Raw genomic sequence first — 55,960 nt, forward strand, 5'->3', positions numbered from 1 at the left:
CTCTACTCTACACCCTGACCCACAGCGAAGATCCCAACCCGCCTGAAGTGTTTTCCTCTTTTTCCTCCCCACCACTCCAGCATGGGAACAACCTAACGATAGGAGTTGTGAATATTTTCCTGTCGGGTTGGTGAGAATAAAACCATGAATGGAGGGAAGAGACTGTTATGAAACGGAAAGGGTATCTCGCTCTATGCATCATGATGTTGATCACTATCTTTTCTCCTCGGGCTTTTGCAGCCAGTGAGAAGCCTGTACCCATGAATTTTGCGCCGAGTGCACGTTCTGCTGTTTTGATTGAAGCCGATACAGGGACCATTCTGTTTGAAAAGAATGCGCACGAGAAGCTGCCGCCTGCCAGTATCACCAAGGTGATGACCTTATTGCTCATCATGGAGGCGATCGAGCGCGGAGAGCTGAAGATGACCGACAAGGTACGGACAAGCGAACGGGCAGCTTCTATGGGAGGATCTCAAATCTTCTTGCAGCCTGGCGAGGAAATGACCGTCGAAGATATGGTCAAAGGAATTGCCATTGCATCCGGCAACGATGCTTCTGTCGCGATGGCGGAGCATCTCGAGGGTACGGAGGAAGCCTTCGTCAAACGCATGAACGAACGGGCCAAGGAATTGGGGATGAAAAACACTCATTTTGTCAATTCCAATGGTCTTCCTGCAGAGAATCATTACGCCTCTGCCTACGATATTGCCATTATGTCCAAAGAGTTGTTAAAGCATGAAGAGATTACCAAATTTACAGGAACGTATCAGGACTATTTACGAAAAGACTCTGAAAATCCGTTCTGGCTGGTCAATACCAATCGTCTCGTCCGCTTTTACCAAGGGGTGGACGGCTTGAAAACAGGCTATACCGGAGAAGCCAAATACTGCTTAACGGCGACAGCCAAGCGAAATAATATGCGCGTCATCTCCGTAGTCATGGGAGAGCCGGACGTAAAGACAAGAAATAACGATGTAACGACCATGTTCAATTACGCGTTTACGCATTACAAAGTCATGCCGATGTACAAAAAAGGAGAGACAGTCGATCAAATTACGGTGGACAAAGGACAACAACCCCAGTTGAACATCGTAACACCGCATGCCGTCAGCGTGTTGATGAAAAAAGGGGAGGCAGCGGAAGACTACCAAAAGGAAGTGGTCGTGAACAAAACGGTGAATGCGCCTGTTCAAAAGAATCAGGTGGTAGGCCACATATTTATTCGTTCCAAGGATGGCAATGAAGTAAGCCGCATCGACCTGTATCCGGAGCATGCAGTAAATGAGGCAGGCATGTGGGAGATTCTCAAGCGGACAACGAAGAAGGTGTTGCTTCGTTATTAAGCGGACGACATGACGACAGAAGCGCGAAAAGAATCGAGTTGCCTCGAAAGAAGGTCTGTGGCTGCTCGATTTTTTTGTTCTTTTGTCGCCTGGCAGGAATTGGTTAAAGACGAGAAGAATGAGAGAAAGACTACGGGATGAAGGAGAGTGTCAGCTATGAGTTTGCGGATCGCGATGGAGACCCGACAAGATGTTTTGGTCGTCCGTTTGCAAGGAGAATTGGACCATCATACTGCGGAAGAATTGCGCAGCAAGATGGATGAAGCCCTACGTACCTCTTCCATTCGCCATATCGTGCTCAGCCTTGCCGATTTGGCGTTTATGGACAGTTCAGGAATTGGCGTGATCCTCGGCAGATACAAGCAGATTTCAGCCCGATCGGGTGAAATGTACGTCTGCCGAGTCAATCCCACGATCTATCGGATTTTTGAGATGTCGGGATTGTTCAAGGTGATCAAGTTTCGTGAAAACGAGGCAGAAGCACTGCTGATCCTGGGGGTGGCGTAATGAAGGCACAACGCAATTTTATGACGGTTTCGTTTGCTGCGGTAAGCCAAAATGAGGCTTTTGCCCGCGTAGCAGTAGCTTCATTCATTTCACAATTGGATATCACGATGGATGAACTGGAAGAAATCAAAACAGTCGTTTCCGAAGCAGTAACAAACGCAATCATCCACGGATATGACGAAAATCCAGAGGGTGTGGTACATATTTCCGTGCAGATCAACGATGGAGTTGTCGACGTCGTCGTAGAAGACCAAGGCAAAGGAATTGAGGATGTAGAGCAGGCGATGCAGCCGCTGTACACGACGAAGCCGGAGCTGGAACGTTCCGGGATGGGCTTTACCATTATGGAGAATTTCATGGACTCTTTGGAAGTGGCGACTGCTGTCGGCAAAGGAACGACCGTGCGCCTGACCAAACGCCTGTCGTTTGCCAAAGCCTTGCAAAATTAGGGGTAGTGCCAATGGGTGCCGATATAAAAAATGCGAGTCAACCATTTCTGACCAATGACCAAGTGAAAGACTTGATCGCCAAAAGCCAGGAGGGAGACAGCGACGCCCGCGAGCTTTTGGTGAACAGCAATATCAGGCTGGTCTGGTCTGTCGTCCAGCGTTTTATCAACCGTGGGTACGAAGCCGATGATTTGTTTCAGATAGGCTGCATCGGCCTGCTGAAAGCCGTCGACAAATTCGATCTTTCCTACGATGTGCGTTTCTCTACGTATGCTGTGCCGATGATCATCGGGGAAATCCAGCGCTTCCTGCGGGATGACGGCACCGTCAAGGTCAGCCGCTCGCTCAAGGAGACCGCTAACAAGGTTCGCCGCGCCAAGGATGAGTTGTACAAGCAATTCGGACGTGCTCCGACGATTTCAGAGGTAGCCGAAGCGGTAGGAATTACACCTGAGGACGTCGTTTTTGCCCAAGAAGCGAGCCGGACACCTTCCTCCATCCACGAAACCGTATTCGAAAATGACGGAGATCCGATCACGCTCATCGATCAAATCGCAGATGAGGGCGTCAACAAATGGTTTGAGAAGATCGCATTGAAGGATGCGATCAGCAGACTGAGCGAACGGGAGCAGTTAATCGTCTACTTGCGGTATTACAAGGATCAGACCCAGTCAGAGGTCGCCGAGCGCCTGGGCATTTCCCAAGTGCAGGTCTCGAGGCTGGAGAAGCGCATCCTGCAAACGATCAAAGACCAAATTGAACACTGATAAACAGGTAGAGACACCGACAGCGATCATGCTGGTCTGGTGTCTTTTCTTGTATTTCATACCTAGAGAAACCCACAAAGATAGCAGCAGGAAGAGCAGTTAGAGCTGGTTGAGGAAAATGGAGAAAAAGCGAAGGCGTTTTGGGATCTTCACCAAGCCGGAACGGAAAAGGCGGAACACGCACTCAGGGCCAACCTTGAATGACCTCTTCGAAGTCGGCTGCTTTTGGCCGCGGTTCCGCCTCTGGAGTGGGAGGCGGCCAGGAATGACCCCCAGCAAAGATCCCAACCCGCCTGGAGCGTTTCCCCGTTTTCCTCCCCACCACTAAAGCTCATCGACCACCTTACTTGGTATTGGTTTTCACACCTCGCACATACTACAAAAGATGCCAGAGATGTTTGTACAGGAGGGGATCAGATGCATGACCCGTTATTTTTGCGCTTGCGCAAACGGTTGGCAGTGAAGCCGCAGTCTGTCATTACCTTGGGAGATATCTGCCAGCTATTCTGGGACGGCAAACGGGAGGAAGCAATTTCGCGAATTCCGATCTACAGGGTAAAGCCAGAGGACGGAAATCTGATGATTATCGACATCATGCAGGTGATTGAACGGCTTCGTTCTGCGTACCCCGAGGTAGAACTGGAAGTACAGGGGGCTTCACAGATCATCGTAGAGGTTTTAAACCCGCGCAAAAAAGCCAATCCCGTTTTGGTCATTCTGGTTTGGGTGCTTCTTTTTATCGGGGCAGGTTTGGCGATCATGAACTTCCATACGGATGTCAGCATGCCGGAAGTGCACCGGCGCATTTTCTATTTGATTACCGGAGAGAAAAACGACCATCCGCTCTGGCTGCAGATTCCCTATTCGATCGGGATCGGCTTGGGGATGATTTTGTTTTTCAATCATATCTTTCAGAAAAAAATCAACGAGGAACCCAGCCCGTTGGAAGTAGAGCTGTTCATGTACCAACAAAACCTCGATCAGTATTACATCGAGCATGAAAACAAGGAAAACCAGCGGACGAAAACATGACGATCCTTGAGATGTTGTTCGTGGTTATCGTTGGATTGGGCTGGGGAATCGCTGTAGGCAGCGGTTTTGTCGCTTTTATTACCGTTCTGGACATCATTCCGAGGCTGACGCAACTGACCAATGCCCATCAGCATATTCGCAAGCTGGAGTGGGCATTGGTGAGTGGTGCCCTTTTTTTCACCCTGATCGACTTTTTTCCCATCCAAGCTGCTCTTCCGGTGTACTTTACCTCGCTGTACGGCTTGTTTGCCGGTATTTTCGTAGGCACCTTGGCTGCCGGGCTCACCGAAGCCTTGAATGTTTTCCCGATCATCGCCAAACGCCTGCACATGGATTCAAGCCTGCTCTATTTGCTGATGGCAATGGTTTTGGGCAAAATCACTGGCTCTCTCTTGCAATGGGCGCTTCATCTCTGATCTGGTAAATACCGCTATTCATAGGATGAGGGTTAACAGGAAGAATATAGATATGGTTTGTTTGAACCAAGGCAGGAATGGAAAGGAGTGAACTGGCATGGCGACCAAAACAAAAGCAAAACCAATCGGCTCTATGCAGATGACCAAACAGATGTACCAGCAGCAGGCGTCCAAGTACCAGCCGAAACGAAATGTAATGTTGAATTGCTTCCGCGCGTTCTGGGTCGGCGGTACAATCTGTCTTTTGGGGCAAGCCCTGCAAAACATGTACATTCACTTTTTTGGCTTTACAGAGAAAACGGCAAGCAACCCCACGGTGGCAACGCTGATCTTCATTTCTGTATTGCTGACTGGCCTGGGAATATACGACAACATCGGTCAGTACGCAGGAGCGGGTTCGGCAGTCCCGGTAACCGGCTTTGCCAATTCCATCGCTTCCGCTGCCATCGAGCATCGCAGTGAAGGATTTGTGCTTGGGGTGGGCGGCAATATGTTTAAACTGGCAGGCTCGGTTATTGTCTTCGGTGTCGTTGCCGCCTTTCTTGCAGGCATTATCAAGAGCGTGCTGAAGATGATTTTCTGAGGAGGGCTTTCGATGGATAGCAAGAAGCAAACAGCGCGGATCAGCCGTCAAACCTGGCACTTTGCAGAAGATGTTCGCGTGCAGGCTTCTGCTGTGTCAGTTGGGCCCAAAGAAGGGGAGGGACCATTGGCCTCCTACTTCGACCAGATCCATGATGATGTGTATGTCGGCCAGCAAACCTGGGAGGATGCCGAGCGAAAGCTGATGGAAAATGCAGTCACCATTTTGTTGCAAAAGGCATCCATAGCGGAAAAGGATGTGGATGTCATTTTGGCCGGGGATCTGCTGAATCAAAACATCACGACCAACTTTACTGCGGAGAAGCTGGCGATACCCTTGATGGGGATGTACGGAGCGTGTTCCACCTCTATGCTTACGTTGGCTACAGCAGCAGCACTTGTCAACGCAGGCTATGCGCAAAAAGCAATTGCGGCGTGCAGCAGCCACAATGCCACAGCGGAGAGACAATACCGCTATCCGACAGAGTATGGAGGCCAGAAGCCGCCAAGTGCTCAATGGACGGTGACGGGAGCGGGTGCAGGGTTGGTCGGAATAGGTGGAGAAGGACCGCGCATCACTTACGCTACGATGGGCAAAGTGACGGATATGGGCATCAAAGACCCATTTGACATGGGCTCGGCGATGGCCCCGGCAGCCGTCTCGACGATCCATTCCCATTTTCAGGATACAGGACGTACTCCAGAAGATTACGATTTGATTGTGACAGGGGATCTGGCAGCAGTGGGCTATCCCATTGTGAAAGAGTTGATGCGGGCTCAGGGATATGCGATGGAAGATATGTACAATGACTGCGGCCTGATGATTTATTATCCCGAGCAAGAGGTGTTCGCAGGGGGAAGCGGCTGTGCCAGCAGTGCAGTCGTAACCTACAGCTACATCATGGATCAATTAAATCGGGGACTGTTGAAACGCGTCTTGGTCTGTGCGACAGGAGCGTTGCTCAGCCCGATCAGTTACCAGCAAGGAAATTCCATACCCTGCATCGCGCATGCGGTTGCATTCGAAGGAGGAATCTGATGGAATACGTAATTGCCTTTGCCGTCGGCGGGCTGATTTGTGTTATTGGACAATTGTTGCTGGATGTTGGCAAGCTGACACCCGCCCACGTGATGAGTACCCTGGTTGTATCAGGGGTTGTCCTCGACTTTTTCGGTATCTATGACAAGCTGATCGATTTTGCGGGGGCAGGCGCTACCGTGCCGATTACCAGCTTTGGGCATTCCCTCTATCACGGTGCGATCAGCGAGGCGCAGACACATGGCCTGATCGGGGTCGTTACCGGGATTTTTGAAGTGACGAGCGCTGGGATCTCGGCAGCGATCGCGTTTGGCTTTCTTGCCTCGCTCGTGTTCAAGCCGAAGGGATAAACGCGACCTTGCGAGGACGGTGATCCAGCATATGACAGAACCACGAAGAAGAGTTATCCTTGTCACGGACGGCGACCATATTGCCCAGAAAGTAATCGAAGCTGTCGCGAAAGACATGGGCGGACGGTGCATTTCGCTGTCTGCAGGCAATCCGACACCGCTGGATGGCAGCCAGATGGTCGAGCTGATTAAAATGACGCCTCATGATCCCGTCCTGGTGATGTTCGACGACAACGGGGATTTCGGCAGGGGCAAGGGTGAGCAAGCGATTGAGTATCTGCTCAAGCATCCGGACATCGAGGTGATTGGCGCGATCGCGGTTGCTTCCAATACCCGATGGGTCAGGGGAGCAACCGTCAAATACTCGATCGACAACCACGGGAGATTGGTGGAAGAGGCAGTAGACAAGGAAGGGTATGCGGATGTCGATTTGGAGAATCGAATCTATGGCGACACCGTCGATGTTTTGAATTCCTTTCACATCCCCAATCTGATCGGGATTGGAGATATTGGCAAAATGGAAGGCCGCGACAGTCTGCGCAAAGGCAGTCCTATTACCAAGAAAGCGGTGCAATGGATACTGGAAAGGAGCAAAGCAAATGACAGAGATCACGGAGAAGCGGCGTCCCATCTCGGAGAATCTGGAGGAAAACAAGGCCTATCTCAATGACAAGCTTGGGGTCGGCAGCAGCTTCGACGTCGGGGTTCACGATTTTTACGTCGGTGGAACACGCATCTTGATTTATTACATAAATGGCTTTGCTGACAGCCAGAACATAACGCAAATTATGCGTGACCTGAATGATTTGCGCGATCGCAAAATGAGGGATGAAATATTCGATTATCTCTACTATAAGTACATTCCCTTTTTTCAACTTGCCAAAGTCACAACGACCAATGAGTTTTTGGATAAACTGTTGGTTGGTCAGGTAGGGTTAATCATTGACAATTCTTCTGAAGCGATCCTGATGGATGCCAAGGTACTCCCAACTCGGAATCCCGAGGAACCGGACACGGAGCGGATCGTGCGGGGAGCGCATGATGGGTTTACCGAAACGCTGGTGACCAACGCCGTGCTGACCAGAAGACGAATTCGGGATGAGCGGCTCCGCTTTGAGATTATGCAAATCGGGGAACGGAGCAAGACGGATGTTTGCATCTGTTATATCAAGGACATAGCCAACCAGGACTTGGTAGAGACATTGAGGAATCGTCTGCAAAATATCCAAATTGACGGGATTCCGATGGCGGAAAAAACGGTAGAGGAATTTATCATCGGCAAGACGTTGAACCCGTTTCCGATGGTGAGGTATACAGAACGACCCGATGTGGCAGCGGTTCATCTCCTCGAGGGCCACGTACTGATTTATGTAGACACATCACCAAGCGTGATGATTACCCCTGCCACGTATTTCCACCATGTCCAGCACGCCGAGGAGTACCGCCAGACTCCAGTCGTTGGCGCCTATCTGCGATGGGTACGTTTCTTGGGCATTTTTGCCTCTCTTATCCTCTTGCCGATCTGGTTGCTTTTGGTGATGCATCCAGCCATGATTCCAGAGCAATTGCATTTTCTCGGGATAAAAGACAAGGGGAGCATTCCGTTGTTAGCCCAATTTCTGCTTGCAGAGCTCGGCCTGGATCTGATGAGAATGGCAGCGATTCACACTCCATCCCCGCTGTCCGTCGCGATGGGCTTGCTAGCCGCTATTCTGGTTGGGGACGTTGCGATCAAGGTAGGACTTTTTACTCCTGAAGTGATCCTTTACTTGGCTGTAGCTGCTGTCGGGATGTTCGCGACGCCAAGCTATGAGCTAAGCTTGGCGAATCGACTCGTACGAATTTTCCTCATCCTGATGGTCGGCTTCTTCTCCACGACGGGATTGGTGCTTGGGGTATTGCTGGTATTGATCGGGTTGGCAGTGACGCGTTCGCTCGACACGCCCTATCTGTGGCCTCTGATCCCCTTTGATTACAAAGCGTTCAAGGATGTTGCCTTACGCATGGCTGTTCCCATGAAAAAGAAGCGCCCGAGTATCGTTCGCTCCCAAAACTCCTCCCGTCAATAATATTCTGACAACAAGCTCCAGCCACCCATTGTCAAATGCACAGCCATGTAGTACATTTTATGATAAGCCTGAAGGCATGGTACGGACATAAGCCGATGATAAAATCGGTTTTTCAAACGAAATCGCTACGAAATAGGTGCAATTCAAGTTTTCTGGCGGTTGGCCGTTTACAATAGAAAAAGGCATGCGTGTGGCAATCTGGAATGGGTCCGGGTGACCAAGTTGGACTGGGGGAAACGGGTAAATGTACTTACATGGGACAAGTAGAGTGAACGAGAAAGGCAATTTGGAGATTGGGGGATGTGATGTCACCCAATTGGCAGCTACCTACGGCACGCCGCTGTATGTCTATGATGAAGCGCTGATTCGCAGCAAGTGCAGAGCGTATATTGATGCATTTCGCCAATCGGGATTCGCCTTTCAGGTAGCTTATGCGAGCAAGGCGTTTTGTACGATGGCTATGTGCAAGCTGGTGGAAGAAGAAGGCATGTCGTTGGACGTGGTCTCGGGCGGAGAACTGTATACAGCCTTGCAAGCAGGCTTTCCGGCAGAACGAATCCATTTTCATGGGAACAACAAATCCATTGAAGAAATCCATATGGCGCTGGACGCCAAAATTGGCTGCTTCGTAGTAGACAATTTTTATGAATTGGTTACGCTGGATGAGATTGCACAGGAGCGGGAAGAAAAAGTGGCAGTCTTGCTGCGCGTGACTCCAGGGGTAGAAGCGCACACGCATGAATACATTTCTACCGGACAAGTTGATTCCAAATTCGGTTTCGATGTACAGAACGGCCAGGCGTTGGAAGCGATCAAATACGCGCATGAGAGCAAGCAGCTCCACCTGCTCGGCGTCCACAGCCATATCGGATCGCAGATCTTTGAAGCAGAGGGCTTTATTGTTGCTATCAAGCGGTTGATCGAACTGTTGGAAGAGGCGAGAGACCAGCATGGATTTATATCCGAGGTCCTCAATGTCGGCGGGGGCTTCGGCATCCGCTATGTGGAGAGCGATACGCCTCTTTCAGCAGAAACTTATATCAAGGCGATTACGGATACGGTCCGCGAAGAGATGGCCCAACGCCAGCTTCCATTGCCAGAGCTGTGGATCGAGCCCGGACGCAGTATCGTCGGAGATGCGGGAACGACCTTATATCGCATCGGCTCCCACAAGCATATTCCGAATGTGCGCAAATACGTTGCGGTTGATGGAGGGATGACAGACAATCTGCGTCCTGCCCTCTACCAGGCAGTATATGAAGCGGCGATTGCCAACAAAATGAACGCTCCTGCCACTGAGCAGGTGTCCATCGCAGGCAAATGCTGCGAATCCGGTGACATGCTGATCTGGGACGTGATGCTTCCGGAAGCCGACGCAGGCGACATTCTGGCTGTTACCAGTACAGGTGCGTACGGTTATTCCATGTCCAATAACTACAATCGCATTGCCCGTCCTGCTGTCGTGTTTGTAAAGGAAGGGGAGGCGGAACTGGTCGTCAAGCGGGAAACATATCAAGACGTCGTCAGCCACGACCTTTTGCCCAAGCGCGCGCAGCTGCAACGTTAAGAACGACATACGATGACATTGGATGCCTCTGGAGTCTGAAAAGACGAATGAGGCATTTTCAAATTCCCGACAATTGGACGAATGCGTCACTTGCATGATAGAATAGAATGGTTAACTTTATCAGGTCTGGAGGCTTACATATGAAAAAAGCGCTTATCACCATGGAGAATGGCAATCAAATCGAGCTGGAGCTGTTTGATCAGGAAGCTCCTGGCACCGTTGGCAACTTTGAAAAACTGGCGAATGAGGGTTTCTACAACGGATTGTCCTTTCACCGTGTGATCCCTGGCTTCGTAGCGCAAGGCGGTTGCCCGCATGGTACCGGAACTGGCGGCCCTGGCTACACCATCAAATGCGAGACAAAAGGCAACCCGCACAAGCATCTCCGTGGCGCGCTTTCGATGGCGCACGCTGGAAAAGACACAGGCGGCAGCCAATTCTTTATCTGCTATGATTCCTTCCCGCATCTCGACGGAGTACATACAGTGTTTGGCCGCGTGACCTCCGGCATGGAGCATGTGGATGCAATCAAACAAGGCGACAAAATGAGCACAGTAGTCGTATCGTAATTGTGACTTGTCAAAGACACTGGTGACACCGCGTCGCCAGTGTCTTTTTAAGGCTTGTAAGCCTATCTCCATGCTGTTATCTTAAAAGGTAGACGATTTTCGAGGAGGAGCCAATGGATCTTTTTCACTTTGAGTGGGAGACAGTGCCGTTTCGCTTGATCGCGTTCGTAATTGCCTTCTCCCTTCATGAATACGCCCATGCTTTTGTCGCATGGAAGCTTGGTGACAACACAGCCAAGGATGAAGGGAGGCTTACTGTCAATCCGATCCCCCATATTGATCCGTTTGGGTTGATATTGATATTGTTCGGTCCGTTTGGCTGGGCCAAGCCTGTGCCAGTCAATCCGTTGAATTTCCGCGGCAACAAGCGCCTTGGGATGGTCTATGTTTCCGTTGCGGGGCCGTTGGTCAACCTGGTGCTGGGCATTTTGTTTGCTGTCATTTACCTCTATGTCCTCCAAGCGGGGATGCTCGCGGATACAAGTGACAAGTGGAATAACGCGATCAAATTGACATTGGAATACAGTGTCATTATCAACGCCGCGCTGTTTGTCTTTAACCTGCTGCCTGTCCCTCCGCTCGATGGCTACAAAATCTTGCGCTTCCTTTCCCCCAGAGGGTGGGATCGGTTCTATTACAGCTACGAAATCTACGGACCCTGGATCTTGCTTTTGCTGATCTTTATTCCAGGTGTACGCTCGATCATATTTGGCATCCCGATGGCCTATGTCATCAATGGGGTGCAGGAGATTGCGTTCTCGATTTTACGTCCTTTCCTTTAACAGAAACGAGGGGTTATCTTGGCATACAGCATCAAACTGGACTCCTTCGAGGGGCCGCTCGACCTGTTGCTTCATCTGATCGACAAGGCGGAAGTGGACATCTATGACATCCCTGTCGCGGAAATCACCGAGCAGTATCTGGCGACGATCGATACCATGCACCAGATGCAGCTGGACGTGGCGAGTGAGTTTGTCGTCATGGCTGCGACGCTTCTATCTATCAAAAGCAGAATGCTTCTCCCGAAAAAAGAAGAGCAGGTCTTTCAGCCGTATCTGGATATGGATGTGGAAGAGGTGGACCCGAGAGAGGAACTGGTGCAGCGGCTTCTGGAGTACAAGCGCTACAAGCTCCTTGCCGAACAGCTTCGGGAGATGGAGAGCGGCCGCAGTCAGGTCTTTACCCGCCCAGCAGAGAATCTGACCCCGTATATTCGAGAAGAAGAGAATACCGTGAAGGATGTTACGCTGTACGATCTCATTAGTGCGTTGGAGAAGATGGTAAAAAAAGCTAAAGATAAAGAGCAGCCACTCACAAAAGTATCTCGGGACGAGGTTTCGATCAAGGACCGGATGCAGGAGATCCGTCAGTTTGTCCGGGTCGGCGGCGGAATGGTGCGCTTTTCACAGCTTTTCTCCAAAGAAGTGACGCGCTCGCAGATTGTTACGACCTTCCTCGCTCTCCTGGAACTGATGAAAGCCAAGGAGATTCAGTGCATTCAGAATCAGCTTTTTACAGATATCATGATATGCGAGAACAATACGAAAGGGGTCCCCACCGATGGACTATGACAAGCTGAAGGGTGTTATTGAGGGCTTGTTGTTCATCTCGGGCGATGAAGGCATCGCTGCCAAGGAGATTAGTGAAATCACCCAAGTGCCGGAAGATGAAATCATCGACCTGATTGAGGACATGAAAGCAGATTTTCGCCGTGCAGGCAGAGGCATCCAAATCGTTGAGGTGGCAAAAGCGTATCAATTGACTACTTTGCCGGAGCATGCCGAATACTTTGAACGGCTCGCCAGTTCTCCCAGCCAATCCACGTTGTCGCAAGCGGCGCTGGAGACATTGGCCATCATCGCCTACAAACAGCCGCTCACTCGTACGGAAATCGAGGAAATTCGCGGCGTGAAATGCGAGAAGGCCCTGAATACGCTCATCTCGAAGCAACTGATCCGTGAAGCAGGGAGGGCGGAAGGAATCGGCCGACCGATCCTGTATGCGACGACAAAAGATTTTCTGGAGCATTTTGGATTGCGTGAGCTGTCTGATTTGCCTCCGCCACCGGTCAATCTGGACATTGAAGAGGCCCGAATGGAGGCTTCCGCTTTGTTCGGAAAAGCAGATGAAACGAGAAACGACTAGATGCTGTTGACTTTTTCGTACTAACCCCTGACTCGTCCCCATATACATGGTACAAACCTGTGCGATCTGTACTTTGTTGGAATGGGGAGGATGTGGATGAGGGTGCGGAAACGTGTATGCGGCGTACTCGTCGTTTTTCTTTTTATACAGCTCCTTTTGCTGCCTGTTGCGGAAGTCAAGGCAAATGCCGGACCTCCTAACATATCCGCCGAGAGCGCTGCTTTGATCGACGTGGCAAGCGGACGCATGCTCTATTCCAAAAATGGCGACAAGAAAATGCGGATTGCCAGTCTGACCAAAACCATGACGGCCATTGTGGCGATTGAAACGGGGCAGCTAAAGGAAGAGGTCACGGTTCCACCGGAGGCGGTAGGAGTGGAGGGCTCCTCGATCTATCTGAAAAAGAACGAGAAGCTGACGCTGGAGGAGCTGCTTTACGGCCTGATGCTGCGCTCGGGGAATGACGCTGCTGTGGCCGTTGCGACACATGTCGGGGGATCGGTTCCGGGGTTTGTCTACCTGATGAATGAAAAGGCTGCTCTGATCGGGATGACGCATACCAATTTTACGAATCCACACGGTCTGGATGACAGCAACATGCATTACTCCACTGCCGAGGATATGGCCTTGCTGTCGGCATACGCTCTGCGAAATCCTACATTTCGGCAGATCGTCTCCACTAAGGTAAAGGACATCTCCTGGGAAGGGGAGGAGTACGACAGACGTCTTCTCAACAAGAACAAGCTGCTTCATTTGTACAACGGAGCGGATGGCGTAAAGACGGGATATACCAAACTCGCGAAGCGTTGTCTGGCTTCATCGGCGACCAGAGACGGCAGACAGCTGGCGGCGATTACATTGAACGCGCCTGATGACTGGAATGATTCTGCCCAGTTGCTGGATTGGGGCTTCCGTCATTTCGCCATGAAGGAATTCGTCCAGTACGGGGAAACCATTCAGCCAGAGCCTGCGATTACTGTGAAAGAAGGGGTCCAGCTCGTTGCCACGAATGCATTCCGCTACCCCCTCAAGCCTGAGGAAGTAGCAGATGTGAAAAAACGGATGGTAATGAGCGAATCGGTCGTGACCGAAAGAATGAACGGGCAGATAATCGGGTTCCTGCAATTTCATTTCCAGGATCAGATGATCGGGCAGGTTCCATTGAAGGTGCAGGTCGACACTCCGACATGGGCAAATACCAACCCGGTCACAAAAGCTGATTTTTGGCAGCAGTTCTGGAATCTGATGGCGGGAGGGTTGTTCCGTGCTTAATCTCATCTGGCTCGCGCTGATCGTGAGCAGCATTATCGTTGCGGCGGTCACTGGACGCATGGAGGCGATGAATCAGGCTGCATTCGCCGGTGCGAAGGCAGGGGTCACGGTTTGTTTCGGACTTCTCAGCGTATTGGCATTCTGGATGGGCATCATGCGGATCGCGGAAAAAGCGGGCTTAATGGAGCTTGTCGCCCGTGCGTTGTCTCCGGTCATCTCGCTGCTCTTTCCTGACATCCCGAAAGGACATCCGGCAATGGGCTATATCATGTCCAATATGAGCGCGAATCTGCTCGGGCTGGGGAATGCAGCTACACCGATGGGCCTGAAAGCGATGGAGGAACTGCAAAAATTAAATCCTGACAAGCAGCAGGCATCACCGGCGATGTGCACACTGCTGGCGATCAACACGGCGAGCATCACGCTCATCCCTACGACGATGATTGCGATTCGGATGCAATACGGATCGGTCAATCCAGTGGAAATTGTCGGGACCACGCTGCTGTCCTCGTTTGCTGCGACGTTTGTCGCCATTGTGATTGACCGTTGGTACCGTTATCGCACGAACAGACGCTACAGGTAAGGGGGGAGCCGCATGTACCAATGGGTGTCCCTGATCTCGCTCTGGGCGATTCCCGTCATGATCGCGTTTGTCCTTTTGTACGGTTGGAAAAAGCGGGTTCCGGTCTACGAGACGTTTGTCGAGGGGGCGAAAGGCGGTTTTGGCACGACGATCCGGATATTGCCCCATCTGATCGCGATGATGGTAGCGGTGACGATGTTCCGTGAATCAGGGGCTTTGGGCTTGCTGCTCGGTTTGATCAAGCCAGTGCTCGACTTCCTCCATTTTCCTGAAGAGCTCCTGCCGCTCGCTCTCCTGCGCCCCTTGACGGGAACTGGCTCGCTCGCCATCGCGACCGATTTGATCGCGCAGTATGGTCCGGACTCTTTTTTGGGGCGTTTGGCTGCCACCATGCAAGGAAGCACGGATACGACACTGTATGTCCTGACGGTATACTTCGGAGCGGTAGGGATACGAAATTCCTCGTATGCGCTGAAGGTGGGCCTGTGGTCCGATTTGGCGGGTGTCATCTTTTCGCTTCTCGTGGTTTACCTTGTATTTGGTTGAAAGAAAACGTTGTGGGAAAAACTTCCGAAGACAGGGGAAGTTTTTCCCTTTTTGTTGTCCACACTGGTAAGAATGGGTATGATGTTGGAGAGGTGATCCAAGAATGGAACGTTTGCAAAAAGTATTGGCACATGCCGGAATCGCCTCTCGTCGCCATTGTGAAGAAATGATCATGCAAGGCAAAGTGCAGGTGAACGGCCAAGTCGTTCGTGAACTGGGGACAAAAGTGGATCCAGCTAAGGACAAAATTCTCGTGGAAGGGCGTCCGATTCGTACGGAGCAGCATGTCTATCTGATGCTGAACAAGCCCACCGGGGTCATTACGAGCGTCTCCGATCCCCGCGGCAGACGGGTTGTGACTGATTTGCTCAAGGGCCTGAAGGAACGGGTATACCCGGTAGGCAGACTGGATTACAATACCTCCGGACTTTTGCTTTTGACCAATGATGGGGAGTTGGCGAACAAGCTCGCTCATCCCAGCTATGAGATCGACAAGGTGTACCGCGCATGGGTAAAGGGTGTACCTACAGCGGACAAGCTGGAAAAGCTCGCACGTGGAATCATGCTGGAGGACGGGATGACTTCTCCGGGCGAAGCGAGACTTCTGAAGCGCGATCAAGGAAGGGCCTGGTTGGAGATTACCATTCACGAAGGGCGCAACAGGCAGGTGAGACGGATGTGCGAGGCGATTGGCCATCCGGTCCTTGAGCTGGAGCGCGTGCGGCTTGGATTTTTGACGCTGGAGGGACTTGCCACGGGTCAGTATCGTCCTTTGACAAGCGAGGAGGTTTCGAGACTGAAGCAGGGGCTGGTGCAAAACCGCAAGCGAAGGGCGCGGTAAAGGCATTCGTTCAAAATCTGTTCATAAGTTATGCGCTGAATAAAATGAAGCAACGCTATAATAGAGAGGTAGTAAGCGGTTTCGATATGAAAAGTAGTAGATGGGAGATCGGGCAATGAACAAAAAGAATCGCATTTATGTACGCGTTGCCATTTTGGGACTGCTGCTGGTAGCGCTTGTTTTTGCTCTTTATTCCAGCTTCGTCAAGGACCCGAATGCTGTAAAGGTAGGGAGTACCGCTCCCAATTTTAGCTTGGAGCAATTGAATGGCCCGGATATGTCACTCAGTGATTTGAAGGGAAAAGGCGTCGTATTGAACTTTTGGGGCACCTGGTGTGAACCGTGCAAAGCGGAAATGCCGGCCTTGCAGCAGAAGTACGAGGCTCTCAAGGACAAGGGATTGGTTGTCGTAGGCGTAAATATTGGCGAGGCACCCGTTACGGTTGAACCGTTTATCAAGCAATTGGGAGTCGATTTCCCGATTCTGCTGGATCGCAATTCGCAAATTACCAAGCTCTACCGGATCGGACCAATTCCGACTACCTTTTTCGTTTCACCTGACGGAAAGGTGGAAGAAATTTTTATAGGTCAAATGAATGAAGCCATGATTGAGTCCAAAGTGGCGAAAATTTTGCCGTAAGAGAGGATCGATATGGATCAGCGAAAATGTGAATGTGGACATACGAACCCGGTCGGGACGCTGCTCTGCGAATCTTGCGGTAAGCCGTTGGAAGTGGATTTGACAGACAAAGCCGCGTTTCCTGACATGCGCTATGAAGGAATGGCACGCCGCTCCCAAACCTATACCACAACGATAGTGGATCGGATTTGGAATACCTTTTCTTCCGTAAAAGTCGCCATCTGGATCATCGTTGTCATACTGGTTGCGTCAGGAGTGGGGACGATTTTTCCCCAGCAGCAATACATACCGGTGCCCGTGCCGACAGAATTGGATGTAGAGCGGTTCTACACCGATACCTACGGAGTGTTGGGGACCATATTCTATCAGCTAGGCTTTCATAATATGTATTCCTCCTGGTGGTTCGTCCTGCTGCTCGTGCTGCTCGGCGCATCGCTGATCATCTGCAGCCTGGACCGCGTTATCCCATTGTACAAAGCTTTGAGCAAGCCGCGGCTCAATCAGCACAAGTCCTTTTTAAAAGGACAAAAGCTGTACGCGGAGGCCAAACAGCCGGAAGATCGCAGTGCTGAAGAGATTCTGGCCCAATCGGCAGAAGCTTTGAAGAAAAAGGGCTATTACCTGTTTCAGACAGATCGCGCCTTGCTGGCAGAAAAGGGGCGCTTCAGCCGTTGGGGCCCCTATGTCAACCACATCGGGCTGATTCTCTTCCTGATTGGCGTGTTGATGCGCAGTCTGCCCGGCTTTCATTTGGACGAGTACGTATGGGTCAGGGAAGGGGAAACGGTTCCAATCCCGGAGACCCCTTACTATGTGAAAAATCTGAGCTTCAAGGTCGAGTATTACTCTGAGGATGAAATGGTGGAGAAGCTGGATCTCAAAGGCGGTGCCATTGCGAAGAACTACCAGACAGATGCGATCTTGTATCTGAACCGAAACGCAGATACGCCAGGAGCCAAACCGGATTTGGTGGAAGTGCAGAGTGGTCCGATCATCGTGAACCATCCGATGAAGCATGAAGACATCTACCTCTATCAATCCGGCTATCAGGAGATGAAGCTGGGGGCACTCAATTTCACTCTGATTGATCTGAAAAACGGTGATAAAGAAGTAGGCGCGATCAAACTGGATCTCTACAACCCTTCGGAAGAGATGCAGGTTGCAGAAGGCATGAAGGTTCGCATCCTCGACTACTTCCCTGATTTTGCGATGGGGAAAGACGGAAAGCCAATCACCCAAACCAATTTGCCCAAAAACCCGATGTTCGCATTGGAAATAATCGATGAGAGAGACGCGATCAACGAGAAACTGGTCTACTTGCAAGGGTCGATTCTGACACAGAAGGACAACCCCAGATACGGGTTGAAGATCGAGATGCCGGATCTGGTGGACATTTCCGGTTTGAACGTTCGCACGGATAAAGCTTTGCCGCTGATTTTCTTTGGATCGTTTGTCTTCATGGTCGGAGTCTCAATGGGCTTTTTCTGGCAGCACCGCCGAATCTGGGTGCAGTTGCAGGAAGGAAATGTGCTGATTGCCGGACATACCAACAAAAACTGGTTTGGTCTGCGCAAGGAAGTACAGGGAATGGTGGAACAGACGAACCTCTCGGTGACTCTGGAGGATAAAACGAAGGCATAAGCTTCAAGGAGGGCGAACATACGTGCAGCTTTACCAGATCAGTGATTTGTTATTGGATATCGCGTTTTTCCTGTACGTGCTCTCGTCCGTAGTATTTATCGTCGCCATGACGGGAAAGAACTGGGCGGGGCGCGACCCCAAGCAACACGAGATGCGCTTTGGCCGAATCGCGTACTGGATGGCGGTCGTTGGCTTTGTCGCACAGACGGGCTATGTGATCACCCGCTGGGTTGCTGGCGGGCATAGTCCGACCAGCAACATGTTTGAGTTCATGGCATTCTTTGATTACTGCATCATTCTTGCCTACTTGATTATTTATCGCATCTACAAAATGACCGTGATCGGGGCCTTTGTGCTTCCGCTCGGCGTCATCATGCTGGCGTACTCTTATGTGTTTCCGAAAGAAATTACGCCATTGATCCCATCCTTGCAAAGCTATTGGCTGCATATTCACGTAACAACGGCTGCCTTGGGAGAAGGGATTTTGGCAGTCGGCTTTGCTGCCGGACTGATGTACCTGATCCTGACCATTCCGCAAAAGGTAGCGACCAAAAGCACGAGATGGCTGGAGGTCGTTCTGGCAGTGGTCTTGATGCTCGTCGGTTTCATCCTTATGGAGTCCACGTTTGCCAGAATGGATCAGAGAACCGTTTTTGAATTGACAGAACAGGTGACAACACCGACCGGGCAGGTAGCTCCTGCCAAAGTAGAGTACACGATGCCGGCGATTGTCGCTCCGGCGAATGCCAAGCTGATTCAGGAAGGGCCGATGTCGCCATGGTTTACCGCTCCTGAGTGGATGGAAGGAAAAGACGCCGCCCGCAAGCTGAATACGATGATCTGGTCTGTCTTGTCAGGGCTTGTGCTTTACGGGGTTCTGCGCTTGATCTTTCGCAAAAGACTGGCTGCAGCCATTCAGCCTTCCCTGGAAGGGATTGATCCTGAACTTGTCGACGAGATCAGCTATCGGGCGATCAGTATCGGCTACCCTGTCTTTACGCTGGGAGCATTGATCTTCGCCATGATCTGGGCTCATGAAGCATGGGGCCGCTTCTGGGGCTGGGACCCGAAAGAAGTATGGGCATTGATTGTATGGCTGTTCTACAGCGCCTATCTCCACCTGCGTTTGTCGCGCGGCTGGATCGGTGCAAAATCAGCCTGGATGTCTGTCATCGGATTTGTTATCATTTTAATCACATTAGTCGTTGTGAATCTGGTGATTGCTGGCCTGCACTCGTACGCAGGCGTGTAACATATCAAAAAAGCTGGTTTTACCGCCAGCTTTTTTGGACTATCTCCCGCCTTTCCTAGGAATTGAAGATGAAAGACAAGAGGTGTTGGCAATGGAAAAGAAGGCACGTATTCTTGTAGTGGATGATGAGGAACGGATTCGCAGACTGTTAAAAATGTATCTGGAACGTGAAAATTTTGTGATTGAAGAAGCTGACAACGGCGAGCAGGCCGTCGAAATGGCGATCGGTGATGATTTTGACATCATTTTGCTGGACCTGATGCTGCCAGGAATGGACGGAATTGAGGTATGCCAGCGAATTCGCGAATTCAAGGCTACGCCGATCATCATGTTGACAGCCAAGGGCGAAGAAACCAACCGTGTTCACGGCTTTGAAGCCGGGGTGGATGATTACGTGGTCAAGCCATTTAGTCCGCGTGAGGTCATTTACCGGGTCAAGGCGATCCTGCGTCGCTCGTCTGCGACTGCTTATCTGAAGACGGAGACAATCAACAGCCATTCGATCCTCGTGTTTCCTGAACTGACGATTGACCATGATGCGCATAAAGTGATTGCGAGCGGCCAGGAGGTAAGCCTGACGCCCAAGGAGTACGAGCTCCTTCATTATCTGGCGCAATCTCCGGACAAGGTATTCACGCGTGAGGAATTGTTGAAGGATGTATGGCACTACGAGTTTTTCGGGGATCTGCGCACCGTGGATACGCACATCAAGCGGTTGCGTGAAAAATTAAATCGCGTGTCTCCACAAGCAGCAGCCATGATTGCTACGGTATGGGGAGTCGGATACAAATTAGAGGTGCCAAAATAAGGTGGACGTTATTTTCCGCAGTGTAGTTGGCAAACTATGGATGACCATCATCGCCCTGTTTGCCTTGGTCTTGACTGTATTTAGTCTCTTGCTGGTGCAATCCTTTGATAACTTTTATCACAATCGCCAGACATCGAATCTGCAGGATTTGGCCATCGGGCTGAGGGATGGACTTGCCCAAAGCGAGGACAAGCAGAGCGCCTTGGAGCTGGCGTCGCGCTTTGGCTTGGTGCATCACACCGGGTTGGTCGTTGTAGATGAGCAGAAAAACATCATTGGCAAAAGCGAAGGCAAACCTCTGCCGCGGATTCCAGTCGATCAATTATTGGCAGAAAAAGGATTGAAGCTGACCGAGGCTATCGAGGGCAAGCATCCGCTGCCGGAACGATTTTCCCTAAGTCTGAGCGAGCCGGATCGCAACAATCCTGCTGCCCGCAATGGCACTTTGCCGATTCTGGCTGTTGCTGTGCCGTTGGAGATTTCCTCCGGGCATAAAGGAGCTGTCGTGCTCTATCAGACGATCGAAGATTTTGACGATACGCTCACAGAGGTACGACTATTAATCTTTGTCGTCGGCGTCATTGCTTTTACAGCTACGACTTTCTTCGCCTTTTTCCTGTCTTCGCGGATTACCTCGCCGCTGCGGCAAATGAAAGAGACGGCGCATCGCATCGCGGAAGGAGACTTTCATGCCGAGATCCCGATCCGCACGACGGACGAAATCGGGGAATTAGCCGCCTCCTTGAATACGATGGCGACGAGATTGAATCAACTGGTCGATGCCTTGTCCAAGGAGAAGGAGCAGTTGGCCAGCGTCTTGCGCAGCATGGTGGACGGGGTGGTTATGATTGACGGGGAAGGAAATGTCGTGGTAGCCAACCCGCCTGCGGAGCATTTCCTGCGCGACTGGAGGTATGAGCATCCGGACGAGCCGTTCCCGCTGTATGGGTATTACCAGCAAGTGGTGCGCGGCGGCTACGAGGTGGCGGAGGATATCCCGGTGCAAGGGCGCATCTGGTCGCTGGTCATGGTCCCGTTAATGGATAAGGAACAAATTCGCGGTGCGGTTGCCGTGATACGCGATATGACCCGTGAACGCAAATTGGACAAGATGCGAAATGATTTCGTAGCCAATGTCTCTCACGAACTGCGCACGCCTTTGTCGATGCTGCAAGGATACAGTGAGGCGATCGTCGATGACATGGTGGCGACCCCCGAAGAGCATAAGGAACTGGCGCAGATCATCTACGACGAATCGGTTCGCATGACCAAACTCGTCAATGAGCTGCTCAGCCTGGCGCGCATGGAAGCAGGACATGTGGAACTGTTCAAGGAAAAGGTAGAGCTTCGTCCTTATCTGGAACGAATTCATCGCAAATTCAGCAACCTGGCTCGCGAACAGGACATCTCCCTTTCGCTGGAGGTCACGACGCCGCATCAGCATGCCGACTTCGATCCGGATCGTATGGAACAAGTCCTGACCAACCTGATCGACAATGCGCTGCGTCATACACCAAGTCAAGGAAGCGTCATGATTCGTGCGCGAGGAGAAAAGGTCTTGTGGCTGGAGATCAGCGACACGGGCAGCGGGATTCCTCAGGAAGATCTGCCGTTTGTGTTTGAGCGTTTCTACAAGGCCGACAAGGCCCGCACACGCGGCCGTGCAGGCGGAACCGGACTGGGACTTGCGATTGCCAAGAACATCATCGATGCGCATGGCGGTACGATCAGCGTGCAAAGCAAGCTGGGAGAAGGAACGACATTTACGATTTCGATCTTGGTAGATACAAAAACCAACTAGGAGTGTAGAGAGAAATGATAAAAACGATCTTGTTCGACGTAGACGGGGTTATGTTGAGTGAAGAGCGGTACTTCGATGCTTCCGCACTGACTGTCTGGGAAATGCTGTACAGCCCGCAATATCTGGGGTTAAAAGGTGATGCTTTTACACCATCGCCCGTGGAATCGCAAATCCGTACCGTACGTGAACAGGTATTTGCAAAAGATGAAGTGTTGAACTTTATCAAGTCCCGCGGAATCAATTCCAACTGGGACATGGTTTTCCTCACTTTTTCCTATCAATTGATCCATCTGGTGGAAGCATTGAAGCCCAAGCTTGGCTCGGATGCGGTCAACCTGCTTGTCAATCAGATCGGTCGAGAGCAAGTCGACCAGCTCAGAGAATGGGCGGCGGAGCATGCTGCTGATTTCCGGGTCGATTACGCCGCGTTTACGGCCGATTTTGCCAAGGGTTCCGCACAAAAAGCGGAAATGCTCGTCTATCTCAATCAGATCGCAAAGGAGCGCTGCGGTGTAGAGACGCAGATGTTCTCGCGAAGCAGTGAGCTGTGGCAGCTTTGCCAGGAGACCTTCCAAGAGTGGTACCTTGGGGATGACCGCGTAGCAGATTCGATTGGCCGCGCAACCATGCAGCCTGGCAAAACAGGCTTTCTCACGGATGAAATCCCGATTGTCCCGCCTGCAGAGATGATCGAGTTGTTCAAAACCCTGAAGGAAAAAGGGTATACACTGGGAATTGGAACGGGCCGCCCGACCATTGAGACGCATGTGCCGTTGCGTGAAATGGGCATTCTGGAGTGGTTTGACCCGAATCGCGTCGTAACAGCTTCTCATGTACTGGAAGTAGAAGGGGAATTCCCTGCGCTCGCGCCGATGTCCAAGCCCCATCCCATTTCGTATGTAAAAGGAATGCTTGGTCTCGACACCCCGAACAGCGAAGCCGTCAATTTCTCGCTCCCGATCTCCAATGGAGAAGAAGTGCTGATCGTAGGGGACTCCCTGGCTGACTTCCTGGCAGCTCGTTCGATCGGATGCAAATTCGCGGCTACGTTAACGGGCTTGTCCGGCCAGGAGGCGCGTGCGAAATTTGAAGAAGTGAAAGCAGATTATATTCTGGATGATGTCCGCGGCATCTTATCCATCCTGTAAACAGGAAAACTCCGTCGTCTGTGCGCAGCGACGGAGTTTTTTATTATGAGGATACAGTTATTGAAAAAGATCGGCAGGCACCTCGGCGGGTACCTTGTACAGGACAAAATCACTAGACCACATCTGAGCGGTGATAACAATCCTTTGCTGCTCCTTTTCAAAAAAATATCCGGCGCCTTCTTGCTCTGCGAACGTCCAGCCCCTCGTCTGCAGCAAGCTTTTCAACGATTTGGCTTCGCCGCTTTGGGCGGATTTGGCTCCTAGCCAATAATAGCGCGTATCCGAGTCAGCGGTTGTGAGCGGGATCAGCATTTCGTCATCCGCTTGCTTCAACTTCGCTACCACGGAAGATTTATCAGGATGCGAAAAGGGGAGAGCCGGATATAAAAAGGAAGGCCTATTGAAATAACTCCATACTCCGATGATCAGAATGAAACAAAAGCAGCCTAAAATTCCGAACAAAATCTTCCGCATGAATGGATTCTCCTCGCCAAGTGATTTTGCGAAAGCGAAGACAGGATCAGTAGGGGAGGATATGCTCAACTTTGCCCTGCGTCCCGGGATGACGGGGAGACGGAATCGTCCGAGGGATTTGACTCCAACAAAGCAAGATACACGTCCGGTGCAATTTCGAGCAATCCGATCTGCTGAAATCCAAATCGCTTGTACAAATTCAGGGCAGGCTCGTTTGTTGCACCGGTACTGACAGCCACCTTCAGCGATTTGCCCACTTCGCACATAAAATGGTGCAGCAATGCTTTCCCGATCCCCTTGCGGAAGTGATCGGGATGGACAACAAGCCGACAGATGGTGTAGCCAGCCTGTTCTTCCTCAAAGGAGAGAAACCCAGCCAACTCTTCATCAGCATCAAAATAGCCGAGGAAGGTCTCATCAGAAGCTTGAATGCTCTCCAGCGTATCCTGCAATGGCGGAATACCGTCGAAATTCATCAAGCGGGCTTCTACCCGGTAAGCAGGGATTTGTACCCGCAGTATATGAGCGGCCATAACCGGGTTCGTGTTGTCGATCAATCGAATCATACGTTCACAACCTTCTTCCATTGTACTCCGTCTACGATGGCTTGGAGATAGCGTTGCGCACCAAATCATCTCTATTTTAATACGAGCTACAAACCATTTCGTTGCATGGATTGGGAAAAAATACAACAGAAAGACCCGGCAAAAATGCCGGGTCAAGACTATGCCGCTATTACAATTCGATTTGCGTTACGCTTTTCACTTCAGGCAGGTCGCCCATGGTATCAAGCAGCTCTGCTGTGAGCGGCTTATCGACGGAAAGCATCATAATCGCGTCGCCGCCGATATCGCGACGGCCTACCTGCATGGTCGCGATGTTGACGCCGTTTGTGCCCAAGATGGAGCCTACGCGGCCGATCACGCCTGGGCGGTCGTTGTGGTGAATGTAGAGCAGATAGCCTTCTGGGGCCACATCGATCGCGTAGTCGTCGATTTTGACGATGCGGGCGCCGTATCCGTTCAGACGAGTTCCAGCGACCGTACGCGTCTCCTGGGAGGTCTTCAGCGAGACGGTCAGGAGATTGGTGAATCCGCGGTTTTGCGCAGCTTTACGCTCGGTCACAGTGATGTCTCTCACTTTCGCGAGAAGCGGTGCGTTCACGTAATTGACTCCTTCACCGAGGCGGAAGGAGAGGACTCCCTTCAGCACTGTGCGAGTAAGTGGCGCTGTATCCACATCGGTCAGTTCGCCGCTGTATTTGATTTCGATTTCGGAGACAGAACCCACTGTCACTTGAGCCAGGAAATGACCCAATTTTTCACCAAGCGTGAAGTACGGCTGTACTTTTTCCATGACATCCGCAGGGATGGAAGGCAGGTTGACGGCATTTTTAAATGGCTGCCCACGCAGGACCTTCAGGATTTCTTCGGAAACGTCTACAGCTACGTTTTCCTGAGCTTCTACCGTCGACGCTCCGAGATGAGGCGTATGCACGACTTGCGGCAGGCCGATCAGCGGGTTGTCCACTGGCGGCTCCTCTTCGTATACGTCGAGGGCCACACCTGCTACTTTGCCTGTTGTAATGGCTTCGTACAAAGCTTTTTCATCGATAATTCCGCCGCGAGCGCAGTTGATCAGGCGAACCCCGTCTTTCATTTTGGCGAATTCACGGGAGCTGATGATGTGACGCGTTTCTTTTGTCAGCGGAGTGTGAACGGTGATGAAATCAGCTTGACGGCAAATCTCGTCAACACTTGCATTGGTTACTCCCATTTTTTGTGCGCGTTCTTCCGTCATGAAAGGATCATAGCCCATGACTGTCATCCCGAAGGCTTTCGCCCGTTTGGCAACTTCCGATCCGATGCGTCCCATCCCGATGATGCCGAGGACTTTCTTGTTTAACTCGACCCCTTGGAAGCTTTTGCGGTCCCAAGTGCCGTCAGCCAGCTTTTTGTGAGCTTGCGGAATATTGCGGGCTACAGCCATCAGCATGGCGAAGGAGTGTTCAGCCGTCGAGATCGTATTTCCGTCAGGAGCGTTGATGACAGGCACCCCAGCTTGCGTCGCAGCATTGATGTCGATATTGTCTACACCGACACCGGCGCGTCCGACTGCTTTCAGTTTCTTGCCGGCCGCGAATACATCAGCGGTTACCTGTGTTTGGCTGCGCACCAGCAGGGCGTCATAATCCCCGATGATATCCAACAGGTCGGAAGGGGAGAGGTTGGTTTTGCGAACGACTTCTACATCGGTCGCATCGAGCAATTGCTGAATACCAAATTCGCTTAGTGGATCTGTAATAAGTACTTTATACATGTGCGTTGAGCACCTCCTGGTAATAGTAGCATGAGACAATCTTGGACGTTGCGACCCTTGCTTCCTTTTCGATTAGGGAAGGAGACAGCAAAGCGCAGTCTGCTTGTACAAAAAATGATGCGGCTGGTGGCAGTGATTGATCGATGATTAGGCTGTCTCTCCTTTCCGGTCGAATAGAAGTAGGCTATGAATACAAAAAAACCTCCCGTTCTCACACTGCTCCTAGACAGAACAGTGAGGGACGAGAGGCTTGCTTCGCGGTGCCACCCTCATTCGCTCCTCTTTTCTCAAAGAAGAGCCTTACCAGGTACATGACCTGTAGAGATAACGGATCAACCGATCACGCATACTTCATCAGAGCAGATGGTTCAGCGCAACAACTCGAAAGTGCTTATCTGTGTGTGGAATCACCGATTCGCAGCAACCATCGGCTCTCTGAGGATTTCCGGGACACAGCCTATCTTCGTCATCGTCGTTTCTTATTTGGTGTTTCGAATGATGTGCTCTTACGATACCACGCCCGTTGGGAGCACGTCAAGGGGGAAAAAGAGAAAAAATGAACATTATCAAAAAAACTTAATCTATCGTTCGTGAATAATAGCAGTTTAATATAGAAGAAACATGAAAAAAGGAGTAAAAACCGAACGTTAGAGAATTTGCCGCCTAAAATCCGGAAAAAAACAAGAAGAATGTTCGGCTTTTCGCCATTATACTCCGATTCAATGCTTCGTTCAATGGAAAAGAAAAACCTCCCACGCATGGCAGCAATGGGAGGCTTGGTTGTACTACTCAACTTTAATAGAATCTGTTGGGCATCCTTCAGCGGCATCACGTACGTCGTCTTGAAGAATGTCCGGGATTTCAACGGAGTTAGCATTGTCATCCAGTTTATTGTATGCCAGGCCCTCGTCGTCGTAATCGAACACGTCAGGAGCTGTTGCGCCACAAGCGCCGCATGCAATACAAGTATCTTTATCAACCCATGTTGTCATCGTGGTTTCACCTCCCATACCAGTGGTACGTCCACTTCATTCACATTGTATGCTCTTGTTGGAAAGATTTCAAGATTGAATCATTCTAAAAATGTACTCTACTTGAAAAGAGGTACCTCTGGAGTCTGCAAGTCGGAATATATCCGGGAATGCAACTGTTTAAAATCCCCTGGATGGATCGCGTCCGTCGCAAAAAGCAAACGCACCGCAGCCTGCAAATCGTGAATGCCCAATGCTTGGGCATCGCTTGAGCTGAACAGGCTGTCCAATCGCGCCGTCAGATCTTCAGGATTGAAAGCGCGCCATTGGTGGTCTTGGGCAAGCGTCGCAGCCGTCACATAAGTTCTGTAATGGAACGGGAACGTCTTCCACTGTTCGATGCTGATATTCTGCGGCAACGCTTGCGGCAGAGGTTTTTTGACGACGTACGCGGATTCCCACGTAGCAAATGATTGGTATACAAGCTCCTGAGCTTTCAGCCAGCTCTCCTGGAAAGGAGTCATTCGAGCACTGATGTCGCCAGGAGTTAGGGCATTACTATTCTGATCGGTTCGTACTTGGTCCATACTATCCAAATAAGCCCGTACACTGTTTTTAAATTGAACCTGAGCCTGAAGCAGCAGGGGAGCAGTTGGCAGCGAAACGGTTTTTTCCACGGACTTGAGTGTTGCATCCGCTGTTTGGCTCAATTGCTTCAAAGCTTGCTCCTGGGCTTTCTTATCCATCTTGGCCCATTGGTCCATAACGTCAAAATGAGCTTTTTTCAAGTCGAGAATAGGAGAATACACAGCGTAATAAAAACGGATGAAGTCCTGTTCACTATAGAGCTTTTGTTCCTGGAGAAGGCGCTCTTTCTCAGCTTCCTGCTTTTGTGCCTCCAGAGCTTGTGCTTGTGCCGTTTCGATCTTGTTCTTCATATAATGTGCCCCGAAAAAAAATCCACCGATCGTACAAGCAAGTGTTATGATGATCATATAAGCCATCATAAATTCTGATTTTTTTAATCGTTTTGTCATAAAAATCCCCCAGCAATTTTGCAGCGCATGATTGTCGAACCCTGTCTTACCGTGCTGCAGCGAGTACAGCCAAGCAGACAGAGAACGCATAGAGAAAAGTAAAGGAGTACGCAATGATTAGTCGGAGTGTGGAGGCGCGGGAACAAGAGGTGCTTTCCGCTGTTGCCCTGAACGCCATGATTCCTCTCGCCAACGAACGGACCCTGCAAGCAGTCTACTACATATTGCGCGGACGCAAGGCAAATCAGACCCTGCAGGATGTTCATTTGTACAGCCTTTATCCGTATTATCGGATGTTTCCCCATTTTTCAAAAGAGAAATGGGATAAAATTGTTTCAAATTTGGTTCAACGTGGCTGCATTCAAGTCCGTACAGTTTCCGGAATGAATGGGAAATCGACGTTTGTTGTTACGCCAGAGGGTTTGCGGTACGCGTCGGAACAGTCCAATCACTATCAGTTGCCGCGTTGGCTGTCGCCCTTTTCGGCTTGGCTTTTGACCTTCAACCTGGAAATCTTCTGGAAGAGGATTCATTTATTGGTGCAGACAGTTTCGCAGCTGGCTGCAGCTCGCATGGACTTTATTCCTGTCGTGACAGATCGGCGGATTCAATCCTGGGTAAAGTTACAGCTGCGAAATGGGGAAGTACGGGAGAGGTGGCAGGCACATCTGGGGGACGAGCTGTACAAGCTGTGGTCGCCTCTTCCCGCACAAGTGCAGCAGATCCTGGCAGGTCAATTGACGGGTGCCGAGCATACTGGAAGGACCTCTGGGCAGCTTGCGGCTGAGATGGACCTATCGCCATCGCAGTTTCAGCTTTTGTTTCGATATGGTCTCGCCTCGTCCGTCGAGCGCTTGCAACAGGAAAAAGAGGCATTTTCCCTGTTGAGGATCCTACTGGATGCCGATCACCAGGAGCGGGGGGATGTGCGGTTGAGTGAGAGTGCAGCCAAAACCTACGCTCTGGTACAGCGTGGCATTTCCAAAGCGGATATCGCCCGGATAAGGCGGATCAAGGAAAGCACGGTTGAGGACCACCTAGTCGAGATGGCCCTGCGCTGCCCTGAGTGGGACGCTTCCGAATACCTTTCTTCCGAACTGGCTGCAGCAATCGTACACACCAGTGAGAAGCTTGGGACTGGCCGTCTTCGTCTGATAAAAGACCATCTGGGGACAGAGGTCTCCTATTTGCATATTCGCTTGGCTTTAGCACGCAACAGAGGGGAGGCAACGTCGTGAGCACAAGCTTGCAGGCCCACCTGCAGAGACATTTTGGCTACGAGACATTTCGTGCCGGGCAGGAAGACATCATTCGCGGCGTCCTGGCAGGGGCGAACGTTTTGGGGGTGCTGGCTACTGGCGGGGGCAAATCCGTCACCTATCAGCTACCTGCCTTGATGCTGCCTGGCATAACGGTCGTAGTTTCCCCTTTGATCTCTTTGATGATGGATCAGGTCCAACAGATGCGGGCGCAAAGAAGGATCGCCGCCACGTACCTGAACAGCCTCCTGGACCCGGCTGATATGCGCGAAGTGATGCGTGAAATCGAGAGGGGAATGTACAAACTGGTCTACATATCGCCCGAAAAATTGCAGCAATCCTACGTTCAGGCTCTGCTCAAAAAAGTTGGTGTATCGCTAATCGCCATCGACGAAGCCCATTGCATATCCCAATGGGGCCATGATTTTCGCACCGACTATCTGCGCTTGCCTGAAGTTGTCCGTGCCTTGGGCAATCCGCCTGTGCTGGCCGTGACGGCAACCGCCACAACGGCTGTGCGGGAGGAGATTTGCAGCCTGCTGAAGATCAAGCCTGAACACGTCGTGCTACAATCGCTCAATCGGAAAAATATCGCGATTGACATCATTCCGGCAGCGGACGAATCAGAACGGCGCTCACAGGTCTTGCGTCAAATGGATGAATGGAAGGGCCAAGGCATTGTTTACTGCAGTACCCGGCAAGCGGTGGAGGTTTTGGCGACCTCCTACCAGTTGGAGGGAAAACGCAGGGTACACGCCTACCATGGCGGGATGAACAGCATGGAACGCATGCTGATCCAACAACAATTCCTGTCAGGCGATCTGGACATGATCGTCGCCACCAATGCCTTTGGCATGGGGATCGACAAGCCGGATATACGCTTCGTCATCCATTATCAGCTTCCGGCAAACATGGAGGCATATGTCCAGGAAATTGGCCGGGTAGGACGGGACGGGGAAGCCGGATATGCAGCTTTGTATTACACCCGGGAAGATGTGCAAATCCATCAGTATATGATTGAGCGTGAATATCCGACCCGCAGGCAGATTGACCTGCTTGCAGAGCTGTTGCGGCAACAACAGCCCCTGACTCCAGAGGTTCTCGCTTCGATTGAGCTGACACAGGAGATGGCGGATTTGTTGCTGTTTTATGCTCAGCGAGTGAGCACAGCATCCAGGGAAGAAGTGGCAGCTTCCTTGGAGCCCGGAATGGAACTCCGTGATCACGCCGACCAGGTTTACGGAGAGCTGGAAAGAAGAAAGCTTCTGAAACAGCGAAAGCTCGCGGAGATGATTCGCTTCGCAGAGGAGCGGGAAAACTGCTTGCGTAAAAGGATTAATGGCTATTTTGGCGAGATGGGACATGAATATACGCTGCAATGCTGTTCCGTATGCGGGCTTGAGCGCAGTTTGTACAAGGAGAGCAGGCAGACCGAGAATGTAGGAAGAATAGAAACGAGTTGGGATTTGCGGCAGGCGTTGTCTGTTCTTTTGCCGAAATGAGTGAGGAGGATCAACAGTGAAAGACCATGGGCAAGGGATGGATCCAGCCATGTTGCAGCTCAATCTCTGGCTGACGCAAGGAGTGGTTTTGGTCTTGGCGGCCGGAGGGAGTTTGTGGATGCATGGCTGGGAGTCCACGCTTGCGTTATTTTCCCGTCCCAGCTTCGCTGGCATCGGGTGGGCAGTGCTTGTTGCGATTCTCGTGGTGGGAATGAGCATAGGCATGGAGCGCTTTTTACCGCAGCGTTGGCAGGACGATGGCAGTATCAATGAACAGTTGTTTGGGCAGATGTCTCCTCTGATGACTGTTCTGGTATGTGCAGTGGTTGGTGTTACGGAAGAATGGCTGTTTCGCGGCGTCATTCAATCCTTTGCAGGAAATCTCTGGACGAGTGTCATATTTACATTGGTACATACCCGGTATTTAAGAAAGCCGCTATTGGTCGCCAGTCTGTTTTTGACAAGCTGGCTTTTGGGAGAACTGTATTCTTATGAGGGCAACTTATGGCTTCCCATAATCGCTCATATACTGGTGGATCTGACACTTGCCTTCTACTTACAATCCATTTTAAAACGCAGAAAGGGGGAGGGAGAGTGAGCGAAATACAGCGTGGATTGCCGCCGCGCAGCTCTCGTGGCACCCAAAGAAAACCAGGCAGGGTGTCCTTGAAACGAGTGATACAGGGCGGCTTGATTTTTTTTGGAGCTCTTTTCTTTGGATTGATTGGGTTGGAGCTTTATCATGCCCAGGGAGGAGCCCAGTCAGCCGTCCCGAATCAACTGGTAGATTCAACGGCAACACCTGCCGAGGATCCAGCCGCAAAGGAAGAACAACAGCCGCCCGTGCAGACTGCCGAGGAGGTTCCCCAAACTCCGGTGACTGACTCCGAACAGGGGCAGTCCTCTACGACACCTGCAATGGTCACGCCAGCAACCAGCATGGAGACGGAGCCAGCGGTACAAGCCCCGTCGGCTGAACAAGCTTCTGCTCCCCAAGATCAAGCTCGCGTTCCCGAGCCAGCTGCGGTGCAGCCCAAAACGGTCAAGCATGTTGTGGTAAAAGGTGATACATTGTTCAAGCTATCACGCCAATACTACGGGAATAATTCAGGCGTTTCCCGGATCGCCAGCTACAATGGCTTGTCTGCCGATGCACAGCTGCGCATTGGCACGGTCGTCACCATTCCTCTGTCCAGATAATCATCGGGAAAAGAACAGGGATGGGAAATGAAAGTTTCCTGGGAAAGCGCAGGTTTTGACAGGAACTAACATCTTTAACCGCCGCCTATTGAGAAATCGACATTCAGAGCGAAAGAACGCGAACTGGCGCGCAAGGTGTCGCTTCACTATTTTCCGGCTACCAAATGTGATATGATAGGACTACCTCCCAATTTTCTGAACAGCGGACTGCATTACGCTGTAATCGGGCCTCAAATGGCTCCATCCGTTTTTTGAAAAATGGATACATGCCTCAGGTACACCTCGGAAAATGCGGAGAACTCTTACAGGCTTACCATCATATTTTGTAGTACGACTGGATGGCGAGGAGGGACAGTCATGCGTGTTGAACGCCTTGGTCAAGACAAGATACGCATCTTTTTAACATTTGACGATTTGTCAGAGCGCGGAATAGAGAAAGAAGACATGTGGCGTGACATTCCGAAAGTACATGAACTGTTCAACGACATGATGGAACAGGCTTATCACGAACTTGGCTTCGAAGTTTCCGGACCTGTCGCCGTTGAAGTGTTTGCCTTGCCAGCTCAGGGGATGGTCGTAATCGTAACTAGAGGAAAAACAGGCTCGAAGGATGGAAAAGAAGAGGAAGAATACGAGGATGAAGAAGTGTATGAACTAGAGGTTACGCTGGAGGAAAGCGACCTCATCATCTACGCCTTCCGTGACTTTGAGCATCTTGTCGAAGCCTCTCATCGAATAAACGCTCTACTGACCAATGGAGGAACTGCTTACTTCTACAAGGGGAAATACCATCTTGTACTGGAAGAAATGGACCTGGATCAGGAGCGGTATCACAAATTGATTGCGATCCTTTCTGAGTACGGAGAAGCGACGCCAACTACGGTTTATGTGTTGGAAGAATATGGAAAAGTGGTCGTGGCTGACGATGCAGTCAAAGAAATATGCAGGCACTTTACCTAATGGAAGAAATACTTCCGGATAAAAACAGCACCTAGTTCAAGAGCTAGGTGCTGTTGCTGTCTGTACATTACTGATCGAGTGGAAATCCTGCGAAGAAATCGCCCTCTTTGTCTTGCGCATCTGCGGCGTAGCCAGGCAGATCGCACCAGGCAAGAATGTAATAATTTTGGGGCGGCACATGGGTTGTGTCCCCGCTGATCGCACCCGGAAAAACCCTTTCAACGGAGAGATGCTGGGTTTTGTGCTCGGCCAAAGCAGCAGCGACCTGCTTGGCATAGGCAGGACCTTGAATGACGGTCGTAATGGCTTCATACGGGTCCGTGAAAACCGGCTTGCCTCCGGCAGGCGCAGTACCGGACGCACGTGTAGCGTAGTAGAGCTTCCGCACGCTGCTTCCTGTGGGGAGTGTTTCGACTGCTTGCGTGGTAGCGGCGCTGATCGCCAGGTGATCGGGATGACCGGAAATGCCATGTGGAGCAAAAGTGACGACGACATCCGGCCGGTACCGTTCGATTGCTTCGTGTATCTTGGCAACCAGCTCCGACATCGGAACATCGCTAAGGTGTTTGTCCTGGTAATCCCATGTCTCTACTTGGCTCAAGCCAAGTACATGTGCCGCTCGCAACAGCTCCTGTTCCCGATATTCGGCCAACTCGGAAGGCTTGCAAAGGGGAGGATCGCCAGCTTTGCCGGCTTGCCCCTTGGTCGCGGAGATCAAGTAGAGCTGTGTTTGCGTTTCTGCCGCGTATTTGGAGATGGCAATCCCGGAGGTGAAAGTCTCGTCATCGGGATGAGCAAATAAAAACAAAATGCTTCGCTCTTTCTTCATAAAAACCTCCTCGAATTTCTTGCGTCTCTCGTCTCATTATGACACAGATTTCGATTGCTGGTCATGAAACAAATAGGCTGGGGGCAGGATAGTATTATCGGAAATATGTTATTTACGAATAAAAAACAGCGGAATGGAATTTTTTTATCTTCTCATACGTAAAACAAGCGTGTATACTTAACGATGGATTTACCGACAACATTTCTGAGGTGGTAAGTAATGGGTAATCAAGAAGTGGTAACCGAAAGCACCCAAGGGAAAAAAGAGCCAGAAAGCATGGATTTGCTTAAATCGACCCAAACGGTGATCAAGGAAGCACTGGAGAAACTAGGTTACCAAGATTCGATGTTCGAACTCTTGAAGGAGCCGCTACGCGTTTTGACTGTACGCATTCCGGTTCGCATGGACAATGGCGAAGTCAAAGTTTTTACGGGCTATCGTGCGCAGCATAACGATGCAGTTGGTCCGACCAAGGGGGGCATTCGTTTCCACCCGGCAGTGACAGAGGACGAAGTGAAAGCGCTTTCCATCTGGATGAGCTTGAAGGCTGGCATTGTAGACTTGCCATACGGCGGTGGTAAGGGCGGGATTATCTGCGATCCTCGCGAGATGTCCTTCCGCGAGCTGGAGCGCTTGAGCCGTGGCTATGTCCGTGCAATCAGTCAGCTTGTTGGGCCTACAAAAGATATTCCGGCACCAGACGTGTTTACGAACTCGCAGATCATGGCCTGGATGATGGATGAATACAGTGCAATTCGCGAATTTGATTCCCCTGGATTTATCACCGGCAAGCCAATCTCCCTGGGAGGCTCGCATGGTCGTGAAACCGCAACAGCCAAAGGGGTAACTATTTGTATCCGCGAGGCTGCCAAACGCCGCAGCATCGATCTTAAAGGTGCGCGCATTGTGGTACAAGGCTTCGGGAATGCCGGCAGCTACCTTTCGAAATTCATGCATGATGCAGGTGCCAAGGTAGTGGGGATTTCCGATGCGTATGGTGCATTGTACGATCCAAACGGTTTAGATATCGACTATCTGCTGGATCGCCGCGATTCCTTCGGTACGGTGACCAAGCTGTTTACCAACACCATTACCAACAAAGAGCTGCTGGAGCTCGAATGCGACATTCTCGTTCCTGCTGCGATCGAAAACCAGATCACGGGTGCCAACGCTCACGACATCAAGGCAAAGATCGTTGTCGAGGCAGCGAATGGACCGACCACGCTGGAAGCGACCAAAATTCTGACCGAACGCGGTATTCTCCTCGTTCCGGATGTTTTGGCCAGTGCAGGCGGTGTAACGGTATCCTACTTTGAATGGGTGCAAAACAACCAGGGTTACTACTGGTCCGAAGAAGAAGTAGAAGAAAAACTGGAAAAAGTAATGGTTCGCTCGTTTGAAAACATCTACTCCCTGTCCCAAACAAGACGAGTAGACATGCGTCTCGCCGCTTATATGGCAGGTGTTCGCAAAATGGCGGAAGCGTCCCGTTTCCGCGGTTGGGTCTAAGCTTTGTCTGTAGGACAAAAAAATAAAGATAGCTTTTCTCTTCAGCCCGTCTTGGCTAAGGGAAAAGCTATCTTTTTTTTTGCTCTGAGCAGTGCTCAACCGTTCGCGGACACAGTTTGCTGGAAAAGCCTACTGCGCCTGGTTTGCATCAAAAGAATGGGACCTTCTTTCCTTTACATGCTTGAGCTCCGCCACGATGATGAAGCTGACGATTACCAGTAAGAACCACGAGCTGATCTTGCTGAGATGAACCAGCTCCCAGCCAGACTTTTGATTCGGGTAATACCACGCGCCGAAAAAGGTGGCGATATTTTCGGCTATCCAGATGAAAAAGCCGATCAAAAAGTAGGCGAGGGGAAGCGGCATGAAGAAGCGTTCGTGGGTGACGCGGAAAAATACCCGCGTGTTCCAAAACACAAGAAAGATTGCAGCCATCAGAACCCAGCGCACATCGATCAGAAAGTGGTGGGTAAAAAAATTGAGGTAGATCGCGCAGCCGAGCGTCACGGCAAACACCGGCTTGGGCCAGCCCGTCAAGCTGACGTCGAGCCGCCGCCAAGCCTGGCATAAATAGCTGGCGACACTGGCGTACATGAATCCGCTGTACAGCGGGACCCCAAAAATTTTGCTAATCCCATCCTCCGGGTACGACCACGAGCCCATGTGTACTTTGAATAGCTCCAGTGCCAGTCCGATCAAGTGGAAAACCGTGATGACCTTCAGTTCATCCCGTGTTTCCAGTCCGCTTTTGACCATGAAAATTTGAAACAGCAGGCAGAGGATCAAAAGCAAGTCATACCGCGCAAGACCGGGAATGGTGATGTATTTGGACAGCGCTAGCGAAGCGAAAATAAAAACTGGAAAGAGACACGACATAGCTTCTTGGTAGCCAAAATGAAGGAGGAGGCGAATATACCGGATCACGTAAAGATCTCTGCTCCCTGTGTCAATCCGCGTTTTAGCAAGCCAATCATACGATTCATGTAAACTCCCCCCAGATCGTTCATTCCAGTATTATAACACCCATGCTCTTAGTTCTTAAACATTCAAACGGATCAAACAGCTTCAATAAAAACCCCCTGAATATAAGGGGGTTTTCGCTGCAGAAGGTGATTCTTCTATTTATCAAACCATTGTTGCATGGTTTTGGCGTCACGGGTTTGTTGCAGGGCGACAATCAGTTTGATCCTTGCCTTTTGGCCATTGAGCCCGTTGGAGAACACAATGCCCATTTCTTTCAATTGACGGCCGCCGCCTTCGTAGTCGTAGACATCCTGCACCTGTCCATTGTAGCAGCGGGAGACGAGAACGATGGGAATCCCTTTGTCCAGTACCTGCTGGAGTGTCGGAATAATGGCGGGGGGCAGATTGCCCAGTCCGAATGCTTCCACGACCAGACCGTCGATCGGCTCTTCCAGTAAAAAACGCAACCAGCCCGGGTCCATGCCTGCTACCGCTTTGATCAGGGGGACATTGGCATCTGCGTGAGATATGGTGTAATGTTCGCGGACCAGGGGAGCGTGGTGGTATTGGACATGCTTTTTCAAAATCGTTCCGATTGGACCGTACTGTGGTGATTGAAAGGTAGCGATATTGCTCGTATGCGTCTTCGTGACGTGACAGGCTGCGTGTATCTCGTCATTGAACACGACCAGCACGCCCTTGTTTGCGCTTTCTGGATCGACGGCCGTGCGCACGGACGAGATGAGATTGACGGGACCGTCTGCCCCTAGCTCATTGCTGCTGCGCATGGCTCCCGTAACCACGATTGGCACAGGATGAGATAAGGTAAGATCAAGAAAATAGGCCGTTTCCTCGAGGGTGTCAGTTCCATGAGTGATCACCACGCCATCGTAGTTTCCATTAGCCAGCTCCGCTTCAATCTCCAGGCGGAGGAAGTTCATCAAAGAGGGGGTGATATGCGGACTTGGGAGATTCAGGACGTTTTTCATCGTCACATCGGCATAGCGGGTTAAAAATGGAAGAATCTTGTTGACCGCTTGATCGTCAAGCGGTTTAACGCCCTCCGAATCGTCTACAGACATGGCGATTGTTCCGCCAGTATTTAACACGAGTACTTTTTTGGACATGATCTCTTCTCCTGTACCGGGTTTTCATGAATCAGTATTCATGGTACGATGAATAACAGCCTTGTGTAAAGGAGTAATACACGGATGATCGCGTTGATCGGAGCTGCTATAGCCCCCGGTATTGCCATCATGAGTTATTTTTACCTGCGTGACAGTTTTGAACCGGAACCGATATCGATGGTGATTCGCTCCTTCATTTTTGGGGTGCTGCTTGTGATTCCCATCATGGTGCTGCAATACATCATGCAAAATGAATGGTACTGGCGGGACACAATCGTCGCAGAAGTATTTCAGTCGGCTGTCGTAGAAGAGTTTTTCAAATGGATGGTTATCTTTTTTACAGCTTACAAGCACGTGGAATTTGATGAGCCCTATGATGGAATCGTTTACGCCGTAGCGGTTTCACTGGGCTTTGCTACATTGGAAAACCTGTTTTATCTCATTATCAATGGGACAAACGTCGCCTTTTGGCGCGCGCTGCTGCCAGTTTCCAGCCACGCTCTGTTCGCTGTGTGGATGGGTTATTATCTGGGGAAGGCAAAATTCACAAAGTCTGTGCAGTCACAACGGTTCTTTCTTTGGATTTCCCTGATTCTTCCTATTTGTTTGCATGCGCTTTATAACGCTATTTTTTTGGCCATTCAAAATTGGCTGCTCGCCATCATTCCGTTTATGATTTTCCTGTGGTGGCAAGGGATGAAAAAAGTGCAGCGGGCGCATGAACACGGTTCTAAAAATCTCTATTCCCGTCCACAATAAACGGGAGGAGGAGACAAGTCGTGGTGAAAACTCAACGTGCCAAAGTGCTGATTCGCTGCAATGCCTGCGGAGAAACATTTACGCTGCGAGGTCGACGAGAGCCTGGGGGACAGGTGGAGACAGGCTTCAAGCAATGCCTGTGCGATAATGACAATGAGCAGCATTTTTTCATCCAGGAATTTTATGAATAATAGGCAAGGAAGACACAGAAAGCCCGGTGCATCCGTATGCACGGGCTTTTTCCTTTTTCTGGACCCTCATTGGATGCGATTTCCCATGCCAGATCTCATGCATAAACGCCCGATCCTCCACTAACACTATGCAAAGATTTCAATACGTGCCAAGGAGGGTCAACCATGCGAAAAATCTGGTTCGCAGGTATTGCATTGGTCGTCGCCGCAGTCGTACTTTCCGGATTAACCCTTCTGTCATCCATAGAAAATCAGGTAGTGAACAAGGTGGCGAAGAGCAAAGCGAATCAAACGAAATTCCACGCCTCCCAAATCTCCGACAACGATCTGCGGCTGATGGCCAATGCCGTGTACGGGGAGTCCAGGGGGGAGCCGTTCGAGGGACAGGTAGCGGTGGCGGCTGTCATCTTGAACCGGGTTAAGAGCCCGTCATTTCCCAATACGCCGTCTGCCGTTATTTTTGAGCCAAGAGCGTTTACTGCCGTAGCGGATGGACAGATCTGGCTTGAGCCCAACGAGAACGCGAGCAAGGCTGTACGAAGCGCCCTCAAAGGCTGGGACCCGACCGGTGGCTGCACGTATTATTTCAACCCCGCGACCGCGACTTCCCAATGGATCTGGAGTCGACCGCAAGCCAAGAAAATCGGCAAACACATTTTCTGTCGTTAATCGAAAGCATAAGAAGAGGAGGAGTGGAAAGGGATGGTATACGGAGCAGTGTCGCGCGTTCTTTTTCCCGTAGCGATCGTAGCGTTGGTCGGAGCCGGAATGTGGGGCTATCAGGAACACAATGAGAAAAATTCAATTTTGATCAAAGCGGAGAACTCGTATCAACGGGCATTCCACGATTTGACCTACCACGTCGATCAGCTCCATGACGAGTTGGGGAAAGCATTGGTGGTAAACTCCCGAAAGCAGATGACACCGACGTTGACGAATGTTTGGAGACTGGCTTACGCTGCTCAATCGGACGTAGGGCAGCTGCCGCTCACGCTGATGCCGTTCAACAAAACAGAAGAGATGCTGTCGCGCGTAGCTGATTTTTCCCATCGGGTAGCCGTTCGTGATCTGAATAAAGAGCCACTGAGCCAGAAAGAATACGGGACCTTGAAAAGTCTGCACAAGCATGCGGCCGACATTCAAGACCAGCTTCGCAAAGTGCAGGGGAATGTGATTGACAAGCAATTGCGCTGGATGGATGTGGAGACGGCGCTGGCCTCGGATGACAAAAAATCAGACAATACGATTATCGATGGCTTCAAAACAATCGAGAAAAAAGTCCAGGAGTATCCGGAACTGGATTGGGGAGCCGGCATTCAGAGTCTCGACAAGAAGAAGCAAATGAGGATCAAGGGCATTGACGGCAAAAAGATCAGCAAGGAAGAAGCAAAAAGGATCGCTTTGGATTTCGTCGGCAAGCAGGAGGGCAAAGGGGTCCGCGTAGATGTAGACGAAAACGGAAAAGGCGAGGGATACTCCGCGTATAGCGTTCGTATTCATACCCCCAATGAGCGAAGCTCGATCAACATGGATGTGACGAAGCGCAGCGGCAAGGTCGTTTGGCTGATGGATGAAAGACAGATCGGGAAAGAGAAAATCTCCATTGAGCAAGCCCGCAAAAGCGGCCAGAAATTTCTTCGGGCCCATGGCTACGGGGATATGGAAGTTTCGGAGGTGGACAACTATCAAGGCTCCGCTGTCTTTACATTCGTTCCCGTGCAAGATGGTGTCCGCATCTATCCTGATTCCGTAGTCGTCGAAGTGGCGCTGGATACTGGGAACGTACATGCGTTCAATTCGACTGAATACCTGTTCAACAACAAAAAACGGACGATTCCAAAGCCGAAAATCAGCAAGGAACAAGCAAGAAAACAGGTGAATCCTGCCGTGAAGGTTACAAACCAGAGACTCGCCATGATTGAAGGGAAGAGCGATGGCAATGAAGTCCTTGCCTGGGAGATGACCGGAAACTACGAAGGAAATACCTACTTGATCTACATCAACGCCGAAACAGGGGATGAGGAAGAGGTAGTCAAAATGATCACAGGCGGGGGCAACCAGCCGCATGGGACTCGATAAAACTCCGGGGGAAGCCTGAAAAAGGGGCTTTCCCTGTTTTCCGTTTGTGGACAAGGGTATATAATGGGAGCATGAGAGGGAAAGGGAGGAACGCTGCAATGATGCTTCCGCGGATTGGACAAACAGTAAGACTAAACGTAATCAGTTCCTCTGAAGAAATACTCGCTCACTCCTATAAGAGCAGGATCACAGACAGTAAAGAAGGAATTGCCTCCATCGAGCTGCCTACCAGCGAGAGCACGGGGAGAACCGAATTACTCGAAGTCGGTACACCTTGCCTCGTATGGTACCTGGGTGAGGATGGGTCGCGGTACGAGTTCCAGACTTCGATCGTAGGCAGACAAAGCGAGCCGCTTCCAGTCTTGTTGCTCGGTTTGCCGGAGAAAGGGGACATTCGCCGTACACAGAGGCGCAATTATTTACGCATCGATACCTCGCTCGATATTGCTGTCAAGTTGAACGATCCCATACGCAACTATCATTTTCTCACTCGAACGGTGGATGTGAGCGGAGGAGGACTTTCGTTTACTTGCAAAGATTCCTACACCATACAAGAAAACGACAGAATCCAGGTGTGGATTTCCCTGCCGAATAAAGCGGGGACAGTGCAGCATGCTTCTGCTGAATTGCAGGTAGTGCGCCAAAAACCAGCTGAAGAAAAGGGAATGCAGCAGTGGATTTCTGGGAAATTTATACAAATAAGCGAAGCTGATCGGGCCAAGGTAGTACGGGCCTGCTATGAAAGACAATTGGAATTGCGCAAAAAGGGTGTTATTGAGTGACACCAGACAGGATGGGACATCATGACAAGCCGCTACAACGAGAGATTCCGTCGTTTTTCTCAAAGAATCGAGAAGGTCATCATCGCTGGTATCGTGATCTGTTTTATCGTGCTGGTGGGCAGCGAAGTGCTGTTTCAGTACGATCCGGCTCGAGCGTTTTTGATTGAGACGCAAAGACTGGAAGGGGTTTCAGAGGCTCCGTAAGGTTTGCGCATGTTACCATCCTATGGTACTATGAAAAAGACATATGTGGGAAAGAAGGCTTCGACAGAAGCTTTTCTTGTTTTTCCTTGATTTGGCGTCAACCAAATTTTTTCTTATGTTCCCTTTTTGGACTACAGTACATAGCAGGTGAGAAGGTATGAATATTGCCATTGATGGACCAGCGGGAGCGGGAAAAAGCACGGTGGCGAAAATGGTGGCCGGCAAGCTGGACTACCTGTACATCGACACAGGTTCCATGTACCGCGCCTTGGCCTGGGCGGTCCTTGATCAAGGCTTGCCGATTGAAAACGAGTCAGTCGTTTCAAAGCTTTTGCAAGAAAATGACATCCGTTTGCGTCGCATACAAGGCGAACAGCATGTCTATTGGAACAATACGGATGTGACAGAATGGATTCGCACGCCAAATGTTAGTCAATACGCCTCCGTTGTAGCCAGTTATGCAGCCGTGCGCGAGCAAATGCTGATTCTTCAGCGCAACCTCGCCGTCCAAGGAAAGGTCGTGATGGACGGTCGTGACATCGGGACGCATGTGTTGCCGGATGCTGAGGTGAAAATTTTCCTGACCGCTTCGATTCAAGAGCGGGCAATGAGAAGATGGAAAGAACTGCGCGATAAAGGATTCGACCCGGACCTGGCCGAAATGGAGCGAGAGATTGCCGAGCGTGATCAGCGAGACATGAACAGAGAGGTGGCGCCGTTGCGTCAGGCGGAGGATGCCGTCCTAGTCGACACGACAGGCATGACGATCGATCAGGTGGCGGAGCGCATTCTGGAAATCTGCGAGCGAGTGGGAGAGTCGAGCCAGTGAGTTATTATCGTCTATTCCGAGGCTTTTTCCGCACGATATTTTCGCTTGTCTTCCGTTGGCAAGTGATCGGGCGTGAACATATACCTAAGGAAGGCCCAGTGATCCTTTGCGCCAACCATATCTCGCTTTGGGACCCTCCTCTCCTGGGTTCCGGGATTGAACGGCAGGTCTTTTTCATGGCGAAGGAAGAGCTTTTTCGGATCCCTGTCCTTTCCTTTTTGATCACCAAGTTTGGGGCATTTCCTGTCAAGCGTGGAGCAGGGGATCGAGCAGCGATTCGCTCCACTTTAAAATTGTTGGAAGAAGGAAAAATCTTGGGAATTTTTCCAGAAGGCACACGGAGCAAAACAGGAGAGGTCGGCGCCGGGATGCCCGGTGTGGCAATGTTTGCTCTGAGATCGCAGGCAGCGGTAGTGCCCGTAGCGATCATTGGCCCGTATCGCCCGTTTCGGCCAATCAAGATCGTCTATGGCAAACCGATTGACCTGACTTCCTTGCGTGAGGCCAAAGCAGGTTCTGATACGCTGAAGGAAACGACGGATCTGATCATGGCACAGATCCGCTCTCTTCACGAACAGCATCGTTCCAAGGTCTCGGTATAGAATCTCCAAAGGGAAGAATACTACCTGTACTGGAATGAAATGGCTTCGTCAGCTAACTGAACTGCCTTCAAGGCGTCAGTTAAAAATATACATGCTCCCGCTTCTTGCAAGATGGTAGGAGAATTCCGCCACTAACGGACAGTTGGGGACTGGATGGTATGAAGGAGGTCTTTATGATGATGGAAGAAACGAATGTTAGCCTAACGGATGCAAACGTAATTTCCGTAGGAGATGTCGTAAAAGCGACAGTGACAAAAGTAGAGGACAAACAAGCGCTTGTAGATGTAGGCTACAAATATGACGGCTTGATCCCGATCAGCGAGCTATCCCCGCTGCACGTGGAGAAGGTTGCCGATGAGGTAGCGGTCGGTGACACATTTGAAGTAAAAGTCATCAAGCTTAACGATGATAAAGAAGAACTCGTTGTTTCCAAGAAGGCTGTTGCGATGGAATCCGCCTGGTCCGACCTGGAACAAAAAATGCAAAACGGCGAAGTGATCCACGCGGTCGTGAAGGAAATTGTAAAAGGCGGCCTCGTTGTCGATGTGGGCGTGCGTGGATTTATCCCGGCTTCCATGGTAGAGCGCCACTTTGTCGAAGACTTTTCCGACTACAAAGGAAAAGAACTGAGCCTGAAAGTAGTAGAGATGGATAAAGAAAAGAACAAAGTGATCCTCTCCCATAAAGCTGTTCTGGAAGAAGAAGTGAAAGTGAAAAAGAAATCGATTCTGGATACCATCCAACCAGGACAAATTCTGGAAGGTACGGTACAACGCATGACAGATTTCGGCGTATTCGTTGATATTGGCGGAGTAGACGGACTGGTGCACGTCTCCGAATTGGCCTGGAACCGCGTCGAAAAACCTTCTGATGTCGTAAAAGAAGGCGACAAGGTGACCGTAAAGGTACTGAAGGTCGACAAGGAGAACGAGCGCATCGGGCTGAGCATCAAGGAAACGCAAGCAGGTCCATGGGCCAATGTGGCGGAAGAATTTAAAGCGGGCTCCATCGTCAGCGGAACGGTGAAGCGTCTGGTTTCTTTTGGCGCGTTTGTAGAAGTGGCTCCTGGCATTGAGGGCCTTGTGCACATCTCGCAAATCGCGAATCGCCGCGTCAACACACCTGGAGAAGTGTTGAAGGAAGGCCAGGAGGTTCAGGTGAAGGTCCTGGATGTCGTTCCACAAGAACAGCGCATCAGCTTGAGCATTCGCGCCGTGGAAGAAGATCGTGTTGAACAAGCGGAACGCGCCAGCAAAAAGGAACAGCAACAGTTCCAACAAGAGAACAACCAGCCAATGGGCGTTACTTTGGGCGAACTCTTCGGTGATTTGAAAGACAAGTTCAAGTAAAAAGCAGGAAGTGTGGGGGATACGCTTAGGCGTATCCCTTTTTTGTACAGGAACAGAAGAGGGGGAATCAGATCGATGGATCGTTCTCAGCGTAAAATGGATCATATTCAGCATGCGTTGGCTACGAATGAACTGCAGACAAACGGCTTTGACGAGATTCGTTTTGTCCCCAACAGTTTACCGAATATATATTATGGTAACACGAGCCTTGATTCAACCATGGGCTCCTTTCGCCTTTCTTCTCCGATCCTTATCAATGCCATGACCGGCGGCGCTGCTTCTACGACAACCATCAATCGGAACTTGGCGATCATAGCAAGAGAAAGAGGACTGGCGATGGCAGTTGGGTCACAAATGGCAGCTTTGCGCGACCCTTCCGTCCGTGACAGCTACCGTGTCGTACGAAAAGAGAATCCGAACGGCATTCTTTTCGCCAACATCGGTGCAGAAGCTTCAGTAGAGCAGGCCTTGGCGGCTGTGGAGATGCTGGAGGCAGATGGTTTGCAAATTCATCTCAATGTGATGCAGGAACTGTTAATGCCAGAAGGAGATCGGGACTTTACCGGTTATTTGGAGCGAATGGAGCGCATTTCGGAACAGGTCCCCGTACCTGTTCTCGTCAAAGAAGTGGGCTTCGGCATGACGAAAGAGTCGATTGGGAAGCTGATGGACATCAGGATCCCGATGATTGACGTCGGAGGACGCGGCGGCACCAATTTTGCCAAAGTAGAAAATATGCGCAGAAGCAAACCGCTTCCGATGTTTGACGATTGGGGTTTAACGACAGTCGAGAGCTTGCTGGAGGCACGGGAATGGATGAATCGCGGAACAGCCTTCGTGGCGACAGGCGGCATTCGGCATGGGTTGGATGTAGCCAAAGCCTTGGCATTGGGTGCGGATGCAGTCGGGATCGCCGGCGGGTTTTTGCGCATTGTCCAAACCCAATCCATAGAAGGCGCGTTACATGCAGTTGACGAATGGCACCATCAAGTCCGAGTAGCCATGACAGCTCTCGGAATCACCCAGGTGAAGGATTTTTCAAGCGTTCCACTCATTTTCTCCGAACGTATTTGCACGTATGCCCAGCAGCGAAAGATCGATTTAGCGGGGTGGGCCAATCGAGATTGAGCCATTCTCAAACCACATGAAAGACTGCCTGATGAGGCATACTTTGGGGAGACAACCACATCTTGAGGAGATGAACATGAACGAAGGGACAGTTGCGATTCTCATCCAGTGGTGCCTCATCTGCCTCGTTTGGATGGGAAGTTTCGATCTTCTTTTACGTGAGCTAAACCTGTCGAGAAGACGAATGTTGGCCATCCTCGTCGCTTTTCTGGTTTGCTCGTTCGTGAGTTGGACACTCGCTTTTGCACCTGTCGAGATCAGCTTGAGTGGAACGATTATGCCGCTGCTTTTTTCCGGCTGGCTGTACGTCCAGATCCCCGCTCAAAGGCGCCGCTTTCATCTGTTTGCTGCGATCGTCATGGCCTGGATTTTGTTTTGGCTTCGTTGGATTTTTTTTACCGATCCAATCTTGTTGTTTTGGGACGAGCGGATCATATTGCCGACAGTGGCGATTGTCGCAGCCGTGATCATCAACAGGCGGGGGGTATCGCAGTTATTTTGCCTTTTGCTCTCTATCGTGCTGGCAGATGCAATCTACGGATTGTACTTCGGGAAAATGTCCGGAACCTGTCAGCTTGGGAGTGAGTTCGCACAAGATCTGATCTGGAGCTCTCTTTCCTTCTGGTTTTGTTTCCGAGTTGTCTGGTTGTGGATTTGTCGTTGGATCGGGTGGAGTCATGCCGAACCCTCCAAATCAGATGCACGTAGGGGATGACGAGATTGTTCAAAGAATTGCTGGCGAGTGAATTTCTCGTGCCATTGTTGCTGGGATTCACATTCGGGATTATGTGCAGGATCCACTTGCTTCGCACCGATTACCGTCAATATCCGACCTATCCGCATGGGAAAATCATCCAGGTTGCACTGGGGGTCATAGCGGCTGCTCTCGGCTCTGTAGCCATTCCCGCATTACTCAAGGAAAACTACACAGCCGTTACCTTTTTGACCGTGGCGGCCCAGCAATTTCGGGATGTGCGCAATATGGAGCGGACGACCTTGACCGAGATCGACAAGCAAGAGCTGGTACCCCGGGGAGGCCCTTATATCGAGGGGATCGCGCTGGTATTCGAAGGACGAAATTACTTGGTCATCTTCTGTTCGCTGGTTACAACCCTCGCGGCCGTGTTCTTTCATTGGTGGGGCGGTATCATCGCCGGAATCATTACGCTTCTGATCGCAAAGTTTCTGATGTCCGGCAAGACGCTGTCGCTGATCGTGGACATCGAGCCGGCTGAGGTGAGAGTAGAGGGGAAGGATCTGTATGTAGGCGATATCTACATCATGAACGTCGGTCTCGAGGAAGCGCAGAAAGTCATTCAGCAGCATGGCATGGGCATGATCCTCTCCCCGAAGGACCCCAATGCAAAAGTGACGATCTCCCAGCCGGGACAGAGGCAAGCGATACTCCACGATGTTTCGACACAGCTTGGCGTTTACATGGATACAGGCGAGCCTTCCTTGACGCCGCTGGCCAAGAGGGATATGGCTACAGGACGTTTAGGCGTGTTCCTGCTACCGCAGGTGAAGGACATGGAGAAAGCGCGGGCGGTGATCGGAGCAGTGCCAATCCTGGAGAGTGTCTATAGGAAGCCCACGAAAGCCAAGCAAGACTAATCTGCATGCAGGAGGTGCAGGACATGCTCAGCAGCATCCTTGCTGTCATTACGTTGAACAAGGACCGGGTCGCTGGCGGTGCTCCCATCTTTTTTTGTTCAGATCAACAGGAACAGCAGCAGATCGCCTTCCTTCTGGAAAAAATTCTGGACGGGATGGTGCATGAGGTGACAGCAGATACCCTGGTCATTGTTCGGCATTAGGAGTGTATGGTATGATTAGCTAGTCAAAAACAGAAAACGAGAGAGAGTGTTGTCAACTATGGGATTGCCAGTGGTAGCCATTGTGGGGAGACCCAACGTGGGCAAGTCCACGATTTTTAACCGATTGATCGGCGAGCGCATCGCCATCGTGGAGGACAAGCCGGGAGTAACCCGTGACCGTTTGTATGGAAAGGGAGAGTGGCTGACCCACTCCTTCCATGTCATTGACACCGGCGGTATTGAATTTGGCGAGACCGACGAAATTCTCACGCAAATGCGTTATCAGGCGGAGCTGGCGATTGATGAAGCGACTGTCATTGTCATGATTACAGATGGTCGAACAGGTGTGACAGATGCCGATCTGGAATTGGCGCGCATGCTGAATCGCACGGGAAAGCCGATTGTCCTTGCCGTAAACAAAGTAGACAACCCGGAAATGCGGGCTGATATTTACGATTTCTACACGCTTGGCCTTGGCGAGCCGTTTCCGATATCTGGAAGCCACGGACTTGGACTTGGGGACATGCTGGAGGAAGTCGTCAAGCACTTCCCGGACCCTGATGAGGATGAAACTGGGGAAGACGTGATCCGCGTCTCCATTATCGGTCGGCCAAATGTCGGCAAATCGTCCTTGACCAATGCCATTTTGGGTGAAGAACGAGTCATCGTCAGCGATGTAGCTGGGACGACACGCGATGCCATCGACACCCCGTTTGAGCGGGATGGCCAAAGCTATATTCTCGTGGATACCGCCGGGATGCGCAAGCGCGGCAAGGTATACGAAAACACGGAGAAATACAGCGTCATGCGGGCCATGCGGGCCATTGAGGATTCGGACGTCGTGCTGGTAGTCCTCAACGGCGAAGAGGGCATCATCGAGCAGGACAAGAAGATCGCCGGCTATGCCCATGAAGCGGGGCGCGGGGTTATCATTGTCGTGAACAAATGGGATGCCTTGGAAAAAGATGACAAAACCATGCAGCGATTTACCGAGTTGATCCGGGAAGAGTTCAAGTATCTGGACTATGCGCCGATCCTCTATGTGTCGGCCAAATCCAAACAGCGGGTGCATACGATTCTGCCCAAGGTAAACGAGGTAGCAGAAGCGCATTCGATGCGAGTGCCGACGTCCGTACTGAACGATTTGATGACGGATGCCACGATCCGCACGCCGCCGCCATCTGATCGCGGCAAACGATTGAAAATCAACTATGCGACACAAGCAACAGTGAAGCCTCCGACATTCATCCTATTCGTGAATGATCCGGAGCTGATGCATTTCTCCTATGAGCGTTACATAGAGAATAAAATACGTGAAGCGTTTGTCTTTGAAGGCACGCCTGTACGTATCTGGACCCGGAAAAAAACGTAGGGAGAGGGAAAGGGTCATGGTGTTACTATCCTGGGTGATCAGCTATTTGATTGGATCCATTAGTTTCAGCTATCTCATTAGCAAAAAAATTGCCGGCATCGACATCCGCTCTCACGGGAGCGGCAACGCAGGCGCGACGAATACATTGCGGGTGCTCGGCAAAGGACCGGCAATCCTTGTTCTGTTGCTGGATGCGGCGAAGGGACTATTGGCGATGGGTATCACCCACCTGTTGACAGGCGGAGACCCTGTCGCCTATGCCATCTCAGGGTTGTTTGCCATCGCTGGTCACAACTGGCCCATTTTTTTCGGATTTCGCGGGGGGAAAGGAATCGCCACTACTTTGGGTGTGGCGCTTGGCTTTTCGCCCCTCGCCTTCCTCATCGGTGCCGTCCTTGCCGTGGTCACGATTGCGATAACGCGTTATGTATCGCTGGGATCGCTGATTCTGGTATCGGCTCTCCCGATTGCGATTTACCTGTTGGACAAGCCAAACGCCTTTGTTTGGACCAGTCTGGCGCTCGCTGTCTTTGCCTACATTCGGCATTATAACAATATCCGCAATCTTCTTGCAGGGAACGAGCGAAAACTGGGAGATCGATCACATCGGAAACTGGGGTAGTCATTGCCCTGGGTGGTATCGACGGGAGCAAGCCGAGATGAAATAGTGGAGGGAGCGCTCTTGATTCAAAACGTCGCCGTGATTGGCGCTGGGAGTTGGGGTACAGCACTTGCATCTGTTTTGGCCAAAAACGGTCATCAGGTGACGCTGTGGGTGCGTGATGCCCAATTGGCGGATGAAGTAAACCAAACACATCGTAATCAAAAATATCTTCCGGAGGCGACTCTTCCTGCCAACATCGTCGCCACGTCAAGCCTGGAGAAAGCAGTGGCGGGAACGCCTGTCGTGCTGCTTGCTGTTCCTTCGCACGCTATGCGCCAGGTTTGCAAAAGCATGGCTGCTTATCTTGACCCGGATGTCTGGCTGCTGCATGCGACTAAAGGGTTTGAGCTGGAGAGCTTGAAGCGGATGTCCGAAGTGATCGCAGAAGAGCTTTCGCCAGAGATTGCCTCCCGCCTGGCAGTCCTTACGGGACCGAGCCATGCCGAGGAAGTGGTATGCGAACAGCCGACAACGGTAGTCGTGGCATCTGAAAATGAAGAAAGCATGCTGCGGGCGCAGGATTTGCTGATGAATCAAAATTTCCGTGTCTACACCAACCCGGATTTGGTTGGGGCAGAAATCGCAGGCGCTTTGAAAAATATTATCGCACTCGGCGCCGGAATGTCCGACGGCCTGGGCTATGGGGATAATGCCAAAGCTGCTCTCTTGACGCGGGGCCTCGCGGAGATAAGCCGTCTGGGGATCAAGCTGGGGGCCATGCCCCTGACATTTGCTGGTCTTGCCGGAGTCGGGGATTTGATCGTGACTTGCACGAGCAAGCACTCTCGCAACTGGCGTGCGGGCTATATGCTCGGCCAAGGTAAGAATCTGGATGAGGTCCTGGAGCAAATGGGCATGGTCGTGGAAGGGGTCCGCACCACCCACGCCGCCTATGCGCTGGCTCAGCGAGAACAGGTAGAAATGCCGATCACACAAGTGTTGTACGGGATCTTGTTCGAAGGAAAGACAGCCAGACAAGGTGTGGAAGAACTGATGGGACGCGGTAAAACCTTTGAAATGAGCTATCTGAATCCAGAAGCGGATCGTTCGTAGCAGTTCTCCTCACACAATTAGGCTCCTGCACATAAGATAGGGTGAAAGCCCAGATGCAGGAGGAGGTTTTGTATGAACAACAATCGATCTCGCCGTTTCCTGGATAGTCTGCAAGGGAAGTTGGCTGGCAAGGTAGATGAAGGCAAGCTGCAAGCAATAGCCAGTCAGGTGAAAAAAAGCGATTTTGAAGATGAAACCAAGCTTCGTCAAATGATTCAGTCGTTGGCTACTTTGACCGGAAAACAACTGACACCCGAACGCGAGGACAAGATCATTCAGATGTTTCGGGACAAGGAAATCAATCTCCAGGATCTTTCCTCTTTAAACAAGCTGCTCAGGTAAGAGAAATGGGCGATTATGACCGTTGCATGCGAAGCAAACCGTCATACAGTAACATTAGGAACAATCATGGCTCTACAGGGACATGGCTGACCTACAGAAACAAGAAAAAAAGAGGGGAATCACCCCTCTTTTTTTCGTTGCTTGCCGTTGCTGGCGAACGTTTGGCTCAGCAAATTCTGGACCAGTGGAGATTGCAGCAATCCGAGCAATTGGCTAATGTCGATATTCGCCAGCGGATTATTGACGCTGCTGTTGCTTTCTTCTGGTTCCGGCTCCGTCACCGGTTCGCTGGCTGTACGGGCGGGCTGTACGGCTGCTTTCTTCTTGTTGGCCGTCTTTTCTGTTGCTTGCGCCTTTTCGGCTGAGCGTTTTCCCAGATTCTCGAACATTTCCATGGCGCCGTAGAGCGTGTCCATGGTTTGTTCCACTTGCCGAATGGTTGTACTAATCCCTTTAATATTATTGCGCATCTTGGATACGGAAGTGCGCAGATCGACTGCGGGGATTACCTTTTTGGACGTTACGGCAAGGGAGACGTCCGTTGCCTGATCATTCAGTTTTTTGCTGGGGATGGGAGCATAGGGATTTCGCCATTTCCGTTTGCTACTCATTCTGCAATCCCTCCAATAGGCGAATTCATCACAATAGTCTATGCGAACGTCTAGTTGGAGGTTCACATCCGTCAGGTGCAGGATGGTGAAGTATGGTATAATGAAACCAAAAATGCAAAGGATGCTGCAGGGTAGATGTATATTGATCCTATCACCAAGATGAACATCTCTTTTGTCGCGATGGGGCTGATGTTCGTCTGTAATTTTCTTATGATTTTTTCTCGAAAAACACAAAACGGCTGGCTCCGTTTCTTGTTTAGAACGCTCGGTCTGCTGATGCTGATTACAATCTTTGTTTTAATCCTCATCGTTATTTTTGTGTAAGGGGGAGCAGTAGTGGGACAACTTACGATGCAGACACGCGCAGGGAGCCACACAGTTCCCGCAGAGACAGGCAAAACCATCGTGGAACTGGCCAAACAGCACAAAATCGTCTGGGGACATGCCTGCCAGCGCGGTGTGTGCGCACAGTGTCGTACCTTTGTGGTCGAAGGGGCAGAGCTGCTGAATGAAGTCACCAAAGAAGAAAAGCTGCGTTTGCGAAAAGCAGAGCGAGCCGAGGGGTACAGGCTGGGCTGCCAGATTCAACTCGTCAAAGACGGCGATGTGACGGTTGCTCATCGGCCTTATTAGTTGGGAGCAGTGATTGATGGGGAAAATGACCTTTTTACCAACCGGCAAATCGATCAAGGCGAGGGCTGGGCAGTCGGTAGTCAGTGCAGCGGGTTCGGCACGCGTCGTGATTCCGCAACGCTGCAGCGGTCATGCGTCCTGTCTGATGTGCCGTATCGTCCTGGAAAAGGGAGAACTGACAGCACCGACAGAGTTGGAGCTGCGAAAGCTTTCGGCGCAAGATCTCGCGCAAGGCGTCCGATTAGGGTGTCAAGCGAAGGCGACGCAGCAGGATTGTATTGTACGCATCCCGGAAAACAGGCTGAAGTCGGTGGTACAGGCGGCTTTGCAGCGGCAACGGGAAGAAAATGAAGATTGAGGCAAGAGGTGCATAGAGAAGATGGGGGATTCATCACGCAAATGGCAGTACCTGATAGTGGCATTGATTCTGGTATCCGCAGCATTGACGGGATGCCTGTATCCGGATGAAAGACGGGCGGAGAACCAGATGCCGAGCGCCTTTTTTTTGGAGCAGACGCAAAAAGCGATTGATCAGTTCAAAGCGGATACATCCGTTCTGCCGATCGTGACCAAAGACATGAATACACCGATTTTTGAGAAGTACGAGATTGAGTTTCGCAAATTGATCCCGAAATACATGCCGGACGCGCCGGGCAATGCCTTTGAAAAGGGCGGGGTTTATAAATACGTTTTGATTGACGTGGAAACCAATCCTGCCGTCAGACTGATCCATCTGCCCTCCGTCAGCACGGTGGCAGATGTCCAGCGGGCGGTAGACAGCTATCGCTATCAAAATGACGACAAGCTGCCGATCAAGGCAGATTTGGGAGAAGGCTATTTTTCTATCGACTTTGGCAAAATCGGCATGAAGGAGACACAGGTGCCGGGTACGGCCGGGAATTACCTCCTGCCTCTGATCATGAACGGCAAAGGTGAGGTTGGCATCGATTATGCCATCGACATCGCCACTGTTCTTCGAGAGAGCGAGGCGACTGTTCAGGAACGGACAGATCCGCGTTACGTCATGGCGCGGGAATCCAGCTTCGTGCCGGCCAAATCATTTCCTTACACGATGGATGGGGACCAGCCGAAATTGCTGAAATTAAAATAAAGAAAGAAAAACGACTCGTAAATAGAGTCGTTTTTTTTGTTCTAGTTGCGATGTACAGACATATATTTGTACTGTCCACGGAACTTGTACGAGATCCCCGGGAAAATGCTGGCGGTCAGGGATAATTCGGAAAAACGGTCATAGTGTAAAAATAGACAAATAGAAGGAGGTCATCGATGGTGGAACGAGTTGACATCTTTAAAGACATAGCCGAACGGACGGGCGGAGACATCTACCTTGGTGTGGTAGGGCCGGTTCGTACGGGAAAATCAACCTTTATCAAGCGATTTATGGAGCAGGTCGTCATCCCCAACATTCAATCAGAGGCAGAGCGGATCAGGGCGACGGATGAACTGCCGCAAAGCGCTTCCGGACGAACAATCATGACGACTGAGCCCAAATTTGTTCCCAACCAAGCTGTCAATGTCCATGTTACCGAAGGTCTCAGCATCAACGTCCGCCTCGTTGACTGCGTAGGATATACGGTACAGGGGGCAAAAGGGTTCGAGGACGACAACGGGCCGCGCATGGTGAATACACCGTGGTATGAAGAACCAGTCCCGTTCGAGGAAGCGGCAGAAGTAGGCACGCGCAAGGTCATCCAGGAGCACTCCACTATCGGTATCGTGGTGACGACAGACGGCAGCATCGCGGAGATTCCGCGTGTGGGATACATCGACGCCGAGGAGCGCGTGGTCAATGAATTGAAAGAAGTAGGGAAACCGTTTGTCATCGTGGTCAACTCGACACGTCCGCGCTCGGAAGAAGCACAGAATCTGCGCGTTCAGCTTCAGGAAAAATACGATGTGCCTGTCGTGGCTCTCTCCGTAGACCATATGACAGAACAGGAAATCCTGCTGCTGATGAGGGAAGTGCTGTTTGAATTCCCAGTGCATGAGGTCAATGTCAATCTGCCGAGCTGGGTGATGGTGCTCGAGAGCGGTCACTGGCTGCGTCAAAACTATGAGGAAGCCGTTCGTGAAACCGTACAGGACATCCGCAGATTGCGTGACGTGGACCGTGTAGTAGGCTTCTTCAATGAATACGACTTTGTGGAGAATGCTTCCTTGGCGGGAATGCATATGGGCCAGGGGATTGCGGAAATCGATCTCTACGCTCCAGATGAGCTGTACGATCAAATTTTGATGGAGATCGTAGGAGTCGAGATCAGCGGCAAGGATCAGCTCTTGAAAATCATGCAGGAATTCTCCCACGCCAAACGTGAATACGATCAGGTAGCAGAAGCGCTACATATGGTCAGGAGCACCGGTTACGGGATCGCCGCTCCGTCGTTGCATGAGATGACCTTGGACGAACCCGAACTCATTCGCCAAGGACCGCGCTTCGGAGTCAGATTGAAAGCAACAGCACCCTCCATTCATATGATTCGCGTGGATGTAGAGTCTGAATTTGCTCCTATCATCGGCACCGAGAAGCAAAGCGAAGAATTGGTCCGCTATTTGATGCAAGACTTCGACAAAGATCCGTTGTCCATCTGGAATTCGGATATTTTTGGAAGATCCCTGCACTCGATCGTAAGGGAAGGCATCCAAGCCAAAATCACCATGATGCCGGACAATGCCCGCTACAAATTGCAGGAAACATTGGGACGCATCATCAACGAAGGCTCTGGTGGACTGATTGCAATTATCCTGTAAGAGTTGGGAAAAAAGACCTAAAAAAACAGGCATTAGAAGGGGCGCCCTCTGTGATGGGATGCCTTTTTTTCTTGTATTTCGTTCAATTTCGACAGGAGGTACTTGAATTTAAGAAATCGGTGTATTACTATTAGCTTGTCAGAGCGGTAAAAACAGCCAATACGTGTATAAAACCGCGCATTTCGGTTAAGAAAAATAATAGCTAGGACTTGTGGTGTTCTTTGAGGGGAGGTGAACAAGAATGAACAAAACAGAACTGATTGCAAAAGTGGCGGAAACCACTGAACTCACCAAAAAAGATGCAACAAAAGCAGTTGATGCCGTTCTGGATGCAATTGCTGATGCTCTGAAATCCGGTGATAAAGTCCAACTGATCGGCTTCGGTAACTTCGAAGTTCGTGAGCGTGCGGCTCGTAAAGGCCGTAACCCACAAACAGGGGAAGAAATCGAAATCGCTTCCAGCAAAGTACCTGCGTTCAAACCAGGTAAACAACTCAAAGACTCCATCAAGTAATCGTATTGCCTGATAATGGACACTTACATAAAAAAATCCACATTTTCGTGATGTGGATTTTTTTCTTTTTGAGCATTTGTCAAATGTGCTGTCGCAAGAACTCATTTTTTGTTTTTTACCAAGGAATATGGTAAGATGGCCTTGTTTCGTTTTTTGGACATCTTACCCAACAAAAGAAAAGTCATAGGTTCGTACGGATAGATAGAATCGTGCAAATAGAACCAAAAGCTAGGAGGTACAGGATGAACGTTGATATGGAGAAAATTCAACAGGCCGTCCGTATGATTTTGGAGGCCGTAGGAGATAACCCGGATCGGGAAGGGCTGCTGGACACGCCGAAACGCGTGGCAAAAATGTACGCGGAAGTATTTGAAGGCATGCACATCAATGAAGAAGTCTACTTCGAGACCGTATTCAGCGAAGAGCATGAGGAAATGGTCATGGTCAAGGACATCCCGTTCTATTCCATGTGCGAGCATCACCTCGTTCCATTCTTTGGCAAGGCGCATGTGGCATATATTCCACGAGGAGGCCGTGTCGTCGGCTTGAGCAAATTGGCCCGTGCCGTAGATGTCGTCGCCAAACGACCACAGCTCCAGGAGCGGATCACGTCAACCGTTGCCGATTCGATGATGCGCAAGCTGGATCCGCATGGGGTAGTTGTTGTCATCGAGGCGGAGCATATGTGCATGACGATGCGCGGGATCAAAAAGCCCGGCTCCAAAACGATCACTTCGGCTGTTCG

The 55,960-nt window shown here is 50.9% G+C and carries 65 protein-coding genes and 1 other annotated feature (1 of these 66 cut by a window edge); of the genes, 56 read left to right on the forward strand and 9 right to left on the reverse strand.

Annotated elements, in window-relative coordinates:
- The first annotated feature begins 167 nt into the window (after nucleotides 1-167).
- The 26 genes from EDM58_RS04165 to EDM58_RS04290 all read left to right on the forward strand — a co-directional run bounded on the left by EDM58_RS04165 (nucleotide 168) and on the right by EDM58_RS04290 (nucleotide 23,367).
- Nucleotides 168-1,343, forward strand: coding sequence for a D-alanyl-D-alanine carboxypeptidase family protein (locus tag EDM58_RS04165; protein ID WP_122912236.1), 1,176 nt, complete (start codon nucleotides 168-170; stop codon nucleotides 1,341-1,343).
- 156 nt (nucleotides 1,344-1,499) lie between these two features.
- Entirely contained in the window at nucleotides 1,500-1,850 is a 351-nt protein-coding gene (spoIIAA, locus tag EDM58_RS04170) for an anti-sigma F factor antagonist (protein ID WP_023554500.1), read from the forward strand.
- The gene (gene spoIIAB / locus EDM58_RS04175; RefSeq protein ID WP_023554499.1) at nucleotides 1,850-2,299 is read left to right on the forward strand and encodes an anti-sigma F factor; all 450 of its coding nucleotides are present in this window, start codon (nucleotides 1,850-1,852) and stop codon (nucleotides 2,297-2,299) included. Before spoIIAA ends, spoIIAB begins: the two co-directional genes overlap by 1 nt.
- Before the next feature lie 11 nt (nucleotides 2,300-2,310).
- Nucleotides 2,311-3,066 (forward strand): RNA polymerase sporulation sigma factor SigF, encoded by a 756-nt coding sequence (gene sigF, locus EDM58_RS04180; protein WP_023554498.1) that lies wholly within the window; start codon nucleotides 2,311-2,313, stop codon nucleotides 3,064-3,066.
- A gap of 417 nt (nucleotides 3,067-3,483) precedes the next feature.
- The gene (locus tag EDM58_RS04185) at nucleotides 3,484-4,098 is read left to right on the forward strand and encodes a stage V sporulation protein AA (protein ID WP_122912237.1); all 615 of its coding nucleotides are present in this window, start codon (nucleotides 3,484-3,486) and stop codon (nucleotides 4,096-4,098) included.
- Nucleotides 4,095-4,514 carry a stage V sporulation protein AB gene (locus EDM58_RS04190; RefSeq protein ID WP_122912238.1) on the forward strand — a complete coding sequence of 140 codons (420 nt, stop codon included), beginning with the start codon at nucleotides 4,095-4,097 and terminating at the stop codon, nucleotides 4,512-4,514. Before EDM58_RS04185 ends, EDM58_RS04190 begins: the two co-directional genes overlap by 4 nt.
- Nucleotides 4,515-4,611: 97 nt before the next feature.
- A complete protein-coding gene (gene spoVAC, locus EDM58_RS04195) occupies nucleotides 4,612-5,097 on the forward strand; it encodes a stage V sporulation protein AC (RefSeq protein WP_122912239.1) in 486 nt (161 codons plus the stop codon).
- A gap of 12 nt (nucleotides 5,098-5,109) precedes the next feature.
- Nucleotides 5,110-6,135 carry a stage V sporulation protein AD gene (gene spoVAD / locus EDM58_RS04200; RefSeq protein WP_122912240.1) on the forward strand — a complete coding sequence of 342 codons (1,026 nt, stop codon included), beginning with the start codon at nucleotides 5,110-5,112 and terminating at the stop codon, nucleotides 6,133-6,135.
- Nucleotides 6,135-6,485: a stage V sporulation protein AE gene (gene spoVAE / locus EDM58_RS04205; protein ID WP_023554492.1), complete on the forward strand. Its 351-nt coding sequence runs from the start codon at nucleotides 6,135-6,137 to the stop codon at nucleotides 6,483-6,485. The genes spoVAD and spoVAE overlap by 1 nt, the downstream gene beginning before the upstream one ends.
- A 31-nt stretch (nucleotides 6,486-6,516) precedes the next feature.
- Nucleotides 6,517-7,155: a stage V sporulation protein SpoVABEA gene (gene spoVAEA / locus EDM58_RS04210; RefSeq protein ID WP_122912241.1), complete on the forward strand. Its 639-nt coding sequence runs from the start codon at nucleotides 6,517-6,519 to the stop codon at nucleotides 7,153-7,155.
- Entirely contained in the window at nucleotides 7,085-8,554 is a 1,470-nt protein-coding gene (locus EDM58_RS04215; protein WP_122912242.1) for a spore germination protein, read from the forward strand. The genes spoVAEA and EDM58_RS04215 overlap by 71 nt, the downstream gene beginning before the upstream one ends.
- A gap of 244 nt (nucleotides 8,555-8,798) precedes the next feature.
- On the forward strand, nucleotides 8,799-10,121 hold the full coding sequence (gene lysA, locus EDM58_RS04220) for a diaminopimelate decarboxylase (protein ID WP_122912243.1): 1,323 nt from the start codon (nucleotides 8,799-8,801) through the stop codon (nucleotides 10,119-10,121).
- Between the two features lie 140 nt (nucleotides 10,122-10,261).
- A complete protein-coding gene (locus EDM58_RS04225) occupies nucleotides 10,262-10,690 on the forward strand; it encodes a peptidylprolyl isomerase (RefSeq protein WP_023554488.1) in 429 nt (142 codons plus the stop codon).
- A gap of 113 nt (nucleotides 10,691-10,803) precedes the next feature.
- Nucleotides 10,804-11,472: a site-2 protease family protein gene (locus EDM58_RS04230; protein ID WP_122912244.1), complete on the forward strand. Its 669-nt coding sequence runs from the start codon at nucleotides 10,804-10,806 to the stop codon at nucleotides 11,470-11,472.
- A gap of 18 nt (nucleotides 11,473-11,490) precedes the next feature.
- Nucleotides 11,491-12,261, forward strand: a complete 771-nt coding sequence (locus EDM58_RS04235) for a segregation/condensation protein A (RefSeq protein ID WP_122912245.1) — start codon at nucleotides 11,491-11,493, stop codon at nucleotides 12,259-12,261.
- Nucleotides 12,251-12,835, forward strand: coding sequence for an SMC-Scp complex subunit ScpB (gene scpB / locus EDM58_RS04240; RefSeq protein WP_122912246.1), 585 nt, complete (start codon nucleotides 12,251-12,253; stop codon nucleotides 12,833-12,835). The genes EDM58_RS04235 and scpB overlap by 11 nt, the downstream gene beginning before the upstream one ends.
- Before the next feature lie 96 nt (nucleotides 12,836-12,931).
- A complete protein-coding gene (locus EDM58_RS04245) occupies nucleotides 12,932-14,107 on the forward strand; it encodes a D-alanyl-D-alanine carboxypeptidase family protein (protein ID WP_122912247.1) in 1,176 nt (391 codons plus the stop codon).
- On the forward strand, nucleotides 14,100-14,690 hold the full coding sequence (locus tag EDM58_RS04250) for a nucleoside recognition domain-containing protein (protein WP_122912248.1): 591 nt from the start codon (nucleotides 14,100-14,102) through the stop codon (nucleotides 14,688-14,690). Before EDM58_RS04245 ends, EDM58_RS04250 begins: the two co-directional genes overlap by 8 nt.
- A 12-nt stretch (nucleotides 14,691-14,702) precedes the next feature.
- Nucleotides 14,703-15,236 carry a spore maturation protein gene (locus tag EDM58_RS04255; protein WP_122912249.1) on the forward strand — a complete coding sequence of 178 codons (534 nt, stop codon included), beginning with the start codon at nucleotides 14,703-14,705 and terminating at the stop codon, nucleotides 15,234-15,236.
- 103 nt (nucleotides 15,237-15,339) lie between these two features.
- Nucleotides 15,340-16,077, forward strand: a complete 738-nt coding sequence (locus EDM58_RS04260) for a pseudouridine synthase (protein ID WP_122912250.1) — start codon at nucleotides 15,340-15,342, stop codon at nucleotides 16,075-16,077.
- 115 nt (nucleotides 16,078-16,192) lie between these two features.
- Entirely contained in the window at nucleotides 16,193-16,717 is a 525-nt protein-coding gene (resA, locus tag EDM58_RS04265; protein ID WP_122912251.1) for a thiol-disulfide oxidoreductase ResA, read from the forward strand.
- Nucleotides 16,718-16,729: 12 nt separating this feature from the next.
- Complete coding sequence (gene resB, locus EDM58_RS04270; protein WP_122912252.1) at nucleotides 16,730-18,358, forward strand: cytochrome c biogenesis protein ResB; 1,629 nt, start codon at nucleotides 16,730-16,732, stop codon at nucleotides 18,356-18,358.
- Between the two features lie 22 nt (nucleotides 18,359-18,380).
- Nucleotides 18,381-19,610 (forward strand): cytochrome c biogenesis protein CcsA, encoded by a 1,230-nt coding sequence (gene ccsA, locus EDM58_RS04275; protein WP_122912253.1) that lies wholly within the window; start codon nucleotides 18,381-18,383, stop codon nucleotides 19,608-19,610.
- Nucleotides 19,611-19,701: 91 nt separating this feature from the next.
- Entirely contained in the window at nucleotides 19,702-20,418 is a 717-nt protein-coding gene (locus EDM58_RS04280) for a response regulator transcription factor (RefSeq protein ID WP_023554477.1), read from the forward strand.
- A 1-nt stretch (nucleotide 20,419) separates the two neighbouring features.
- Nucleotides 20,420-22,219 carry an ATP-binding protein gene (locus tag EDM58_RS04285; RefSeq protein WP_122912254.1) on the forward strand — a complete coding sequence of 600 codons (1,800 nt, stop codon included), beginning with the start codon at nucleotides 20,420-20,422 and terminating at the stop codon, nucleotides 22,217-22,219.
- 14 nt (nucleotides 22,220-22,233) lie between these two features.
- Nucleotides 22,234-23,367 carry an HAD family hydrolase gene (locus EDM58_RS04290; RefSeq protein WP_122912255.1) on the forward strand — a complete coding sequence of 378 codons (1,134 nt, stop codon included), beginning with the start codon at nucleotides 22,234-22,236 and terminating at the stop codon, nucleotides 23,365-23,367.
- 57 nt (nucleotides 23,368-23,424) lie between these two features.
- On the opposite strand, the gene EDM58_RS04295 is transcribed toward EDM58_RS04290, so the two are convergent.
- From EDM58_RS04295 to EDM58_RS04315, 5 genes are all read right to left on the reverse strand, one after another.
- Nucleotides 23,425-23,841: a hypothetical protein gene (locus EDM58_RS04295; RefSeq protein WP_122912256.1), complete on the reverse strand. Its 417-nt coding sequence runs from the start codon at nucleotides 23,839-23,841 to the stop codon at nucleotides 23,425-23,427.
- 65 nt (nucleotides 23,842-23,906) lie between these two features.
- Nucleotides 23,907-24,407 (reverse strand): GNAT family N-acetyltransferase, encoded by a 501-nt coding sequence (locus EDM58_RS04300; protein ID WP_122912257.1) that lies wholly within the window; start codon nucleotides 24,405-24,407, stop codon nucleotides 23,907-23,909.
- Nucleotides 24,408-24,576: 169 nt separating this feature from the next.
- Nucleotides 24,577-26,160 (reverse strand): phosphoglycerate dehydrogenase, encoded by a 1,584-nt coding sequence (gene serA / locus EDM58_RS04305; protein WP_122912258.1) that lies wholly within the window; start codon nucleotides 26,158-26,160, stop codon nucleotides 24,577-24,579.
- A gap of 234 nt (nucleotides 26,161-26,394) precedes the next feature.
- Nucleotides 26,395-26,639, reverse strand: a binding site (T-box leader).
- A gap of 306 nt (nucleotides 26,640-26,945) precedes the next feature.
- Nucleotides 26,946-27,152 (reverse strand): ferredoxin, encoded by a 207-nt coding sequence (locus tag EDM58_RS04310; RefSeq protein WP_122912259.1) that lies wholly within the window; start codon nucleotides 27,150-27,152, stop codon nucleotides 26,946-26,948.
- A 98-nt stretch (nucleotides 27,153-27,250) separates the two neighbouring features.
- Nucleotides 27,251-28,168, reverse strand: coding sequence for a hypothetical protein (locus tag EDM58_RS04315; protein ID WP_122912260.1), 918 nt, complete (start codon nucleotides 28,166-28,168; stop codon nucleotides 27,251-27,253).
- A gap of 113 nt (nucleotides 28,169-28,281) precedes the next feature.
- On the opposite strand from EDM58_RS04315, the gene EDM58_RS04320 reads away from it, so the two are divergent.
- The 5 genes from EDM58_RS04320 (at nucleotide 28,282) to EDM58_RS04340 (ending at nucleotide 33,089) form a co-directional block, all read left to right on the forward strand.
- The gene (locus EDM58_RS04320) at nucleotides 28,282-29,406 is read left to right on the forward strand and encodes a YpbB family protein (protein WP_122912261.1); all 1,125 of its coding nucleotides are present in this window, start codon (nucleotides 28,282-28,284) and stop codon (nucleotides 29,404-29,406) included.
- On the forward strand, nucleotides 29,403-30,929 hold the full coding sequence (locus EDM58_RS04325; RefSeq protein WP_122912262.1) for a RecQ family ATP-dependent DNA helicase: 1,527 nt from the start codon (nucleotides 29,403-29,405) through the stop codon (nucleotides 30,927-30,929). Before EDM58_RS04320 ends, EDM58_RS04325 begins: the two co-directional genes overlap by 4 nt.
- A 16-nt stretch (nucleotides 30,930-30,945) precedes the next feature.
- Nucleotides 30,946-31,527, forward strand: a complete 582-nt coding sequence (locus EDM58_RS04330) for a CPBP family intramembrane glutamic endopeptidase (protein ID WP_246000540.1) — start codon at nucleotides 30,946-30,948, stop codon at nucleotides 31,525-31,527.
- Entirely contained in the window at nucleotides 31,524-32,129 is a 606-nt protein-coding gene (locus EDM58_RS04335) for a LysM peptidoglycan-binding domain-containing protein (RefSeq protein WP_183187417.1), read from the forward strand. The genes EDM58_RS04330 and EDM58_RS04335 overlap by 4 nt, the downstream gene beginning before the upstream one ends.
- A gap of 357 nt (nucleotides 32,130-32,486) precedes the next feature.
- Nucleotides 32,487-33,089, forward strand: a complete 603-nt coding sequence (locus EDM58_RS04340; RefSeq protein ID WP_122912264.1) for a genetic competence negative regulator — start codon at nucleotides 32,487-32,489, stop codon at nucleotides 33,087-33,089.
- 67 nt (nucleotides 33,090-33,156) lie between these two features.
- On the opposite strand, the gene EDM58_RS04345 is transcribed toward EDM58_RS04340, so the two are convergent.
- Entirely contained in the window at nucleotides 33,157-33,918 is a 762-nt protein-coding gene (locus EDM58_RS04345) for a PIG-L deacetylase family protein (RefSeq protein ID WP_122912265.1), read from the reverse strand.
- A 276-nt stretch (nucleotides 33,919-34,194) separates the two neighbouring features.
- Between EDM58_RS04345 and EDM58_RS04350 the strand changes: the two genes are divergently transcribed.
- Entirely contained in the window at nucleotides 34,195-35,427 is a 1,233-nt protein-coding gene (locus tag EDM58_RS04350) for a Glu/Leu/Phe/Val family dehydrogenase (RefSeq protein WP_425455601.1), read from the forward strand.
- Nucleotides 35,428-35,556: 129 nt separating this feature from the next.
- Here the strand turns inward: EDM58_RS04350 and EDM58_RS04355 are convergent, their stop codons facing one another.
- Nucleotides 35,557-36,348 carry a DUF817 domain-containing protein gene (locus EDM58_RS04355; RefSeq protein WP_183187421.1) on the reverse strand — a complete coding sequence of 264 codons (792 nt, stop codon included), beginning with the start codon at nucleotides 36,346-36,348 and terminating at the stop codon, nucleotides 35,557-35,559.
- Between the two features lie 197 nt (nucleotides 36,349-36,545).
- Complete coding sequence (locus EDM58_RS04360) at nucleotides 36,546-37,517, reverse strand: asparaginase (protein ID WP_122912268.1); 972 nt, start codon at nucleotides 37,515-37,517, stop codon at nucleotides 36,546-36,548.
- 84 nt (nucleotides 37,518-37,601) lie between these two features.
- Between EDM58_RS04360 and prsW the strand changes: the two genes are divergently transcribed.
- From prsW to EDM58_RS04440, 17 genes are all read left to right on the forward strand, one after another.
- On the forward strand, nucleotides 37,602-38,276 hold the full coding sequence (gene prsW / locus EDM58_RS04365) for a glutamic-type intramembrane protease PrsW (RefSeq protein ID WP_122912269.1): 675 nt from the start codon (nucleotides 37,602-37,604) through the stop codon (nucleotides 38,274-38,276).
- Between the two features lie 20 nt (nucleotides 38,277-38,296).
- Nucleotides 38,297-38,467, forward strand: coding sequence for a hypothetical protein (locus EDM58_RS25610; RefSeq protein ID WP_183187418.1), 171 nt, complete (start codon nucleotides 38,297-38,299; stop codon nucleotides 38,465-38,467).
- A 165-nt stretch (nucleotides 38,468-38,632) separates the two neighbouring features.
- Entirely contained in the window at nucleotides 38,633-39,136 is a 504-nt protein-coding gene (locus tag EDM58_RS04370) for a cell wall hydrolase (RefSeq protein WP_122912270.1), read from the forward strand.
- 33 nt (nucleotides 39,137-39,169) lie between these two features.
- On the forward strand, nucleotides 39,170-40,546 hold the full coding sequence (ypeB, locus tag EDM58_RS04375; RefSeq protein WP_122912271.1) for a germination protein YpeB: 1,377 nt from the start codon (nucleotides 39,170-39,172) through the stop codon (nucleotides 40,544-40,546).
- Nucleotides 40,547-40,644: 98 nt separating this feature from the next.
- Complete coding sequence (locus EDM58_RS04380) at nucleotides 40,645-41,328, forward strand: flagellar brake protein (RefSeq protein WP_122912272.1); 684 nt, start codon at nucleotides 40,645-40,647, stop codon at nucleotides 41,326-41,328.
- Nucleotides 41,329-41,349: 21 nt separating this feature from the next.
- Nucleotides 41,350-41,532 carry a hypothetical protein gene (locus EDM58_RS04385; protein ID WP_122912273.1) on the forward strand — a complete coding sequence of 61 codons (183 nt, stop codon included), beginning with the start codon at nucleotides 41,350-41,352 and terminating at the stop codon, nucleotides 41,530-41,532.
- Nucleotides 41,533-41,689: 157 nt separating this feature from the next.
- Complete coding sequence (gene cmk, locus EDM58_RS04390; RefSeq protein ID WP_122912274.1) at nucleotides 41,690-42,361, forward strand: (d)CMP kinase; 672 nt, start codon at nucleotides 41,690-41,692, stop codon at nucleotides 42,359-42,361.
- The gene (locus EDM58_RS04395; RefSeq protein ID WP_122912275.1) at nucleotides 42,358-42,963 is read left to right on the forward strand and encodes a lysophospholipid acyltransferase family protein; all 606 of its coding nucleotides are present in this window, start codon (nucleotides 42,358-42,360) and stop codon (nucleotides 42,961-42,963) included. Before cmk ends, EDM58_RS04395 begins: the two co-directional genes overlap by 4 nt.
- A 176-nt stretch (nucleotides 42,964-43,139) precedes the next feature.
- Nucleotides 43,140-44,312: a 30S ribosomal protein S1 gene (rpsA, locus tag EDM58_RS04400; RefSeq protein WP_122912276.1), complete on the forward strand. Its 1,173-nt coding sequence runs from the start codon at nucleotides 43,140-43,142 to the stop codon at nucleotides 44,310-44,312.
- Between the two features lie 75 nt (nucleotides 44,313-44,387).
- Nucleotides 44,388-45,440 carry a type 2 isopentenyl-diphosphate Delta-isomerase gene (gene fni / locus EDM58_RS04405; RefSeq protein WP_122912277.1) on the forward strand — a complete coding sequence of 351 codons (1,053 nt, stop codon included), beginning with the start codon at nucleotides 44,388-44,390 and terminating at the stop codon, nucleotides 45,438-45,440.
- A gap of 76 nt (nucleotides 45,441-45,516) precedes the next feature.
- On the forward strand, nucleotides 45,517-46,155 hold the full coding sequence (locus EDM58_RS04410; protein WP_122912278.1) for a YphA family membrane protein: 639 nt from the start codon (nucleotides 45,517-45,519) through the stop codon (nucleotides 46,153-46,155).
- A 5-nt stretch (nucleotides 46,156-46,160) separates the two neighbouring features.
- Nucleotides 46,161-47,054: a YIEGIA family protein gene (locus EDM58_RS04415; protein WP_122912279.1), complete on the forward strand. Its 894-nt coding sequence runs from the start codon at nucleotides 46,161-46,163 to the stop codon at nucleotides 47,052-47,054.
- 23 nt (nucleotides 47,055-47,077) lie between these two features.
- Nucleotides 47,078-47,257 carry a capping complex subunit for YIEGIA gene (locus EDM58_RS04420; RefSeq protein ID WP_122912280.1) on the forward strand — a complete coding sequence of 60 codons (180 nt, stop codon included), beginning with the start codon at nucleotides 47,078-47,080 and terminating at the stop codon, nucleotides 47,255-47,257.
- 58 nt (nucleotides 47,258-47,315) lie between these two features.
- A complete protein-coding gene (gene der, locus EDM58_RS04425; protein WP_122912281.1) occupies nucleotides 47,316-48,629 on the forward strand; it encodes a ribosome biogenesis GTPase Der in 1,314 nt (437 codons plus the stop codon).
- A 16-nt stretch (nucleotides 48,630-48,645) separates the two neighbouring features.
- On the forward strand, nucleotides 48,646-49,251 hold the full coding sequence (gene plsY / locus EDM58_RS04430; RefSeq protein WP_122912282.1) for a glycerol-3-phosphate 1-O-acyltransferase PlsY: 606 nt from the start codon (nucleotides 48,646-48,648) through the stop codon (nucleotides 49,249-49,251).
- Between the two features lie 60 nt (nucleotides 49,252-49,311).
- Nucleotides 49,312-50,346, forward strand: a complete 1,035-nt coding sequence (locus EDM58_RS04435; protein WP_122912283.1) for an NAD(P)H-dependent glycerol-3-phosphate dehydrogenase — start codon at nucleotides 49,312-49,314, stop codon at nucleotides 50,344-50,346.
- Nucleotides 50,347-50,418: 72 nt separating this feature from the next.
- On the forward strand, nucleotides 50,419-50,688 hold the full coding sequence (locus tag EDM58_RS04440) for a stage VI sporulation protein F (RefSeq protein WP_122912284.1): 270 nt from the start codon (nucleotides 50,419-50,421) through the stop codon (nucleotides 50,686-50,688).
- A 119-nt stretch (nucleotides 50,689-50,807) separates the two neighbouring features.
- On the opposite strand, the gene EDM58_RS04445 is transcribed toward EDM58_RS04440, so the two are convergent.
- Entirely contained in the window at nucleotides 50,808-51,299 is a 492-nt protein-coding gene (locus tag EDM58_RS04445) for a hypothetical protein (protein WP_122912285.1), read from the reverse strand.
- A gap of 159 nt (nucleotides 51,300-51,458) precedes the next feature.
- On the opposite strand from EDM58_RS04445, the gene EDM58_RS26130 reads away from it, so the two are divergent.
- The 7 genes from EDM58_RS26130 to folE all read left to right on the forward strand — a co-directional run.
- Entirely contained in the window at nucleotides 51,459-51,623 is a 165-nt protein-coding gene (locus EDM58_RS26130) for a DUF2768 family protein (RefSeq protein WP_281275079.1), read from the forward strand.
- A gap of 12 nt (nucleotides 51,624-51,635) precedes the next feature.
- Nucleotides 51,636-51,932: a 2Fe-2S iron-sulfur cluster-binding protein gene (locus EDM58_RS04455; RefSeq protein ID WP_122912286.1), complete on the forward strand. Its 297-nt coding sequence runs from the start codon at nucleotides 51,636-51,638 to the stop codon at nucleotides 51,930-51,932.
- Between the two features lie 16 nt (nucleotides 51,933-51,948).
- Nucleotides 51,949-52,290, forward strand: coding sequence for a 2Fe-2S iron-sulfur cluster-binding protein (locus tag EDM58_RS04460; protein WP_122912287.1), 342 nt, complete (start codon nucleotides 51,949-51,951; stop codon nucleotides 52,288-52,290).
- A 21-nt stretch (nucleotides 52,291-52,311) separates the two neighbouring features.
- Nucleotides 52,312-53,043: a hypothetical protein gene (locus EDM58_RS04465; protein WP_122912288.1), complete on the forward strand. Its 732-nt coding sequence runs from the start codon at nucleotides 52,312-52,314 to the stop codon at nucleotides 53,041-53,043.
- 179 nt (nucleotides 53,044-53,222) lie between these two features.
- Entirely contained in the window at nucleotides 53,223-54,701 is a 1,479-nt protein-coding gene (gene spoIVA, locus EDM58_RS04470; RefSeq protein ID WP_031305337.1) for a stage IV sporulation protein A, read from the forward strand.
- 241 nt (nucleotides 54,702-54,942) lie between these two features.
- The gene (locus EDM58_RS04475; RefSeq protein ID WP_023554438.1) at nucleotides 54,943-55,215 is read left to right on the forward strand and encodes an HU family DNA-binding protein; all 273 of its coding nucleotides are present in this window, start codon (nucleotides 54,943-54,945) and stop codon (nucleotides 55,213-55,215) included.
- A gap of 242 nt (nucleotides 55,216-55,457) precedes the next feature.
- A protein-coding gene (gene folE, locus EDM58_RS04480; protein ID WP_122912289.1) for a GTP cyclohydrolase I FolE crosses the window boundary here: on the forward strand, nucleotides 55,458-55,960 show its 5' portion. 61 nt of this gene lie beyond the right edge of the window; the window shows 503 of its 564 coding nt (coding positions 1-503); its start codon is at nucleotides 55,458-55,460; its stop codon lies off the right edge, out of view.

It is taken from the genome of Brevibacillus panacihumi (genome assembly GCF_003710985.1).
Lineage (GTDB): Bacteria > Bacillota > Bacilli > Brevibacillales > Brevibacillaceae > Brevibacillus > Brevibacillus panacihumi.

Coding starts and splice junctions, on each gene's coding strand:
- EDM58_RS04165 (WP_122912236.1), top strand. CDS start 168: ATGAAACGGAAAGGGTATCTCGCTCTATGCATCATGATGTTGATCACT.
- spoIIAA (WP_023554500.1), top strand. CDS start 1,500: ATGAGTTTGCGGATCGCGATGGAGACCCGACAAGATGTTTTGGTCGTC.
- spoIIAB (WP_023554499.1), top strand. CDS start 1,850: ATGAAGGCACAACGCAATTTTATGACGGTTTCGTTTGCTGCGGTAAGC.
- sigF (WP_023554498.1), top strand. CDS start 2,311: ATGGGTGCCGATATAAAAAATGCGAGTCAACCATTTCTGACCAATGAC.
- EDM58_RS04185 (WP_122912237.1), top strand. CDS start 3,484: ATGCATGACCCGTTATTTTTGCGCTTGCGCAAACGGTTGGCAGTGAAG.
- EDM58_RS04190 (WP_122912238.1), top strand. CDS start 4,095: ATGACGATCCTTGAGATGTTGTTCGTGGTTATCGTTGGATTGGGCTGG.
- spoVAC (WP_122912239.1), top strand. CDS start 4,612: ATGGCGACCAAAACAAAAGCAAAACCAATCGGCTCTATGCAGATGACC.
- spoVAD (WP_122912240.1), top strand. CDS start 5,110: ATGGATAGCAAGAAGCAAACAGCGCGGATCAGCCGTCAAACCTGGCAC.
- spoVAE (WP_023554492.1), top strand. CDS start 6,135: ATGGAATACGTAATTGCCTTTGCCGTCGGCGGGCTGATTTGTGTTATT.
- spoVAEA (WP_122912241.1), top strand. CDS start 6,517: ATGACAGAACCACGAAGAAGAGTTATCCTTGTCACGGACGGCGACCAT.
- EDM58_RS04215 (WP_122912242.1), top strand. CDS start 7,085: ATGACAGAGATCACGGAGAAGCGGCGTCCCATCTCGGAGAATCTGGAG.
- lysA (WP_122912243.1), top strand. CDS start 8,799: ATGTACTTACATGGGACAAGTAGAGTGAACGAGAAAGGCAATTTGGAG.
- EDM58_RS04225 (WP_023554488.1), top strand. CDS start 10,262: ATGAAAAAAGCGCTTATCACCATGGAGAATGGCAATCAAATCGAGCTG.
- EDM58_RS04230 (WP_122912244.1), top strand. CDS start 10,804: ATGGATCTTTTTCACTTTGAGTGGGAGACAGTGCCGTTTCGCTTGATC.
- scpB (WP_122912246.1), top strand. CDS start 12,251: ATGGACTATGACAAGCTGAAGGGTGTTATTGAGGGCTTGTTGTTCATC.
- EDM58_RS04245 (WP_122912247.1), top strand. CDS start 12,932: ATGAGGGTGCGGAAACGTGTATGCGGCGTACTCGTCGTTTTTCTTTTT.
- EDM58_RS04255 (WP_122912249.1), top strand. CDS start 14,703: ATGTACCAATGGGTGTCCCTGATCTCGCTCTGGGCGATTCCCGTCATG.
- EDM58_RS04260 (WP_122912250.1), top strand. CDS start 15,340: ATGGAACGTTTGCAAAAAGTATTGGCACATGCCGGAATCGCCTCTCGT.
- resA (WP_122912251.1), top strand. CDS start 16,193: ATGAACAAAAAGAATCGCATTTATGTACGCGTTGCCATTTTGGGACTG.
- resB (WP_122912252.1), top strand. CDS start 16,730: ATGGATCAGCGAAAATGTGAATGTGGACATACGAACCCGGTCGGGACG.
- EDM58_RS04280 (WP_023554477.1), top strand. CDS start 19,702: ATGGAAAAGAAGGCACGTATTCTTGTAGTGGATGATGAGGAACGGATT.
- EDM58_RS04290 (WP_122912255.1), top strand. CDS start 22,234: ATGATAAAAACGATCTTGTTCGACGTAGACGGGGTTATGTTGAGTGAA.
- EDM58_RS04295 (WP_122912256.1), bottom strand. CDS start 23,841: ATGCGGAAGATTTTGTTCGGAATTTTAGGCTGCTTTTGTTTCATTCTG.
- EDM58_RS04300 (WP_122912257.1), bottom strand. CDS start 24,407: ATGATTCGATTGATCGACAACACGAACCCGGTTATGGCCGCTCATATA.
- serA (WP_122912258.1), bottom strand. CDS start 26,160: ATGTATAAAGTACTTATTACAGATCCACTAAGCGAATTTGGTATTCAG.
- EDM58_RS04310 (WP_122912259.1), bottom strand. CDS start 27,152: ATGACAACATGGGTTGATAAAGATACTTGTATTGCATGCGGCGCTTGT.
- EDM58_RS04315 (WP_122912260.1), bottom strand. CDS start 28,168: ATGACAAAACGATTAAAAAAATCAGAATTTATGATGGCTTATATGATC.
- EDM58_RS04320 (WP_122912261.1), top strand. CDS start 28,282: ATGATTAGTCGGAGTGTGGAGGCGCGGGAACAAGAGGTGCTTTCCGCT.
- EDM58_RS04340 (WP_122912264.1), top strand. CDS start 32,487: ATGCGTGTTGAACGCCTTGGTCAAGACAAGATACGCATCTTTTTAACA.
- EDM58_RS04345 (WP_122912265.1), bottom strand. CDS start 33,918: ATGAAGAAAGAGCGAAGCATTTTGTTTTTATTTGCTCATCCCGATGAC.
- EDM58_RS04350 (WP_425455601.1), top strand. CDS start 34,195: ATGGATTTGCTTAAATCGACCCAAACGGTGATCAAGGAAGCACTGGAG.
- EDM58_RS04360 (WP_122912268.1), bottom strand. CDS start 37,517: ATGTCCAAAAAAGTACTCGTGTTAAATACTGGCGGAACAATCGCCATG.
- prsW (WP_122912269.1), top strand. CDS start 37,602: ATGATCGCGTTGATCGGAGCTGCTATAGCCCCCGGTATTGCCATCATG.
- EDM58_RS04370 (WP_122912270.1), top strand. CDS start 38,633: ATGCGAAAAATCTGGTTCGCAGGTATTGCATTGGTCGTCGCCGCAGTC.
- ypeB (WP_122912271.1), top strand. CDS start 39,170: ATGGTATACGGAGCAGTGTCGCGCGTTCTTTTTCCCGTAGCGATCGTA.
- EDM58_RS04380 (WP_122912272.1), top strand. CDS start 40,645: ATGATGCTTCCGCGGATTGGACAAACAGTAAGACTAAACGTAATCAGT.
- EDM58_RS04385 (WP_122912273.1), top strand. CDS start 41,350: ATGACAAGCCGCTACAACGAGAGATTCCGTCGTTTTTCTCAAAGAATC.
- cmk (WP_122912274.1), top strand. CDS start 41,690: ATGAATATTGCCATTGATGGACCAGCGGGAGCGGGAAAAAGCACGGTG.
- rpsA (WP_122912276.1), top strand. CDS start 43,140: ATGATGGAAGAAACGAATGTTAGCCTAACGGATGCAAACGTAATTTCC.
- fni (WP_122912277.1), top strand. CDS start 44,388: ATGGATCGTTCTCAGCGTAAAATGGATCATATTCAGCATGCGTTGGCT.
- EDM58_RS04410 (WP_122912278.1), top strand. CDS start 45,517: ATGAACGAAGGGACAGTTGCGATTCTCATCCAGTGGTGCCTCATCTGC.
- EDM58_RS04420 (WP_122912280.1), top strand. CDS start 47,078: ATGCTCAGCAGCATCCTTGCTGTCATTACGTTGAACAAGGACCGGGTC.
- der (WP_122912281.1), top strand. CDS start 47,316: ATGGGATTGCCAGTGGTAGCCATTGTGGGGAGACCCAACGTGGGCAAG.
- plsY (WP_122912282.1), top strand. CDS start 48,646: ATGGTGTTACTATCCTGGGTGATCAGCTATTTGATTGGATCCATTAGT.
- EDM58_RS04440 (WP_122912284.1), top strand. CDS start 50,419: ATGAACAACAATCGATCTCGCCGTTTCCTGGATAGTCTGCAAGGGAAG.
- EDM58_RS04445 (WP_122912285.1), bottom strand. CDS start 51,299: ATGAGTAGCAAACGGAAATGGCGAAATCCCTATGCTCCCATCCCCAGC.
- EDM58_RS26130 (WP_281275079.1), top strand. CDS start 51,459: ATGAACATCTCTTTTGTCGCGATGGGGCTGATGTTCGTCTGTAATTTT.
- EDM58_RS04460 (WP_122912287.1), top strand. CDS start 51,949: ATGGGGAAAATGACCTTTTTACCAACCGGCAAATCGATCAAGGCGAGG.
- EDM58_RS04465 (WP_122912288.1), top strand. CDS start 52,312: ATGGGGGATTCATCACGCAAATGGCAGTACCTGATAGTGGCATTGATT.
- EDM58_RS04475 (WP_023554438.1), top strand. CDS start 54,943: ATGAACAAAACAGAACTGATTGCAAAAGTGGCGGAAACCACTGAACTC.